The sequence below is a fragment of the Rhodococcus koreensis genome, assembly GCF_900105905.1.
GTDB lineage: Bacteria > Actinomycetota > Actinomycetes > Mycobacteriales > Mycobacteriaceae > Rhodococcus_F > Rhodococcus_F koreensis.
The window spans coordinates 3,150,458-3,208,128 of record NZ_FNSV01000005.1 but is presented as its reverse complement, the minus strand read 5'-3'; the positions used below and the strand labels follow the sequence as shown (position 1 = coordinate 3,208,128).

General features: G+C 68.6%; 47 protein-coding genes (2 of these 47 running past the window's edge). 27 read left to right on the top strand and 20 right to left on the bottom strand.

The window, feature by feature from the left end; genetic code table 11:
* Positions 1–13,292, top strand: partial view of a non-ribosomal peptide synthetase gene (locus tag BLV94_RS19285; RefSeq protein WP_074933778.1) — the end only. Its footprint begins 13,297 nt before the window's first position; the window shows 13,292 of its 26,589 coding nt (coding positions 13,298–26,589); its start codon lies beyond the left edge, outside the window; its stop codon occupies positions 13,290–13,292.
* Between the two features lie 6 nt (positions 13,293–13,298).
* Here the strand turns inward: BLV94_RS19285 and BLV94_RS19280 are convergent, their stop codons facing one another.
* The gene (locus BLV94_RS19280) at positions 13,299–13,994 is read right to left on the bottom strand and encodes a 3'-5' exonuclease (protein WP_072950394.1); all 696 of its coding nucleotides are present in this window, start codon (positions 13,992–13,994) and stop codon (positions 13,299–13,301) included.
* 334 nt (positions 13,995–14,328) lie between these two features.
* Between BLV94_RS19280 and BLV94_RS19275 the strand changes: the two genes are divergently transcribed.
* Positions 14,329–15,459 carry a magnesium and cobalt transport protein CorA gene (locus BLV94_RS19275; protein ID WP_072950396.1) on the top strand — a complete coding sequence of 377 codons (1,131 nt, stop codon included), beginning with the start codon at positions 14,329–14,331 and terminating at the stop codon, positions 15,457–15,459.
* A gap of 46 nt (positions 15,460–15,505) precedes the next feature.
* Here BLV94_RS19275 and lppU read toward each other — a convergent pair whose 3' ends face one another.
* Entirely contained in the window at positions 15,506–16,093 is a 588-nt protein-coding gene (lppU, locus tag BLV94_RS19270) for an LppU family putative lipoprotein (RefSeq protein WP_072950415.1), read from the bottom strand.
* A gap of 148 nt (positions 16,094–16,241) precedes the next feature.
* Between lppU and BLV94_RS19265 the strand changes: the two genes are divergently transcribed.
* The 11 genes from BLV94_RS19265 to BLV94_RS19215 all read left to right on the top strand — a co-directional run bounded on the left by BLV94_RS19265 (position 16,242) and on the right by BLV94_RS19215 (position 27,628).
* A complete protein-coding gene (locus tag BLV94_RS19265; RefSeq protein ID WP_072950399.1) occupies positions 16,242–17,285 on the top strand; it encodes an ATP-dependent DNA ligase in 1,044 nt (347 codons plus the stop codon).
* Positions 17,286–18,314 (top strand): DNA polymerase domain-containing protein, encoded by a 1,029-nt coding sequence (locus tag BLV94_RS19260; protein WP_072950402.1) that lies wholly within the window; start codon positions 17,286–17,288, stop codon positions 18,312–18,314. It abuts the gene before it with no gap.
* A 53-nt stretch (positions 18,315–18,367) separates the two neighbouring features.
* Entirely contained in the window at positions 18,368–18,883 is a 516-nt protein-coding gene (locus BLV94_RS19255; protein WP_072950403.1) for a DUF6764 family protein, read from the top strand.
* 92 nt (positions 18,884–18,975) lie between these two features.
* Positions 18,976–20,181: a serine hydrolase domain-containing protein gene (locus BLV94_RS19250; RefSeq protein ID WP_072950404.1), complete on the top strand. Its 1,206-nt coding sequence runs from the start codon at positions 18,976–18,978 to the stop codon at positions 20,179–20,181.
* An 18-nt stretch (positions 20,182–20,199) separates the two neighbouring features.
* Positions 20,200–20,421, top strand: coding sequence for a dodecin (locus tag BLV94_RS19245; RefSeq protein WP_072950405.1), 222 nt, complete (start codon positions 20,200–20,202; stop codon positions 20,419–20,421).
* A gap of 93 nt (positions 20,422–20,514) precedes the next feature.
* A complete protein-coding gene (locus tag BLV94_RS19240; protein ID WP_072950407.1) occupies positions 20,515–22,194 on the top strand; it encodes an FAD-dependent oxidoreductase in 1,680 nt (559 codons plus the stop codon).
* Between the two features lie 169 nt (positions 22,195–22,363).
* The gene (locus tag BLV94_RS19235; protein ID WP_072950408.1) at positions 22,364–23,284 is read left to right on the top strand and encodes a L,D-transpeptidase; all 921 of its coding nucleotides are present in this window, start codon (positions 22,364–22,366) and stop codon (positions 23,282–23,284) included.
* A 75-nt stretch (positions 23,285–23,359) separates the two neighbouring features.
* The gene (locus BLV94_RS19230; protein ID WP_371851617.1) at positions 23,360–24,313 is read left to right on the top strand and encodes a carbohydrate ABC transporter permease; all 954 of its coding nucleotides are present in this window, start codon (positions 23,360–23,362) and stop codon (positions 24,311–24,313) included.
* Positions 24,310–25,209 carry a carbohydrate ABC transporter permease gene (locus BLV94_RS19225; protein ID WP_072950410.1) on the top strand — a complete coding sequence of 300 codons (900 nt, stop codon included), beginning with the start codon at positions 24,310–24,312 and terminating at the stop codon, positions 25,207–25,209. Before BLV94_RS19230 ends, BLV94_RS19225 begins: the two co-directional genes overlap by 4 nt.
* Before the next feature lie 17 nt (positions 25,210–25,226).
* Positions 25,227–26,546 carry an ABC transporter substrate-binding protein gene (locus BLV94_RS19220; RefSeq protein ID WP_072950411.1) on the top strand — a complete coding sequence of 440 codons (1,320 nt, stop codon included), beginning with the start codon at positions 25,227–25,229 and terminating at the stop codon, positions 26,544–26,546.
* Between the two features lie 17 nt (positions 26,547–26,563).
* Positions 26,564–27,628, top strand: coding sequence for an ABC transporter ATP-binding protein (locus tag BLV94_RS19215; protein WP_072950412.1), 1,065 nt, complete (start codon positions 26,564–26,566; stop codon positions 27,626–27,628).
* A gap of 5 nt (positions 27,629–27,633) precedes the next feature.
* Here BLV94_RS19215 and BLV94_RS19210 read toward each other — a convergent pair whose 3' ends face one another.
* The 3 genes from BLV94_RS19210 to BLV94_RS19200 all read right to left on the bottom strand — a co-directional run bounded on the left by BLV94_RS19210 (position 27,634) and on the right by BLV94_RS19200 (position 31,487).
* Positions 27,634–29,583 (bottom strand): M13 family metallopeptidase, encoded by a 1,950-nt coding sequence (locus tag BLV94_RS19210; protein WP_072950417.1) that lies wholly within the window; start codon positions 29,581–29,583, stop codon positions 27,634–27,636.
* Positions 29,584–29,659: 76 nt separating this feature from the next.
* Positions 29,660–30,631, bottom strand: coding sequence for an intradiol ring-cleavage dioxygenase (locus BLV94_RS50020; protein ID WP_072950413.1), 972 nt, complete (start codon positions 30,629–30,631; stop codon positions 29,660–29,662).
* A 91-nt stretch (positions 30,632–30,722) separates the two neighbouring features.
* Positions 30,723–31,487: a pirin family protein gene (locus tag BLV94_RS19200; protein WP_072950414.1), complete on the bottom strand. Its 765-nt coding sequence runs from the start codon at positions 31,485–31,487 to the stop codon at positions 30,723–30,725.
* A gap of 343 nt (positions 31,488–31,830) precedes the next feature.
* Between BLV94_RS19200 and BLV94_RS49610 the strand changes: the two genes are divergently transcribed.
* Positions 31,831–32,007: a hypothetical protein gene (locus BLV94_RS49610; protein ID WP_167372172.1), complete on the top strand. Its 177-nt coding sequence runs from the start codon at positions 31,831–31,833 to the stop codon at positions 32,005–32,007.
* 135 nt (positions 32,008–32,142) lie between these two features.
* Here BLV94_RS49610 and BLV94_RS19195 read toward each other — a convergent pair whose 3' ends face one another.
* The 4 genes from BLV94_RS19195 to couN form a co-directional block, all read right to left on the bottom strand.
* On the bottom strand, positions 32,143–33,786 hold the full coding sequence (locus tag BLV94_RS19195; RefSeq protein ID WP_425272503.1) for a transposase: 1,644 nt from the start codon (positions 33,784–33,786) through the stop codon (positions 32,143–32,145).
* Between the two features lie 101 nt (positions 33,787–33,887).
* Positions 33,888–34,367: a p-hydroxycinnamoyl-CoA hydratase gene (gene couM / locus BLV94_RS19190; protein ID WP_072947590.1), complete on the bottom strand. Its 480-nt coding sequence runs from the start codon at positions 34,365–34,367 to the stop codon at positions 33,888–33,890.
* A 10-nt stretch (positions 34,368–34,377) separates the two neighbouring features.
* A complete protein-coding gene (gene couO / locus BLV94_RS19185) occupies positions 34,378–35,268 on the bottom strand; it encodes a 4-hydroxyphenyl-beta-ketoacyl-CoA hydrolase (protein ID WP_072947587.1) in 891 nt (296 codons plus the stop codon).
* Positions 35,265–36,176 carry a 4-hydroxyphenyl-beta-hydroxyacyl-CoA dehydrogenase gene (gene couN / locus BLV94_RS19180; RefSeq protein ID WP_072947585.1) on the bottom strand — a complete coding sequence of 304 codons (912 nt, stop codon included), beginning with the start codon at positions 36,174–36,176 and terminating at the stop codon, positions 35,265–35,267. The genes couO and couN overlap by 4 nt, the downstream gene beginning before the upstream one ends.
* A 114-nt stretch (positions 36,177–36,290) precedes the next feature.
* On the opposite strand from couN, the gene couR reads away from it, so the two are divergent.
* The 5 genes from couR to BLV94_RS19155 all read left to right on the top strand — a co-directional run bounded on the left by couR (position 36,291) and on the right by BLV94_RS19155 (position 41,394).
* Complete coding sequence (gene couR, locus BLV94_RS19175; protein WP_072947582.1) at positions 36,291–36,731, top strand: MarR family transcriptional repressor CouR; 441 nt, start codon at positions 36,291–36,293, stop codon at positions 36,729–36,731.
* A 6-nt stretch (positions 36,732–36,737) separates the two neighbouring features.
* The gene (locus tag BLV94_RS19170) at positions 36,738–37,214 is read left to right on the top strand and encodes a DUF3237 domain-containing protein (RefSeq protein ID WP_072947580.1); all 477 of its coding nucleotides are present in this window, start codon (positions 36,738–36,740) and stop codon (positions 37,212–37,214) included.
* Between the two features lie 6 nt (positions 37,215–37,220).
* Entirely contained in the window at positions 37,221–38,126 is a 906-nt protein-coding gene (locus tag BLV94_RS19165) for a LysR family transcriptional regulator (RefSeq protein WP_072947578.1), read from the top strand.
* Between the two features lie 176 nt (positions 38,127–38,302).
* Entirely contained in the window at positions 38,303–39,628 is a 1,326-nt protein-coding gene (locus tag BLV94_RS19160) for an MFS transporter (protein WP_072947575.1), read from the top strand.
* A complete protein-coding gene (locus BLV94_RS19155; protein ID WP_072947573.1) occupies positions 39,625–41,394 on the top strand; it encodes a CocE/NonD family hydrolase in 1,770 nt (589 codons plus the stop codon). Before BLV94_RS19160 ends, BLV94_RS19155 begins: the two co-directional genes overlap by 4 nt.
* Positions 41,395–41,437: 43 nt before the next feature.
* Here the strand turns inward: BLV94_RS19155 and BLV94_RS19150 are convergent, their stop codons facing one another.
* The 7 genes from BLV94_RS19150 to BLV94_RS19125 form a co-directional block, all read right to left on the bottom strand.
* Positions 41,438–42,013 carry a DJ-1/PfpI family protein gene (locus BLV94_RS19150; RefSeq protein WP_072947570.1) on the bottom strand — a complete coding sequence of 192 codons (576 nt, stop codon included), beginning with the start codon at positions 42,011–42,013 and terminating at the stop codon, positions 41,438–41,440.
* A gap of 29 nt (positions 42,014–42,042) precedes the next feature.
* A complete protein-coding gene (couL, locus tag BLV94_RS19145; protein ID WP_072947567.1) occupies positions 42,043–43,581 on the bottom strand; it encodes a p-hydroxycinnamoyl-CoA synthetase in 1,539 nt (512 codons plus the stop codon).
* 41 nt (positions 43,582–43,622) lie between these two features.
* Positions 43,623–44,951, bottom strand: a complete 1,329-nt coding sequence (gene couT, locus BLV94_RS19140; protein WP_072947565.1) for a p-hydroxycinnamate MFS transporter — start codon at positions 44,949–44,951, stop codon at positions 43,623–43,625.
* A 181-nt stretch (positions 44,952–45,132) separates the two neighbouring features.
* A complete protein-coding gene (couH, locus tag BLV94_RS19135; protein WP_072947563.1) occupies positions 45,133–46,299 on the bottom strand; it encodes a dihydro-p-hydroxycinnamoy-CoA dehydrogenase in 1,167 nt (388 codons plus the stop codon).
* Positions 46,300–46,404: 105 nt separating this feature from the next.
* Complete coding sequence (locus BLV94_RS49605) at positions 46,405–46,560, bottom strand: DUF6131 family protein (protein WP_095863450.1); 156 nt, start codon at positions 46,558–46,560, stop codon at positions 46,405–46,407.
* A gap of 31 nt (positions 46,561–46,591) precedes the next feature.
* Positions 46,592–46,798 (bottom strand): hypothetical protein, encoded by a 207-nt coding sequence (locus BLV94_RS19130; RefSeq protein WP_072947562.1) that lies wholly within the window; start codon positions 46,796–46,798, stop codon positions 46,592–46,594.
* 57 nt (positions 46,799–46,855) lie between these two features.
* The gene (locus tag BLV94_RS19125) at positions 46,856–47,377 is read right to left on the bottom strand and encodes a hypothetical protein (RefSeq protein WP_072947561.1); all 522 of its coding nucleotides are present in this window, start codon (positions 47,375–47,377) and stop codon (positions 46,856–46,858) included.
* 133 nt (positions 47,378–47,510) lie between these two features.
* Here BLV94_RS19125 and BLV94_RS19120 point away from each other — a divergent pair, with 133 nt between their 5' ends.
* Positions 47,511–48,149: an alpha/beta hydrolase family protein gene (locus tag BLV94_RS19120; RefSeq protein WP_072947560.1), complete on the top strand. Its 639-nt coding sequence runs from the start codon at positions 47,511–47,513 to the stop codon at positions 48,147–48,149.
* A 41-nt stretch (positions 48,150–48,190) separates the two neighbouring features.
* Complete coding sequence (locus BLV94_RS19115) at positions 48,191–49,087, top strand: alpha/beta fold hydrolase (protein WP_072947559.1); 897 nt, start codon at positions 48,191–48,193, stop codon at positions 49,085–49,087.
* A 10-nt stretch (positions 49,088–49,097) separates the two neighbouring features.
* Here the strand turns inward: BLV94_RS19115 and BLV94_RS19110 are convergent, their stop codons facing one another.
* Complete coding sequence (locus BLV94_RS19110; protein ID WP_072947558.1) at positions 49,098–49,685, bottom strand: phosphoribosylanthranilate isomerase; 588 nt, start codon at positions 49,683–49,685, stop codon at positions 49,098–49,100.
* Positions 49,686–49,752: 67 nt separating this feature from the next.
* Between BLV94_RS19110 and BLV94_RS19105 the strand changes: the two genes are divergently transcribed.
* From BLV94_RS19105 to BLV94_RS19090, 4 genes are all read left to right on the top strand, one after another.
* The gene (locus BLV94_RS19105; protein ID WP_072947557.1) at positions 49,753–51,057 is read left to right on the top strand and encodes an alpha/beta hydrolase; all 1,305 of its coding nucleotides are present in this window, start codon (positions 49,753–49,755) and stop codon (positions 51,055–51,057) included.
* 28 nt (positions 51,058–51,085) lie between these two features.
* Entirely contained in the window at positions 51,086–51,811 is a 726-nt protein-coding gene (locus BLV94_RS19100; protein ID WP_072947556.1) for an ABC transporter substrate-binding protein, read from the top strand.
* Between the two features lie 73 nt (positions 51,812–51,884).
* A complete protein-coding gene (locus tag BLV94_RS19095) occupies positions 51,885–53,123 on the top strand; it encodes an acyl-CoA dehydrogenase family protein (protein WP_072947555.1) in 1,239 nt (412 codons plus the stop codon).
* Between the two features lie 67 nt (positions 53,124–53,190).
* The gene (locus tag BLV94_RS19090) at positions 53,191–53,568 is read left to right on the top strand and encodes a VOC family protein (RefSeq protein WP_072947554.1); all 378 of its coding nucleotides are present in this window, start codon (positions 53,191–53,193) and stop codon (positions 53,566–53,568) included.
* Positions 53,569–53,571: 3 nt separating this feature from the next.
* On the opposite strand, the gene BLV94_RS19085 is transcribed toward BLV94_RS19090, so the two are convergent.
* On the bottom strand, positions 53,572–54,378 hold the full coding sequence (locus tag BLV94_RS19085) for an alpha/beta fold hydrolase (protein WP_074933772.1): 807 nt from the start codon (positions 54,376–54,378) through the stop codon (positions 53,572–53,574).
* A 62-nt stretch (positions 54,379–54,440) separates the two neighbouring features.
* On the opposite strand from BLV94_RS19085, the gene BLV94_RS19080 reads away from it, so the two are divergent.
* Positions 54,441–54,911, top strand: a complete 471-nt coding sequence (locus tag BLV94_RS19080; RefSeq protein ID WP_072947550.1) for a nucleoside deaminase — start codon at positions 54,441–54,443, stop codon at positions 54,909–54,911.
* 32 nt (positions 54,912–54,943) lie between these two features.
* On the opposite strand, the gene BLV94_RS19075 is transcribed toward BLV94_RS19080, so the two are convergent.
* The gene (locus BLV94_RS19075; RefSeq protein ID WP_072947549.1) at positions 54,944–56,542 is read right to left on the bottom strand and encodes an ABC-F family ATP-binding cassette domain-containing protein; all 1,599 of its coding nucleotides are present in this window, start codon (positions 56,540–56,542) and stop codon (positions 54,944–54,946) included.
* A gap of 141 nt (positions 56,543–56,683) precedes the next feature.
* Complete coding sequence (locus tag BLV94_RS19070) at positions 56,684–57,250, bottom strand: hypothetical protein (RefSeq protein ID WP_072947548.1); 567 nt, start codon at positions 57,248–57,250, stop codon at positions 56,684–56,686.
* Between the two features lie 94 nt (positions 57,251–57,344).
* On the opposite strand from BLV94_RS19070, the gene BLV94_RS19065 reads away from it, so the two are divergent.
* Positions 57,345–57,671: the start of a penicillin-binding transpeptidase domain-containing protein gene (locus BLV94_RS19065; RefSeq protein WP_072947547.1), read on the top strand. Its footprint extends 1,482 nt past the window's final position; only the first 327 of its 1,809 coding nucleotides appear in the window; the start codon lies at positions 57,345–57,347; its stop codon lies off the right edge, out of view.

Below are 57,671 nucleotides of genomic sequence, written 5' to 3'. Positions count from 1 at the left end.
CGATCGATCCGGATCAGCCTTCGGAGCGGGTCGGGTATGTGGTGGGCACGGTTGCTCCGGTGGTGGTGTTGACGACGGCGGCGGATGTGGGGGTGTTCGCGGGGTCGGTTCGGGTGGTGGCGGTGGACACGCTGGATGTGTCGGGGTTGCCGGCGGGTCCGGTGGGGGTGGGCGAGCGGTCGCGGTTGTTGCCGGGTCATCCGGGGTATGTGATGTTCACGTCGGGGTCGACGGGTCGGCCGAAGGGGGTGTCGGTTCCGCATGGGGGGATTGTGAATCGGTTGTTGTGGATGCAGGATCGGTATCCGTTGCAATCCGATGATGTGGTGTTGCAGAAGACGCCGGTGACGTTCGATGTGTCGGTGTGGGAGTTGTTCTGGCCGTTGCTGTGTGGGGCGCGGTTGGTGATCGCCGCCCCGGACGGGCATCGTGATCCGGCGTACCTCGAACGGGTGATCCGCGAGGAGTCGGTCACGACGGTGCATTTCGTGCCGTCGATGCTCGAGGTGTTCCTTGCGGGCGCGAACGTGGAGGGGTGCGGCGCGTTGCGCCGGGTGTTCACCAGCGGTGAGGCGTTGCCGTCGGCGACGGCGGCACGGTTGCGCGGGGTGAGCGGGGCGGAGCTGCACAACTTGTACGGCCCGACGGAGGCTGCGGTGGATGTGACGTTCCACGAGGTCACGGGGGCGGATCGGGTGGTGGTGCCGATCGGGGTGCCGGTGTGGAATACGCAGACGTTCGTGTTGGATGGGCGGTTGCGGCCGGTGCCGGTGGGGGTGGCGGGGGAGTTGTATCTCGGGGGTGTGCAGTTGGCGCGGGGGTATGCGGGGCGGGCGGAGTTGACGGCGGATCGGTTCGTGGCGAACCCCTTCGGTGCAGGTGCTCGCTTGTATCGGACGGGCGATCGGGTTCGGTGGTTGCGGTCGGGGGAGTTGGAGTATCTGGGGCGTACGGATTTTCAGGTGAAGTTGCGGGGTCAGCGGGTCGAGCTGGGTGAGGTCGAGGCGGTGTTGCTGCGCCGGGTGGAGGTGGCGCAGGCGGTGGTGGTGCTGCGCGGGGACGGTGCGGCGGGGGAGTATCTGGCGGGGTATGTGGTGCCGGTGGTCGGCATGGTGGTGGACGAGTGGGTGGTGCGGGAGTCGGCGGCGACGGTGTTGCCGGGGTTCATGGTGCCGTCGGTGGTGGTGGTGTTGCCGGAGTTGCCGGTGACGGTGAACGGCAAACTCGATCGGAAGGCGTTGCCGACACCCGACTTCGGCACGACCACCCGCGGATACCGCGCGCCGACGACACCCGCGGAGGAGGCGGTCGCGTCGGCCTTCGCCGCCGTCCTCGGAATCGACCGCGTCGGCGCCGACGACAGCTTCCTCGACCTCGGCGGAGATTCGCTCAGTGCCACCCGGGCGGTGGGGCGCATCAACAGCGCGCTGGACACCGACGTCGGTGTCGCGGCGCTGTTCGACGCACCCGTGGTGTCCGATCTCGCCGTCCGGATCGACTCGGAGATGATGACGAGTTCCGTCTCTCCGGCGCTCACCGCGAGGCCGCGGCCCGAGCGGATTCCGCTGTCCCTCGCGCAGCAACGGATGTGGTTCGTCAACCAGTTCGACACCGCCTCGGCGGCCTACAACATCCCGGTCGCGCTGCAACTGGACGGGGCGCTCGATCTGGGTGCACTGCAAGCGGCACTCGGCGACGTCCTGGAGCGACACGAATCGCTGCGCACCGTGTTTCCCGGTTCCGCGGACGGACCCCGGCAGATGATCGCCTATTCCGCACTCGTCACCCCCGACCTCGATCCGATCCCGGTTTCCGAAGGTGCGCTCCGGGACTCCCTCGCCGCGCTCTTCGGCGTGGGATTCGATGTCACCGAGGACCTTCCGCTTCGCGTGCGGCTGTTGCGAGTCGCGCCCGAGCAGCACGTTCTCGCCCTCGTCGTGCACCACATCGCGGCCGACGGCTTCTCGATGGCCCCCCTGGCGCGGGACGTGATGCTCGCCTACACGGCACGCGCGCAGCAGCAGGCACCCGGCTGGGTGCCGCTGCCCGTGCAGTACGCCGACTACAGCCTGTGGCAGCGCGAGACTCTGGGCACCGACAAGCAGCCCGATTCGATGCTGTCCGGCCTGCTCGACTATTGGACCCGGACGTTGTCGGGCATCCCGGACGTGCTGCCGCTACCACTGGACCGGCCACGACCCGCGCAGCGGTCCCAGGTCGGGGCCGTCGTTCCGTTCGACATCCCACCGGACGTCCACCAGACCCTGGCCGACCTTGCACACCGGAGCAATTCGACGCTGTTCATGGTGGTGCACGCGGCCTTGGCCGTGCTGCTGACGAGGGTGTCGGGATCGGAAGACGTGGTGGTGGGTACCCCGATCGCGGGCCGCGGCCACGCCGCACTCGACGACGTCGTGGGGATGTTCGTCAACACGCTGGTACTCCGCACCCCGGTACCCGCGGGAACGTCGTTCGCCGAGTTGCTCACCGACGTGCGGTCGGTGGACCTCGGTGCGTTCGAGCACGCAGACCTGCCCTTCGAGCGGCTGGTCGACGAACTTGCACCCGAGCGGTCCACCGCGCACTCACCGCTCTTCCAGGTGTTGCTCGAATTCCAGAACGCCACCCGCACACACCTGGAACTGCCCGGGCTGACCGCCCGGTCGCTCGACGTCGATCTGGACGTCGCGAAATTCGATCTGCAGGTGAGCCTGGTGGAGCGCGTCGACGAGCAGGGCGTGCCCGTCGGGATCAGCGCCGGTGTCCGCTACGCGACGGACGTCTTCGATCGTGCGTCGGTGGAGGGTTTCGCGGAGCGCTTCGTGCGGGTGATCGAGGCCGTGACCACCGACCCGGCCGCGCCCGTCGGGGACGTCGACATCCTGGATGCGCCCGAACGCGAACTCGTGCTCGCCGCCGCGTATCGGCCGGGGACCGACGTCGCACCGCTGTCACTGGTCGATCTGTTCGATCGGGCGGTGGCGTCCGACGGCGAGGCCGTCGCGGTGCGCTGCGAAGGCTCGTCGGTGACGTACCGGGAACTCGACGAGCGGGCCAACCGGCTCGCCCGACTGCTGGTGGCGCGGGGAGCGGGCGCGGAAACACTGGTGGCGGTGGGGATGACGCGGTCGATCGACCTCGTCGTGGCGCTGGTGGCGGTGGTGAAGGCGGGCGCGGGCTACCTCCCGGTGGATGTGACCTCTCCTGCCGAGCGGTTGGCCTTCCTGCTCGGCGACGCCCGGCCGAAGTGTGTGCTCACCACCACCGCGGACGCCGAGACCTTCCGAGACTCCGGGGTGCCGGTGGTCGTCGTGGACGACCCCGCGACCGTGACTGCACTGCAGCAGCTGTCGCCCCTTCCGGTGACCGACGACGACCGCCGCACTCCGCTGCATCTGGACTCCGTGGCTTACGTGATCTACACCTCCGGTTCCACCGGGCAGCCGAAGGGCGTGCAGGTCTCGCACCGCAACGTCGTCACGCTGGTGGCAAACACGCAGACGCTGTTCGGATTCGGACCGGCCGATGTGTGGACCATGTTCCATTCCGCCGCATTCGACTTCTCGGTGTGGGAGATGTGGGGGGCACTTGCCCACGGCGGCCGGCTGGTGCTGGTGGACTACTTCACGGCGCGCTCACCCGAGATGTTTCTCGAACTTCTGCGCGAAGAACATGTCACGGTCGTCAATCAAACTCCCACCGCCTTCTACCAATTGGCGGAGGCGGATCGCCTCGCCGGCGGTCCCGCGCTGTCGCTGCGGTACATGATCTTCGGCGGGGAGGCCCTCGACTTCGGGCAACTGCGGCGCTGGTACGCCCGCCGGGGAGACACCGCGCCGGTCCTGGCGAACATGTACGGCATCACGGAAACGACCGTGCACGTCACCCACCTGCCGATCGACCGGGACCTCGTCGGGGACGCGTCCGGGTCTGTGATCGGCCGGGGTGTGCCCGGACTGCACGTGTACGTGCTCGACGGACGGCTCCACCCGGTGCCGCCGGGAGTGGCGGGGGAGATGTACGTCTCCGGGGCGCAGGTCTCGCGCGGCTACCTCGGCAGGCCCGCCCTCACGTCCGGCCGATTCGTTCCCGACCCGTTCGTGCCCGGGGCCCGGATGTACCGGTCCGGCGATCTGGGCAGGTGGAACGCGCACGGACAACTCGAGTACCTCGGCCGCAACGACCTCCAGGTGCAGGTGAAGGGCTATCGGATCGAACTCGGGGAGGTGGAGTCGGCCCTGCTCGCGATCGAGGGGGTGGCGCAGGCGGCGGTGACGGCGCGCGGCGACCGGTTGGTGGGGTACGTGGTGCCGGAGGCCGGCGTCGTGATCGACGCGGCCCTGATCGTCGACGCGGTCGCGGAGCGATTGGCCTCGCACATGGTGCCGGCCGCAGTGATGGTGCTCGATGCAATGCCGCTGACGGTGAATGGCAAACTCGATCGGAAAGCGCTGCCCGAACCGGACTTCGGGCAGCGAGTGACCGCGGGTCGCGGACCGGTCACCGAGACCGAACGGATCCTTGCCGGCCTGTTCGCGGAGGTCCTGGGCCTCGACTCGGTGGGTGTCGACGACTCGTTCTTCGCCCTCGGTGTCGACGACTCGTTCTTCGCCCTCGGTGGCGACTCGATCATGTCGATCCAGCTGGTTACCCGCGCCAAGGCTGCGGGGGTACTGATCTCGCCGCGGGACGTGTTCGAGCGCAAAACCGTTGCCGGGCTTGCCGCGACGGCCGGCACGGACGACGAGGCGGTGGTTCTCGACGAATTGCCCGGGGGCGGGATCGGCGAGATCGTGCTGACGCCGATCGTGCGGTGGATGCTTGCCAGGGGCGGGGATTTCCGCCGTTACGCGCAGTCCGTGCTGTTCACGCTCCCGGCGACGATGACCGAAGGCACCCTGACGCAGGCCCTGCAGGCCGTGCTGGACAGGCACGATGTCCTGCGGGCGCGGTTGTACCGCACGTCCAGCACCCAACCGGGATGGTCGATGGAGGTACAGGGGGAAGGGTCGGTGCGGGCGGCGACCGTGCTGCGCCGGGGCCGGGCGGACGAGATCGGCGCCGAATTCGACAGCGCTCTCGATCGGCTCGACCCGGAGTCGGGCGTGATGATACAGGCGGTCTGGTTCGACGAGGCCGAACGGCCGGGGCGCGTGCTGATCGTCGCGCATCACCTGGCGATGGATGGGGTGTCCTGGCGGATCCTGATCCCCGACCTCGCTGCGGCGTGCGCGCAACTGCAGTCCGGCAGCCCACCGGCGCTGGAGCGGCAGGGGACGTCGATGCGCAGGTGGGCGCACGGGCTCGCCGACGCCGCGCGTGAGCCCCGGCGCGCCGCCGAACTCGACGTGTGGCGCGCGATGCTGGACGCACCCGACCCGTTGCTGGGGTCGCGTCCGTTGACCGCGTCGGACACCGCCGCCACCGCCGCGGACCTCGCGGTGCGTGTTCCTGCCTCGCTGACCGAGACTTTGTCGACGACCGTGGCGCGGGCGTTCCACGGCAGCGTCGCCGATGCCCTGCTGACCGCGCTGACGATGGCGCTGACGCGATGGCGGCGACACCGCGGCATCGACCTTCCCGGCGCGCTGGTCGGGCTCGAAGGCCACGGTCGTGAAGAGCAGGTGGTGCCCGGCGCCGATCTCGCGCACACCATCGGCTGGTTCACCACGATCTTCCCGGTGCGACTCGATCTCGCCGGGGTGGACCTCGCCGACGCGTTCGCCGCGGGTCCGTCCGCGGGAGCCGCGCTCAAGTCCGTGAAGGAGCAACTCCGCGCCGTTCCCGACCACGGCATCGGGTTCGGGCTTCTCCGGTACCTGAACGACGAGACGGCGCAGTCTCTTTCGCCGCTGCCGACTCCCCAGATCAGCTTCAACTACCACGGCAGAATGGGCGGAACCGCCACGGAGACCGCGGAGGGGTGGGTGCCGGTCGACGAACCCCGACTGCGCGAGAACCCGGCCGTCCCGGTCGCGGCCGTCGTCGACATCAATGCAATGACCGTCGACTCGGGCGACGGCCCCCGGCTGAGTTCCACGTGGACCTACCCGCCGGAGGTCGTCACCCGCGCGGAGATCGAGGAACTCGCGCAGCTGTGGCTGCAGGCCCTCGCCGCCCTCGGAACCCACGCGGAGTCGGGCGCCACCGGGTTCACGCCGTCGGACCTCGATCTCGTCGCACTGCGACAGGACGCGATCGAGTCGCTCGAAAGCCGTTGCCCGGACCTGACGGACGTATGGCCGTTGTCGCCGCTGCAGTCCGGCATGCTCTTCCACGCCGAACTCGCCGACGACTCCCTCGACGCCTACCTGGTGCAGGTGAGCCTCCAACTCGACGGCGCCGTGGATCCGCGTCGACTGCGCCGCGCGGCCGATGCGCTGCTGGCCCGGCACGACAACCTGCGCGCCGGCTTCCTCCGCGACGCCGAGGGCAACGCCGTACACGTGATCCGGCGACGGGTGCAGGCGCCCTGGCACGAGATCGACCTGACGGCTCTGGGCGTAGACGCCGCCGAGTCCGAGATCACGAGGTTGCTGGCCGAGGACCGGGTGCGCCCGTTCGACATGACGCGCGCCCCGCTGATCCGGTTCATGCTGATCGCGACCGGGCCGAACCGGTACCGGCTGGTGTCGACGAACCATCACATCCTGCTCGACGGCTGGTCGATGCCGTTGCTGATCCGGGAGTTGCTGACGCTGTACGCCACCGACGGGGACGCGTCGCCGCTACCCCGTGTGCGCGCATACCGCGACTATCTGGCGTGGATGACCCGCCGCGATCAGGACGCCTCCCGGGAAGTCTGGGCCCGGGCTCTCGCCGGCGTGGAGGGCCCGACGTTGCTGGCCCGCTCGGATCCGGGACGACGGCTGTCCACGATTTCAGACGAGTTCGTGTTCGACCTCGACGAGGAGCGCACCGCCCTGTTGCGGGACGTCGCGCGTTCGCGAGGGCTGACCGTCAACACCCTCGTCCAGGTGGCGTGGGGGATCGTGCTGGGTGCGTTGACCGCCCGCGACGACGTGCTGTTCGGTGCCACCGTGTCGGGGCGGCCGCCCGAGTTGGCGGGTATCGAGACGATGGTCGGGCTGTTCATCAACACCCTGCCCGTCCGGATCAGGCTGCGCCCCGACGACACGGTGGGTGCCCTGCTGGAGCGCGTGCAGGCCGAGCAGGCGGCGCTGCTGGATCATCACTACCTGGGCCTGTCCGAGATTCAGGGCGCGGCGGGGCCGGAGGTCGGGTTCGACACGTTGACCGTGTTCGAGTCGTACCCCGTCGACCGCGCCGGGCTCACCACCGACACCGACATCGCAGGCCTGCGCGTCACCGGGGTGGACGCGCGGGACGCCGCCCACTACCCACTCAGCCTGGTGGCGTCGGTCGACGCCCGGCTGCACCTGAAATTCGAGTACCTCCCGGACGTGTTCGACGCAGACACCGTCGCCGACGTCGCCGGGCGGGTGCTCCGGGTGCTCGATGCCTGCACCCGTCCGGACCGGCCGCTGGCCGCACTGTCGCTGCTGACGGGCCGGGAGCGCGCCGAACTGGTGCCGGTCCGCGGCCGTCCGGGCGGATCGACCCGCACACTGCCGCACATCCTCGAGGAGGGCGCCGCGCTCGACGCGCACGCGGTCGCCCTGTCCTACGAGGACGTCGACGTGACGTACGGTGAGCTGGACGAGCAGTCGAACCGTCTGGCCCGCGCCCTCATCGCACGCGGGGCGGGCCCGGAAACGTTCGTGGCCATCGGGATTCCGCGGTCCCTCGACTCGGTGCTGTCGGTGTGGGCGGTGGCGAAGACCGGTGCGGCGTTCGTGCCGATCGACCCGAACTACCCCGACGAGCGCATCACCCACATGCTCGTCGATTCCGGAGTCACGCTCGGCCTGACCACGACCGGGCACCGAGACCGGCTCCCGGGGGACGCGCAGTGGCTGCTGCTCGACGAACCCGGCTTCGCGGTCGAATGCGCCGAGCGTCCGGGGGCACCCGTGACCGAAGCCGACCGGAGCGGTCCGGTCACGCTGGACACCGCCGCGTACGCCGTCTACACGTCGGGGTCCACGGGCCTGCCGAAGGGTGTGGTGGTCACCCACCGCGGTCTGGACAATTTCGCCCGCGATCAACTCGAACGTTTCCGTGCGACACCGCAATCCCGGACACTGCACTTCTCCACGCCGAGCTTCGACGGGTCGGTCTTCGAGTATCTCCAGGCGTTCGGCGCCGGCGCGACGATGGTGATCGCGCCGCCCACCGTGTTCGGCGGCGACGAACTCGCGCGGCTGCTGGCCGACCGGAACGTCACCCACGCCTTCATCACCACGGCCGCGCTGGCGTCGCTCGACCCTGCCGGGCTGACGCACCTGACGGACCTGGTGTTCGGCGGGGAGGCGTGCCCACCCGAACTCGTCGCCCGCTGGGCGCCCGGCCGCCGCCTGTACAACGCGTACGGGCCGACCGAGACCACGATCATGTCCAACATCAGCGCACCGATGGTCCCGGGGGAACCGATCACCATCGGCGGGCCGATCCGCGGCGTGACGGAACTGGTGCTCGACACCCGGCTGCAACCGGTCCCCGTCGGTGTTGCCGGCGAGTTGTACCTCGCCGGGGCGGGTCTGGCCCGCGGCTACCACCGCAGGCAGGCACTGACCGCCGAACGGTTCGTCGCCGACCCGTTCCGGCCCGGTGAGCGGATGTACCGCACCGGCGACATCGTGCGGTGGACGCCGGACCACAGCATCGAGTACGTGGGCCGCACTGACTTCCAGGTCAAGGTCCGCGGCTTCCGCATCGAACTCGGCGAGATCGACGCCACGCTGATGTCGGAGCCGAACGTCGGATTCGCGGCCACGCTCGCGCACCGCGGGCCCGCGGGCGACACTCTGCTGGTGTCCTACGTCGTACCGTCGTCGGGCGGCTCCCTCGACACCGCCGAACTCACCCGGCACGTGGCGGACCGATTGCCGCCGCACATGGTGCCCACCTCGATCACGGTGCTGGAGCGCATTCCGCTGACGGCTGTCGGCAAGCTGGACCGCTCGGCGCTGCCGGAGCCCGACCTGCTGTCCGGGGCAGGGCACTACCGGGTCCCGGCCGGCCCGATCGAGGAAACGGTGGCGGGTGTCTTCGCGGACGTGCTCGCGCTGGGGCGGGTCGGCGCCGACGCCGATTTCTTCGACCTCGGCGGCAACTCCCTGAGCGCCACCCGGGTCACGGCGCGGTTGCGCGCGCTGCTCGGCACCGACTGTGGTGTGCGGGACCTGTTCGAGGCGCCCACGGTCGCGGCGCTGGCGGCCCGGATCGAGCAGTCCGGGGCGGAGACGGCCGGCCGCCCGGTACTCGGGGCCCGCACGCGGCCCGACGACATTCCGCTGTCGTTCGCGCAGCAGCGGATGTGGTTCGTCAACCAGCTCGACACCACCTCGGCCGCCTACAACATCCCGATCGTGGTGGTACTGAGTGGGGATCTCGATGTGGGAGCGCTGAACTCGGCGCTCACCGACGTCCTCGTCCGGCACGAGTCGCTGCGCACGATGTTCCCGGTCCGCGGGGACTGGCCGGTTCAGCAGATCCTGCCCGCCGCGGGTGCGGTGCCCCCGCTGGTCCCCGCCCCCGTCGCGGAAGAGCACCTGCGGGACGAGGTGTCCCGGCTCGTCTCGGCGGGTTTCGATGTGACCGTGGAGCTTCCGCTGCGGGCCGGGCTGTATTCGCTGAGCACTACCGAGCACGCCCTCGCCGTGGTGGTGCACCACATCTCGGCGGACGGGTTCTCGATGGGGCCGCTGGTGCGCGACGTGATGGCGGCGTACGGCGCCCGCGTGTCCGGCGGCGCGCCCGACTGGACACCGCTTCCGGTGCAGTACGCCGATTACGCCCTGTGGCAGCGGGAACTGCTCGGTTCGGACGACGACCCCGAGTCGCTGCTGTCGAGGCAGCTCGACTACTGGACGACCGCGCTGGCGGGTACCCCCGACCTCCTGGAACTGCCCACCGATCGGGATCGGCCGTCGCAGCAGTCCTTCCGCGGTGCGCGCATCCACTTCTCCGTCGACACCGACCTGCATCGACGCATCCGGGAGCTGTCTCGACGCCTCGGCTCCACCGAGTTCATGACCGTGCACGCCGCCCTGGCGGTGTTGCTCAGTCGGCTCGGCGGCACCGCGGACGTCGCCGTCGGCACCCCGATCGCCGGCCGGGGAGACCCCGCCGTCGACGGTCTGATCGGCATGTTCGTGGGCACGCTCGCGCTCCGCACCCGGGTGGACGCGGCCGCGTCGTTCACTGCCCTGGCCGCGCACTGCCGCGATGTCGACCTCGGGGCGTTCGCACATGCCGACGTTCCGTTCGAGCGGGTGGTGGACGCGGTCGGGCCGACCCGCTCGACGGCGTACGCGCCGCTCGTCCAGGTCTCGCTGGAATTTCAGAACAACGAGCGACCGGTCCTGACGCTGCCGGGGCTGGACGTCCGCGGCATCGACTCCGGGCTCGCCGTCGTCAAGGTGGATCTCGAATTCCTGCTGGCGGAGGAGTTCGACTCGGACGGTGCGCCGGCGGGGATGACCGGCGCCGTCGATTTCGCCACCGACCTCTTCGACGCAGGCACCGTCCGCGGGTTCGCCGACCGGTTCGTGCGGATCCTCGACGCCGTCACGGCGAACCCCGACCGGCCGGTCGGCGACCTCCCGCTGCTCGACGAGGCGGAGCTGAAGGCAATGGCGCCTGCCCGCGGCGAGCCGGACGTGCGAGCGCAGTTGTGGCCCGACCTGCTCACCGCTGCCGCCGCATTCGACCCCGATTCGGTGGCCCTGTCCTACGAGGACCGGCGGGTCAGGTACCGCGAACTCGACGAGTGGTCCAATCGGTGGGCGCGGGTCCTGCGCGGCCGTGGGGTGGGGCCGGAGACGTTCGTGGCCGTCGGAATGCCCCGCTCGATCGAGTCGGTGGTCGCGATCTGGTCGATCACCAAGGCCGGTGCGGCGTTCGTGCCCGTCGACCCCACGTATCCGCGCGAGCGCATCGACTACATGCTCACCGATTGCCGGGCCGCACTCGGCCTCACCGTGAGAAGTCGCCGCGGCGACCTGCCGGACACCGTCCCGTGGCTGATCCTCGACGACGAGGAGGCCGCTGCGCAGGTGGCAGCGGTGTCACCCGCACCGGTCACCGACGAGGATCGGACGAGTCCGTTGCACCTCGCGCACCCGGCCTATCTCATCTACACGTCGGGGTCGACCGGACGACCGAAGGGCGTCACCGTCACCCACCGGGGGATGGCCGACTTCACCGCGGAGACGCACGAACGGTTCCAGGTCACCCACGAGTCCCGGGTGTCGCAACTGGCGTCCCCGAGTTTCGACGCCTCCGTGTTCGAACTGATGATGGCGTTCAGCGCGTCGGCGCAGGTTGTGATCGTGCCGCCCGCCGTCCTCGGGGGCAGCGAGTTGGCGGACCTGTTCCGTCGCGAGCGCGTGACCCACGCGACCATCACCCCGACCGCGCTGGCGGCGCTCGACAACGACGGACTCGATTCGCTCCGCGTCCTCGACCTGGTGGGCGAGGCGTGCCCGCCGGAGGTGGTCGCGCGGTGGGCGCCGGGCCGGAGCCTGCACAGCGGGTACGGACCCACGGAGACCACCATCCAGGCGAGTGTCAGCGCCCCGATGCGTCCCGGCGAGGGTGTGAACATCGGTTCGCCCGCAGTGGGATTCGCGTTCCTCGTTCTCGACGAGCGGCTGCAGCCCGTGCCTGCCGGGGTGCCCGGCGAGTTGTACATCGGGGGGCCGGGCATGGCGCGCGGGTACCACGACCGGCCTGCGCTCACCTCGGAACGATTCGTGGCCTGCAATTTCGGGGAGCCGGGGTGCCGGATGTACCGGACCGGCGACGTGGTGCGCTGGAGACGTGACCACACCCTGGAGTACCTGGGCCGCAGCGACTTCCAGGTCAAGGTCCGTGGCTTCCGCATCGAACTCGGGGAGATCGACGCCGTGCTCGGCAGGCACCCGGCGGTGGCGTTCGCCGCCACCGTCGGTCACACCGGCCCGTCCGGCGACACCGTGCTCGCCTCGTATGTGCGGGTTCAGGACGGACAGGAGGTCGAGCCCGCCGGACTGCGCACCTACGCGTCCGAGCGCCTGCCCGCTCACATGGTGCCGTCCGCGGTGGTCGTACTCGATCGGATACCGATGACCCCGGTGGGCAAGCTCGACCGGAAGGCGTTGCCTGCCCCCGAGTTCGGTTCGACCGGCGCCGCGTTCCGGGCCCCGGCCACGGACACCGAACGCATCGTCGTGGACGTCTTCGCGTCGGTTCTCGGGGTGGACCGGGTGGGCACCGCCGACAGCTTCTTCGATCTCGGCGGAAACTCCCTCCTCGCCACCCGGATCGTCAGCGCACTGCAGGCCGAACTGGATCGGCGGGTTCCGCTGCAATGGATGTTCCTCGACCCGACCCCGGCGGGGATCGCAGGCCGACTCGACCTTCCGCACCGGAGCGCCGGTCTGGAAGAGGCGCTCGCCGTCGTGATTCCGCTGCGGGCGCAGGGCGGCGGCAGGCCGCTGTTCTGCGTGCATCCGGGAATCGGGCTGTCCTGGGGGTACGCCGGTCTGGTGCAGTACCTCCCGCCGGACCGGCCCGCGTACGGGCTGCAACTGCCCACGATCAGCGGCGGCGGCGACTACCGGACGATCGAGCAGCTGGCGCACCGCTACATCGAGGAGATGCGGGCCATCCAGCCCACCGGCCCGTACGACCTGCTCGGCTGGTCGCTCGGTGGCGTCATCGCGCACGCCATGGCCGTCGAACTGCAGACGGCGGGCGAGGAGGTCGGCACCCTGGCCGTCATGGACAGCTACCCCGTGGGTGGCGAGGAGCCGCCGTCCGGCAGGCTGGACGTCCGGGAACTCCTGCGTGGGCTGGGACTGCAGGCCGACCCGGACGCCGAGATGACCTACGAGCACGCGGCCCGGTTGATCGACGAGTCGTTCGGCGCCGAGACCGGCGTGCGGGGACGCGACCTCGAACGGATCTCCGCCGGCTACGAGAACTCCCGGTGGCTCGCGCATCACTTCGTGCCCCGGGCCTACGACGGGGACCTGCTCGTCTTCCACGCCACCCGCGACGGGGACGGGACCGGCCCTGCGCACTCGGCGGACGAATGGCGGCCGCTCGTCACCGGCCGGATCGACGAGCAGCCCGTGGACTGCGGGCACAACGCCATGATCGAGCCGCAGTCCCTCGCCGTCATCGGGCCGGTGCTCTCGCGCGTGCTCTCCGACCGCTCGTGACCCGGGTCAGGCGATGAGGAACGGGGTGAGTCCGCGAATCGGCCACTCGCCGTTGACATCCGACGCATCGCGCCCCTGCCGGACGAGGTAGTCGGCGAAGTCGCGCTGCCGTTCCGCGTGCCAGTCGGCCTGATGGGTCATGATGTCGAGGGCCCGTAGATTCGGGAACTGCTGCGCCAGCGTCCGGGCGAGATGTGCGGCGGCGAGCGCGTCGGCCTCCGCCTCGTGAGCGTCCTCCAGCGCGATGCCGTAGTGCTCGCACACCGCGCCCAGGGTGCGCCTGCCCTTCCGGTACCGATCCATCTCGCGGTCGATGACGTAGGGGTCGACCACGGTGCCGGTGACGAGTTCGGGCAGCCCGAGCCGCAGACCCTCGGTGTGCATGACGGTCAGGTCGTAGGACGCGTTGAACGCGACGACGGCGTGGTCCAGGGTCCACGCGTTGTACAGGGCGTCGCGGATCTCGCCGTACCCGGTGGCGTAGTCCTGCCCGCGGGCCCGGGCGTACTCCGTGGAGATGCCGTGCACGTCCGTCGCGCCCTGCGGGATGGGAACCTCGGGGTCGAGCAACCAGGTGCGCGACTCGAAGTGGTGAGCGTCGACGACGGCGATGCACGCGGAGACGATGCGGGCGTCGGTGGGGTCGGGCCCCGTCGTCTCCAGATCGAACGCGCAGATCGGTCTGTCCGACCAGCTGGTCATGGGGGCCTCTCGGTGGTGATTCGGTGCGCGCCCAGTATCTGCCGAGGGAGGCGCCGGATCCGGGACCGACACGGCGGGGATCCCAGGTTGTCGTGGCCGGTCGCCGGGGGTATCGTGTCCTGCGGTCTGCAGTTCGCCGAGGTCGTGAACTGTGTTATCTCGAGAGAGCGTTCTTTCGAGGGAAGAGTGCGAGAGGGTAAGGAGGTGTGGCATCCGATGAGAAGCCAACCTCCCAGTACCAACTGAAACCGTTCCACCGGTAGGTGCGCGGTTTCACGGTCCGTGTTCCTCAGCGCCGTCCCGCGCTGCCCTTTTCCCTCGAAAGCCCCGTGCCATGCCTCAGTTGCGCCCGATCCGTTCCCTCCTGCCCAGCCGCTCCGCCGGTGTGTCCGACGCGAACGCCGGTCACGCCGTCACGCGGCGCCCCGTCGAGCCGACGCCGGCGGAGGAAACGGTGGTCAACAGCGCCGTCTACCGCGACGGCCGGAAGACGGCCACTCCGGCCACGCTGTCGGAGGCGCTCGCGAGCCTGCCGGATGCGGCGTCGATGGCGTGGATCGGGATGTACCGGCCCAACGACGCCCAGTTGTATGCGGCGGCAAAGCAATTCGACCTGCACGAGCTGGCCGTCGAGGACGCCATCGTCGCCCACCAGCGGCCCAAGCTGGAGCGTTACGGCAAGACGCTGTTCGTGGTGCTCCGCGCCGCGCGGTACTGCGACGAGACCGAGCGCGTCGAATTCGGTGAGCTGCACGTCTTCTGCGGTCCGACGTTCGTGCTCACGGTCCGGCACAGCGAATCCCCCGACCTGTCGGCGGTCCGCAGGCGGATGGAGAGCAACCCGGACCTGCTCCGGCTCGGACCCGAGGCCGTGCTCTACGCCATCCTCGACGCCGTGGTCGACGGGTACGCGCCGGTGGTGGCCGGGTTGCAGAACGACATCGACGAGATCGAGACCGAGGTGTTCAGCGGGGCGCCGGGCGTGTCGCGTCGCATCTATGAACTCACCCGTGAGGTCATCGAATTCCAGAGGGCCACACGGCCGCTGCTCGGAATGCTGCGGGGGTTGTCGCAGGGTTTCGAGAAGTACAACACCGACGAGGAGTTGCAGCGTTACCTGCGTGACGTCACCGACCACGCGACGGTCGTCGTGGAGCGGGCGGACGGGTTCCGTCAGTTGCTCGGCAACATCCTCACCGTCAACGCCACCCTGGTGTCGCAGGAGCAGAACGAGGAGATGCGCAACCTGACCCAGGCCAGTTACGCGCAGAACGAGGAGATCAAGAAGGTGTCGGCGTGGGCGGCGATCCTCTTCGCGCCCACTCTGATCGGAACCGTGTACGGCATGAACTTCGACCACATGCCCGAACTGCACTGGGCCGGCGGGTATCCGTTCGCGCTGTCGCTGATGATGCTCACCTGCGCCGGGCTGTACACGATCTTCAAACGCCGGGGCTGGTTGTGAGCGAGGCCGGCCGCGGGCGGGACCCGCGGCCGGCCTGCGCCCGCCGTCAGAGTTCGTCGACGCAGACGACGAACTTGCGTTCGGAGTATTCGTAGCCGTTGGACGACGTGCTGCACGAGTCCACGGACGTGGCGCCCTGCACGATCTCCGTCACCTTCACCCCGTCGACGGCCGTCGTGTCACCGCACTCGATGCGTGCGGGGTCCTCGCCACCGACGTCCATGCAGCCGCCGATCACCCAGTCCACGTCGAGGCAGATCGCGCCCTGCTCGATGCCGCCGAGGGTTTCGTAGTAGTACGAGTCGGCGTCGCTGATGCACTGGCTGTTCTTCGCGGCCTTCGCGATCACCTTGTAGTTCGAATCGGGGCTGCCGCACACCGCCTTGTCGATCTCGGCGTCGGTGACGGTGCCGCCGAGCTTCACGCACTCACCGATCGCGACCTCGAAGTCGACGTCGCCGCCCGAGTCCTCGCCTTCCTGTCCGTCGATCACGGTGGTCGACGAGGTGGCCGCGGAGGCACCCGACTCCGGCACCGCGGTGGGCGTCGTGTCCGAACCGCACCCTGCCACCAGAACTGCCGTCGCCGACAACGCGACGACCGCGGTACACACCCGCCGAACTAACCCTGTCATGTCTGACCCCTCCGTCGGGTGACGTCCCGCCACCCGTGCCTCTGAGATGACCGTTGCCACCTCGACCGTGTCCACCGCGATTGCCGTGTCGCGCATTATTTGATTACATCGCTGTCCGATTTGCCAATTGTGATGACAGTATGGACGGGTGGACCTCCCCGTGATGCCTCCGTTACAGCCGATGCTCGCGAAGGCTGCGTCGTCCGTTCCGGCGCAACCGGAGTCCGGGCCCGTCTGGTTGTACGAACCCAAATGGGACGGGTTCCGCACCCTCGTCTTCCGGGACGGCGACGAGGTGGTGCTCGGTTCCCGCGGCGGAAAAGACTTGGCCCGGTACTTTCCCGAACTCGTCCGCGCCGTGAAGGACGAACTGCCCGAGCGGTGCGTGGTGGACGGCGAACTCGTCGTCCCGCGCAACATCGACGGCCGCACCCGGCTCGACTGGGAGTCGTTGTCGGAGCGCATTCATCCCGCGGAGAGCCGGGTGACGATGCTGGCGGAGAAGACCCCGGCCCAGTTCGTCGCGTTCGATCTGCTGGCCCTGGGCGACCGCGACCTCAGCCGGGAGGACTTCTCGGTGCGCCGCGCGCAACTCGTCGACTCCGTCGGCGGCGGGTCCTCCTGCCACGTCACCGCGGCCACCGAATCCAGTGCGACGGCCACCGAGTGGTTCGAGGCGTTCGAGGGGGCCGGCCTCGACGGGGTGGTGGCGAAGAAGCTGGTGGGCCCGTACCTGCCGAACAAGCGGGAGATGGTGAAGGTGAAGCACGCCCGCACCGCCGACTGCGTCGTCATCGGATACCGGCCGCACAAGAGTCAGCCGGGGATCGGGTCCATGCTGCTCGGACTGTACGACGGCGAGCAGATGGCGATGGTCGGTGGGGCGTCGGCGTTCACGGCCGCGCGGCGGATCGAACTGCTCGCCGAACTCGACGAACTGCGCGTCGGCGACGACGTCGTCGCGGACGGGGCACCGACGCGGTGGCAGTCGGGCAACGACCGGACCTGGGTGCCGCTGCGCCCCGAACGCGTCGTCGAGGTGGCGTACGACCAGATGGAGGGTGCCCGGTTCCGGCACGCCGCGCGGTTCCTGCGCTGGCGCCCGGACCGGACGCCCGACGAGTGCACGTTCCAACAATTGGAGGTCCCGGTGCGATACGACCTTGCCGACGTCCTGGCCGGAGGTTCCTAGATGGCGAGTCCTGCCGAAGAACTCGACGTCGACGGCGTCGCCGTGCGGCTGTCGAGTCCCGACAAGATCTACTACCCGAAACTCGGTGCCGACGGCGGCACGAAGCGGCACCTGGTGGAGTACTACCGGACGGTGGCGCTGGGCGGTGCGCTGCTGGGCGCCCTGTTCGATCGGCCGACGCACCTGCAACGGTTCCCGGACGGGGTCGAGGGCGAGGAGATCTACCAGAAGCGGGTGCCCGCGAAGCGCCCCGACCACGTCGACTCGTGCGAGGTCACGTTCCCGTCCGGCCGCAAGGCGGACGTGCTCCGGGTGCGCAGCGCCGCGAACATCGTGTGGGCGGCGAACCTCGGCAACATCACGTTCCACCCGTGGGCGGTGCGGTGCCCCGACGTCGATCACCCCGACGAACTGCGCATCGACCTGGACCCGCAGCCGGGGACGGGATTCGACGACGCCCGGGCGGTCGCGCTGGACGTGCTCCGGCCGCTGCTGGACGAACTCGGTCTGATCGGCTACCCCAAGACCTCGGGCGGACGCGGCCTGCACGTGTATCTCCACATCGAGCCGCGCTGGGATTTCATCGAGGTGCGGCGCGCGGGCATCGCCCTGGCCCGGGAGATCGAGCGGCGCAGCGGCGACCGGGCCACCACGTCCTGGTGGAAGGAGGAACGCGGCGAACGCATCTTCCTCGACTTCAACCAGAACGCCCGGGACAAGACGATCGCATCCGCCTATTCGGCCCGCAAGACGCCGATCGCGACCGTGTCGACGCCGGTCACCTGGGAGGAACTCGTCGACGTCCACCCCGACGACTTCACCATCGCGACCGTGCCCGCGCTGCTCGAGAAACGCGGCGACCCGATGGCGACCATGGGTGACGTGGCGCAATCGCTCGACGTGCTGCTGGAGATGGCGGAACGGGACACCGCGAACGGTCTCGGCGATCTCCCGTACCCACCCAATTACCCCAAAATGCCGGGGGAACCCAAGCGGGTACAACCGAGTCGGGACCGAGACCGCAAATAGCCGGCGCTCACGTAGGCTCGGGACGGTCGGGTCGGGAACAATGTGAGGTCGCCATGGAACGTAAGACGGTTCGTACTGCCGGAATCGTCCTCGGTGTCGTCGCGACGGCATTCGGGACTCTGCTGATCGCGCCGGCCACCGCGTCGGCCGTCTCCCTCTCCTGTGTGTCACCACCGGGCAGGGGTCACACGACGGTCGTCGACCGCACCGCGTGCGGGGCCAATGCCGACACCAGCAGCAATTCGGCGGCCTTCGGCACCGACGGTGTCGGTTTCGCCGACGCGGCCCACGCGGGAGCGGCGCTCGGCGCCGGACTGGGCGGCGGTGTCGGCGCGGCAGAGGCACGCCGCGGTGTCGTCGCGGCGGTCGCGGTCGGGCCCGAGAGCGTCGCAATCGGAACGGTCGACAGCGTCGGCCCGGCGCTGGTGCTGAGCGGTCCCGGTGGGCAGGCGCTCGTCGCGGATCCGGCCAAAGGCGTGGTGTGCGCGGCCGGTCCCTCGCTGGCCATCAATTTCCTTGCAGGTCAAGCATGTCTGAGCGACGGCATAACTGTGTGGCGGCTTCCCTGAACGGCACCCCGGTCCGCGTCGTATGGTGACGGTAGTCACAATGGGCTGACGCACTGCCGTAGGACTTACGGCAGCGAGATCGGAGGTGGTCGATGACGACCAGCGTTCGAGTATCCCGGCCCGCGTCCGTGCCACGGACGGAACTGCACGTCGATCCGCGGTTCCTGCCGCTCGCCGACCGGTTCTTCGCGATGTACCGGCAACCTCAGCACGGCGGCGGGGCACTCACCGCGTACTTCCGGGGCGAGAAGGTCCTCGACATCTGGGCGGGCTGGGCAGACCGCGACCGCCGCTGGGACCGCGACACCGTCGCACTGTCGTTCTCGACCGGAAAAGGCGTGGCCAGCACGGTCGTCCACCGGCTCGCCGAACGCCGGCTGATCGACTACGACGCGCCCGTGGCACGCTACTGGCCCGAATTCGGTGCGGCAGGCAAGGGCGACATCACCGTCCGCGACGTCCTCACCCACCGGGCCGGACTGCACAAGGTCCGGGGGCTGATGCGGAGCCCGCTCGATCTCCTCGAATACGACGCCGTCGTGGAGGCCCTCGCGGCGGCCCCGGCGGATCCGCGCAGGCTGCGCGGCCCCGGGTATCACGCCGTCACCTACGGGTGGCTGGTGGCCGAGCTGATCGCCCGCGTCACCGGAAAACCGTTCGTCCAGGTCGTGCAGGACGAGATCGCGGGACCGCTCGGTGTCGACGACTTCTGGTATCAGGTTCCCGGACAGCACCGTCCACGGATCGCGAAGCTGTTCCCGCACATCAACCCGGCCGGACTCAACTGGGAGCTCACCTCGAATGTGCTCTCGCTCGTCGGCCCTACCCGCGGGCTGGCCGAGGCGGCGATGCCGCAGGGATTCGACGCGCTGGTGCGGAACCCGGCGGTGCACGACGCGGTGATGCCCGGCTGGAACGGTGTGTTCAGTGCGCGGGCGCTCGCGCGGATGTACGGCGCCATCGCGAACGGGGGCAGGCTGGACGGACGCCGGTTCCTGCGCAAGTCGACCATCGCGCGGATGTCGGAGGTGCAGACCCGCGACCGCGACTACGTCCTCGGTATCCGGCCGCTGTGGTCGCTCGGCTACCACCGGCCGATCTTCGCGTCCCGGGAACAACCACGGAACGCGATCGGGCACTACGGGGTCGGCGGGTCCGGCGCCTACGCGGACCTCGACAGCGGACTGTCGCTGGGGTTCGTCACCAACCGCCTCGGCAGTTCCCTCACGGCTCTCGGTGATCTTCGTCTGGCCCGGCTCGGTGTCGAGGCACAGGCGATCGTCCGGAACGGCAAGTAACCCACGAAAGGAATCCCGATGAGTGATCACGTGTACCGAGTTGTCGAGGTCGTCGGTTCGTCGAGCGACAGCACCGATCAGGCCATCAAGAACGCGATCGCGCGGACCAACGACACCGTGCGGAACGTCGAGTGGTTCGAGGTCGTCGAGACCAGGGGCCACGTCGAAAACGGCGCCATCGCGCACTACCAGGTCACGGTGAAGGTCGGATTCCGGGTAGAGCCGGGCGACGCGGTCTGACCTCGCGCACGGTTCTCGCACAAAAGTGGAACACGTTATAGTCTGGGGTCATATCTCGACTTCGGACTGCGCGTACTCAGGTAGGGGAGAACCGTGGCATATGTGATCACGCAGCCGTGCTGCAACGACGCGTCGTGCGTCGACGTCTGTCCGGTCAACTGCATCCATCCCACACCGGACGAGAAGCCGTTCGCGAGCACGGAAATGCTGTACATCGACCCGGACATCTGCATCGACTGCGGGGCCTGCGTCGAGGAGTGCCCGGTGGAGGCCATCTACGCGGAGAACGACCTCGACGAGGTCGACGAGCCGTACCTCGACATCAACGCGCAGTACTACACCAAGCACCCGATCGGCCCCGACTGGCCCGAGCCGCTCAAGCTGCCGCAGATCGACGCAGCCCTCGGCACGCTCCACGTCGCGGTCGTCGGGTCGGGTCCGGCCGCCTGCTACGCCGCGATGGAACTGACCGCGAAGCCCCGCGTCGAGATCGACATCTTCGACCGTCTGCCCACCCCGTACGGGCTGGTGCGCGCAGGCGTCGCCCCGGATCATCCGGGCACCAAGGGCGTCACGGACCAGTTCCGCTCTGTCGTCGGCAAGCGGACGGTGCACTGCCACTTCAACGTGAACGTGGGCACGGACGTGACCCACGAGGAACTGCTCGCGCACCACCACGCCGTCATCTACGCGGTCGGTGCGGCAGGCGACCGCGAACTGGGCATTCCCGGCGAGAATCTCGCCGGCAGCCACGCCGCCACCGAGTTCGTGGCCTGGTACAACGGGCACCCCGACTACGCCGACCGCACGTTCGACCTGTCGGGGGAGCGGGCCGTCATCGTCGGCAACGGCAACGTGGCACTCGACGTGGCCCGCATCCTCGTCACCGACCCGGAGATCCTGGCCACGACGGATCTCGCCGACCACGCCCTCGAGGCGCTGCGGGCGAGCAACATCCGTGAGGTCGTCATCCTCGGCCGCCGGGGCCCCGCCCAGGCCGCCTACACCAACCCCGAACTCCTGGCGCTCGGGCGCATGCCGAACGTGGACGTCGTCGTCGACCCGGAGGAAGCCGTGCTCGACCCGGCGAGCCGCGCATTCGTCGACGGCGACGATGCGGAGCCGTGGCAGCGCCACAAGGTGCGCCAGGTCGAGGAGTTCGCCCGGCGCACCGCCGACCCGGCCAAGAAGCGGATCGTGCTGCGCTTCCTGACCTCGCCCCTGGAAATTCTGGGCACCGACGCCGTCGAATCGGTACGCATCGCGAAGAACGAGATGGTCGCGGACGCGTCCGGCAGGCTCAGCGCAAAGCCGTCCGACGACACCTCGACGCTGCACACCGGCCTGGTGCTGCGCTCGATCGGCTACCGCGGGCAGCCGGTGGCCGGTATCCCGTTCGACGACCGGCGCGGCGTCATCCCCAACGAGAACGGCCGGGTGATCGATCCGGAGACCGGCGCACCGGTCCCCGGCGTGTACGTGGCCGGCTGGATCAAGCGCGGGCCGACGGGCGTGATCGGCACCAACAAGTACTGCTCCGCGGAGACGGTCAGGATGCTGATCGACGACTTCTCCGCCGGGCGGCTCGACGCGCCCGCCGACCGTGAGGCTCTCGACCGGCTGATCGCCGAGCGCGCGCCCGACGCGGTCGACTTCCAGGGCTGGCAGCGGATCGACAAGACCGAACGTGCCGGGGGCAGGGCGGCCGGCCGGACGCGCACCAAGTTGATCACCATCGAGAGCATGCTCGCCGCCGCCCGCGCCGAGACCTGATCGTGAGCGCTTCTTGACCACTCGGTGACACCGACCGCCCGCAGGCCGCGGAGCGGCAACGATTGCGGGCAAATTGCTCGCGGCCGGATGATGTGTGTTAATGGCAGTGCGCGATTGATAGGTCCGTCGGGGACGCGCGGTGTACACGTCGTCGAACGAGAGTGGTCATATGGGCAAGTCAGGAATCGGTTCTTCCAGGAACAAGCACTGGTCGTCACGCGTCGCTGTCGCACTGACCGGGGCCGTCGTCTCCGGAACTGCGCTGGCCGGGGCCGCACAGGCCGCGCCGCTCTTTCCCGGTGGACCGGAGATTCCGAGTCTTCCCACCCTGCCCGGTCTGCCCGGCGCGCCGCAGCTCCCGCTGCCCGAACCGGCGCCGGCGCCGGCGAACTTCTCGGCCCCGTCCCTCAACCCGGGTGCGGGCGAGGTCGTGGGTGTCGCGCAACCGGTGATCATCCGCTTCAATGAGGCCATCGGCGACCGCGCCGCCGCCGAGAAGGCCATCAAGGTCACCACCAGCCAGCCGGTCGAGGGTGGCTTCTACTGGATCAACGACAGCCAGGTGCGCTGGAAGCCCACCGAGTTCTGGCCCGCGAACACCGAGGTCACCGTGGACGCCGGCGACGCGCACTCCACGTTCACCATCGGTGACGCGTTCGTCGCGACCGCCGACGACAACACCAAGCAGATCACCGTCACCCGCAACGGCGAGGTGGTCAAGACCATGCCGACGTCGATGGGCAAGGTTGATCACGAGACGCCGAACGGCACGTACATCATCGGCGACAAGTTCCGTGACATGTACATGGACTCCTCCACGTACGGGGTCCCGGTCGACTCCGCCGAGGGCTACCGCACGTACGTCGAGTACGCCACCCGCATGTCGTACAGCGGCATCTTCGTCCACGCCGCGCCGTGGTCGGTGAACGCCCAGGGCAACACGAACGTCAGCCACGGCTGCCTCAACGTCAGCACCGAGGACGCCAAGTGGTTCTACGAGAACTCGAAGAAGGGTGACGCCGTCGTCGTGCAGAACACCGCGGGCGGCGTGCTGAACGGCTCCGACGGTCTCGGCGACTGGAACCGCTGACCCTGCTCCGACCAGTTCTTCCCGTAGCCCGCACAGTTCAATGTGCGGGCTACGGCAATTTACCGGCTATTCGTAATCGGTCGTCAGACTGCCGCAGTGAGATCGAGTCCGGAACGAACCCTGCCGTCGCCGGGAAAGCAGGGGTTCCTCGGGCGTCCGTGGCGGGACTACGCGCTGTTCGCGGCGCTGGTGGGCCCCAATCTGGTTCTGCTCGTCCTGTTCACCTACCGCCCGCTGGTCGACAACATCCGGCTGTCGTTCTTCGACTGGAACATCGCCGACCCCGCCGCCACGTTCGTCGGCCTGGGCAACTACCGCGAGTGGTGGAGCCGCCCCGACACCTGGCAGATCGTCGGCAATACCGTCGTGTTCACGACCGCGACCGTGGTGGGATCGATGGTCGCCGGTCTCGCGCTCGCCGTGCTGCTGGACCGTAAGCTGCACGGTCGCAACCTTGTTCGATCCGCGATCTTCGCGCCGTTCGTCATCTCGGGCGCCGCGATCGGGGTGGCGTTCCAGTTCGTGTTCGATCCCCGGTTCGGGCTGATCCAGGACCTCCTGCACCGCGTCGGGGTCGACTCCGTGCCCGACTTCTACCAGGATCCGCACTGGGCGCTGGTCATGGTCACGGTCACCTATATGTGGAAGAACCTCGGCTACACGTTCGTGATCTACCTTGCGGCACTGCAGGGTACGCGACGCGAACTGGCGGAGGCCGCGGAGATCGACGGGGCGAGCGGGTGGACGACGTTCCGCCGGGTCGTTCTCCCGCAGTTGCGTCCGACCACCTACTTCCTCTCGATCACGGTGATGCTGGGCTCGCTTCAGGTGTTCGACATCATCAACGTGATGACCAGGGGCGGTCCGCTCGGCACCGGCACCACCACGATGGTCTACCAGGTCTACAACGAGTCGTTCCGCAACTTCCGGGCCGGGTACGGGGCCACCGTCGCCACCATCATGTTCCTGGTCCTGCTCGGAATCACCGTCTACCAGGTGCGGATCATGGATCGCGGGGACGGCCGGTGACCGCGGGAGCCGTGCGCGAGCGGCGCAGCACGGAGGTGCCGGCGACGGCGGACGCGGCCCGCGACCACCGCCGGCGGGAAGCGCTCGTGACGGCGCTGGGCTACGCCGCGATGGTGGCCGTGCTGGTGACGGTTGCCCTGCCGCTGTACTGGATCGTGATGACGTCGTTCAAGGATCGCCCCGACATCTACACCCTTCCGGTCACGTGGTGGCCCGGTACCTTTCACCCCGAGAACTATGCGGAGGCCACCACGTCGGTGCCGTTCTGGACGTTCCTGCGCAACTCGGTGATCATCACCGGAGTGCTGTCCGCCGTGAAGTTCACACTCGGCGTCCTCAGCGCCTACGGTCTGGTGTTCCTGCGGTTCCCGGGCAAGAACGTCGTATTCCTCGGCATCATCGCCGCGTTGATGGTGCCCAACCAGATCACCGTCATCTCGAATTACGCCCTCGTCGCCGAATGGGGTTGGCGGAACAGTTTCCACGGCATCATCGTTCCGCTCGCGGGAGTTGCGTTCGGAACGTTCCTGATGCGCAACCACTTCCTGTCGATACCCACCGAGATCATCGAGGCCGCCCGGATGGACGGCGCCGGCCATGCCCGGTTGCTGTGGCGGGTGGTCCTGCCGGTGTCCGGCCCCACCATGGTGGCGTTCGCGATCATCACCGTCGTCACCGAATGGAACGAATACCTGTGGCCGTTCCTGATGGCCGACGACGCGTCCGTCGCGCCGCTGCCGATCGGGCTGACCCAGCTGCAGAACAACGACGGGCTCACCGACTGGGGTCCGGTCATGGCGGGGACGGTGCTCACGATGCTGCCGATCCTCGCGGTTTTCCTTGTGCTGCAACGGCACATGATCAAGGGCCTCACGTCGGGTGCGGTCAAGGGATAGCGGACACGAGGAGAGACATGAATCGGATGAATCGCCGGGGATTCCTCGGGCTCGCGGGCGCGGTGGCCGCCGGTGCGGCGCTCACGGCCTGCGCGGGCTCGGGTTCGGGCTCGTCGGCGGCGTCCGGGGCGGCGGGGGACCCGAACACCATCACGTTCTGGTCCAACCACCCGGGCAAGTCCCAGGACGTCGAACGTGAGCTGATCAACCGTTTCCAGGCGACACACCCCCACCTCACCGTCGACCTCGTGGACGCCGGGAAGAACTACGAGGAGGTGTCGCAGAAGTTCAACGCGGCACTGTCGGGCGGCGCACTGCCGGACGTCGTGGTGTTGTCGGACGTGTGGTGGTTCAACTACGCGCTGACCGGTGCTGTCGAACCGCTCGACGGGCTGTTCGGTGACGTGGGGGTCGACACCTCCGACTACGTCGACTCGCTGCTCGCCGACTACCTGTTCCAGGGGAAGCACTACGCCCTCCCGTACGCGCGGTCGACGCCGCTGTTCTACTACAACAAGCAGGTCTGGGCGCAGGCCGGTCTGCCCGACCGCGGTCCCGCCACCTGGCAGGAGTTCGACGAGTGGGGTCCCGAACTGCAGCGGGTGATCGGCGGCGGCAAGCTGGCCCACGGCTGGGGCGATGCCAAGAATTACCTCGGCTGGACGTTCGAGGGACCGGTCTGGACGTTCGGCGGGGCGTACTCGGACCAATGGGACCTGAAGTTCGGCGACGAGAAGACCCTCGCCGCGGGGACCTTCCTGAAGAACATGATCCACACGAAGAAATACGCGGCCGTGTCGAGCGACATCGCCAACGAGTTCGGGGCGGGCATCCTCGCGTCGACGATCGCCTCGACCGGCGACCTGTCGGGGATCACCAAGTCGGCCGCGTTCGACTTCGGCACCGCCTTCCTCCCCGCGTCGGGCGCGCCGGGCTGCCCGACCGGCGGCGCGGGTCTCGCGATTCCGGCGCGAATCTCCGACGAGCGGAAGAAGAATGCGCTCACGTTCATCGACTTCGTGACCAACCGCGAGAACACCGCGTACTTCTCGCAGAACGTCGGGTACATGCCGGTCCGTAAATCTGCGGTCGAGGACCCGGCCATGAAGGCGTACCTGGACGCGAACCCCAACGCGCGCACCGCCGTCGACCAGCTCGCGAAGACCCGATCGCAGGACTACGCCCGGGTGTTCGTGCCCGGCGGCGACCAGATCATCGGCACCGGACTCGAACAGATCGCGCTGCAGAACGCGGACGTGGCGACGACCTTCGCCGGTGTCGGGGAGCAACTCCAGCAGATCGTCGACCGCCAGATCACCCCCAAACTGCCCCAGTAGGAGGAGAAGGAACATCCATGGCCAACGTGCAGTTCGCGGGTGTCACGCACCGCTATTCCGGAGCCGACCGACCCGCGGTCGATCGGCTGGACCTCGACATCGCGGACGGCGAGTTCCTCGTTCTCGTGGGTCCGTCCGGGTGCGGTAAGTCGACGAGCCTGCGGATGCTGGCCGGCCTCGAAGCCGTCGAGGCCGGCCGCATCGAGATCGGCGGCGCCGACGTCACCGCGCTGCCGCCCCGAGCGCGGGACGTGGCCATGGTGTTCCAGAGCTACGCGCTGTACCCGAACATGACCGTCGCCGACAACATGGGGTTCGCGCTCCGCAATGCCGGCGTCGGAAAGGTGGAACGCACCGCGCGGGTGCTGGAAGCGGCGCGGATGCTCGAACTCGAACCGCTGCTCGGTCGCAAACCGGCGAAACTGTCCGGCGGGCAACGCCAACGGGTCGCGATGGGCCGCGCCATCGTGCGGCACCCCAAGGTGTTTTGCATGGACGAACCGCTGAGCAACCTCGACGCCACGCTGCGGGTGAGTACCCGCTCGCAGATCGCGGGGCTGCAGCGCAGGCTCGGCACGACCACCGTGTACGTCACCCACGACCAGGTGGAGGCCATGACGATGGGCGACCGGGTGGCGGTCATGCAGGCCGGCCGCCTCCAGCAGGTCGCCCGGCCACGAGATCTGTACGACAACCCGGTCAACACGTTCGTCGCCGGGTTCATCGGCTCCCCGGGCATGAACCTCATGGACACCCCGATCCGGGACGGTGTCGCCGAACTGGGCGAACTGCGTATTCCCGTGCCGCACTCGGCGATCGGGGACGGCTCCGTGATCGTCGGAGTGCGACCGGAGTCGTGGACGCTGGTCGGGTCGTGGCGCAAGGACTCGTACACCGTCGAGACCGACCTGCTCGAGGAACTCGGTGCCGAGTCGTTCGTGTACGCGTCCGGCACGTCCGGGAAGGTGGTGGTGCGGGTGGACCGCACCCGCACCGTCGCCGCGGGGGAGAGGTTGCACCTGCAGCCGAAGCCCGGCGAGGTGTACTTCTTCTCCGCGGCGACGGGCGACCGTCTGGGGTAGCCGCGCTACCAGATCTTGACGCGCTCGCTGGGATCCAGATACAGGGCGTCACCGGGCTGGACGTCGAACGCGTCGTGGAACGTGTCCAGGTTGCGGATCACGCCGTTGCAGCGGAACTCCGGCGGCGAGTGCGGGTCGACGGCGAGCCGGCGGAGCGCCTCCGCGTCCCGGGCCTTGGTGCGCCACACCTGCGCCCAGCCGAAGAACACCCGCTGGATCCCGGTCAGGCCGTCGAGGACCTCCGGCTCGGACCCGTCCGTCGCGATCCGGTACGCGGCGATGGCGATGGACAGGCCACCGAGGTCGCCGATGTTCTCCCCGATCGTGAACTCGCCGTTCACCGTGTGCCCGGGCAGCGCCTTTGGTTCGAACGCGTTGTACTGCTCGATCAGCGCCTTCGTGCGCTTGCCGAATTCGGTCCGGTCGTCGTCGGTCCACCAGTCGATCATGTTGCCGTCGCCGTCGTACTTGGCGCCCTGATCGTCGAAGCCGTGGCCGATCTCGTGACCGATGACGGCGCCGATCCCGCCGTAGTTGGCGGCGTCGTCGGCCGCGGCGTCGAAGAACGGCGGCTGCAGAATGGCTGCGGGGAACACGATTTCGTTCATGCCCGGGTTGTAGTAGGCGTTGACCGTCTGCGGTGTCATGAACCACTCGTCGCGGTCGACCGGGCCGCCGAGCTTCGCGAGATCGCGGTCGTACTCCGCCGCGTAGCCGCTGCGGTAGTTGCCGACCAGGTCGTCGCGGGAGATGGTGACGGCCGAGTAGTCGCGCCACTTGTCTGGGTACCCGATCTTCGGCGTGAACTTCTCCAGCTTGCGGAGCGCCGCCTGCCGGGTCTCCGGGCTCATCCAGTCCAGGTCGGAGATGTTGCGCCGGTACGCCTCCTGCAGATTCGCGACGAGTTCCTGCATGCGGGCCTTCGCGTCCGCCGGGAAGTGCCGCTCGACGTACAGCTTGCCGACAGCCTCGCCCAGCAGATCCTGCACCAGGGACACGCCGCGCTTCCAGCGCTCACGAATCTCCTCGGCGCCGGTCAGCGTCTTCCCGTAGAACGCGAAATTCTCCTCGACCAGCGCCTCGGTGAGATACGGGGCGCGGGAGCGGATGACGTTCCACGTCGCCCACGCCTTCCAATCGTCGAGGTCCTCGGACGTCCACAGCCCGGTCAGGGTGGTGAGGTAGTCGGGCTGGCGGACCACGATCTCGGCGAACTGCTCCGACGTGCCCCCGAGCGCGCCGATCCACGAAGACCAGTCCAACCCGGCAGGCAGCTGGTCGAGGGTGAGCAGGTTGTAGCTCAGCTCGGCGTCGCGACGCTTCACGACGTCCCAATGGCCTGCCGCGATCTTCGTTTCCAGATCGAACACACGCTGCGCGTCGTAGTCGACACCGGCGAGGGCGAACATCTTCGCGATGTGCTCCACGTACGCGGTGCGGATCTCCGCGTGATCGTCCTGGCGGTAATACGACTCGTCGGGCAGCCCGATGCCGGCCTGGCTGAAGTGCACGAGGTAGCGCGCGGAGTTCTTGGCGTCCGTGTCGACGTAGTGACCGACGGCGCCGCCGACCCCCGTGCGCTGCAGGCGGCCGATGACGGCGGCGAGGGCGGAGCGGTCGGCGGCCGAGGCCACGTCGGCGAGCTCCCCGGCGATCGGAGCGAGCCCCGCCGCCTCCACGACATCCGCGTCCATGAAGCTGCCGTACAGATCGCCGATGCGCTGTGCGTCGGTTCCCGGGGCCGCGCCGGAGCCCGCCGCCTCCTCGATGATGTTCTGGACGTCGACCTCGGCCTTGTCGTAGAGCGTGCGGAACGCGCCGTCGATCGCCCGGTCCGCGGGAATCTCGTAGTCGTCGATCCACTTGCCGTTCACGTGGACGAACAGGTCGTCCTGAGCGCGGGTGTCACTGTCGAGGTGGGTGAGGTCGATGCCGGAGCGCTGAGCCGTGGTCATGCGTTCCATCCTTACACCGTTCCGCGCCGACAGGTCCACCACTGCGCTCAGGGCGAAACAAAGGACCGGGGAGCGGTCAGACGTCGATGCCGAGGTTGATCGCCGCGAGGTAGCCGTCCGACTGCGTGGCGACCGTCAGCAGGCCTGCGTCGTCGTAGATGCCGTCCGTGGCGTTGGTCACGTTGTTCTCCCGTCCGGTGTGGTCGGAGTACGGCGCCGTCGCGTACACCTCGTCGAGCAGGGCCTCGTCGAAGTACAGCTGGGTGGTGAGCACCGTCTTCTTGTCGATGTGCACCTTGAGATGGATGTGCGTGGTCCGGCCGGTGTACCAGCCGGGGAAGATTGTCGTGAACTGGGCGATGCCGTTCGCGTCCGTCGTCTGAGCGCCGCGCAGGTAGGTGCCGTCGTCCGTGGTGGTGGCCTCGCTGTCGCCGACGCTGTAGGACCCGTCGGACGTCTCACCCGAACCGCCGGACATGTCGCCGCCGGGGCCGCCGGGTCCACCGGGTCCACCGGGACCTCCGGCCGGGGGCTGGCCGCCGTCGCCGGGCCCGCCTGCCGGCGGTGCTCCGGCGGGCGCGCCGTTGCCGCCGAGGTCCGCGGCCTTCGAACCCGACTCGAAGCCGGAGTACACGCCGCCCGCGTCGCAGTGCCAGATCTCCACGACGGCGTTGCTCACCACCGCGGCGGAGCCGTCCGCGGAACAGTTCGTCAGGTCCTGCAACCGCAGTGCGAGCTGCAGGTTCGTCCCCGGCCGGTCTTCGCGGATGTCGCTGCGGATGGAGTCGACGTCGAACCAGTACGGTCCCTGCGTCTCCTCGACGGCCATCACGCACTGCGGCGCCTGGTCGAGCAGGGCCGTCACCGCGTCGCCGCTCGTCGTCGTCGCACTCGACGCGGCCGCGGTCGACGTGGCCGACGCCGACGTGCCGCTGCTCCCGTTCCCGGTGCAGGCGGCGATGAGCCCACCCAGACTCACTGTCCCCCCGACCGCAAATGCGCGGCGGCGGCTGATGCGCAGTCGGCTCTTCTCGACGTCCTTGTTCACTGTGGGTACCTCTCCATGATCGGGCTGTGCCTCGATCGTGGCGCACGAACCTGCGCGTGGCGTTCCGCCCGGCTGTGAACTTGCTGGGAACTCAGCCGCCGAGGCGGGCGTGCATCTCCCAGACGAGCACCTCGGCGCCGGAGTGTGAGGAGATCTGCTGGCCACCGGAGGCGCTCAACCGGACGGCGTCGCCCTCGTACAGGGTGCCGACACCCTCCATCTCCGCGGTGCCCCGGGCGACGAACACGTGCAGGAACGGCGCTTCGGGAAGGGTCACCGGTGCGCCGGGGAAGAGTCGCGCGACGTGCAGCGCCGCGTGCTTGTTGTTGATCCGGATGGCCGAATTGTCCTTGTATTCCGGCATTCCGGACGCAACGGGCACCAGCCCGCCTTTGAGGATTTCGTCCTCGATCTCGAGTTGCTCGTAACTCGGGGCGAGCCCGGGTTCGTCGGGTACCACCCACATCTGGACGAAATGCACCGGCTCGTGGTGCTGCTCGCCGGCGAGGCGCCAGCTGTCGTTCTTCTCGGAATGCATGATGCCCTTGCCTGCGCTCATGCGTTGCGCAAGGCCGGGATAGATGATGCCGGAGTGGCCGATCGAGTCCTGGTGGACGAGCGAGCCGCGCAGCACCCAGGTGACGATCTCCATGTCCTTGTGTGGATGGGTGTCGAATCCCTGACCGGGGAGCACCGTGTCGTCGTTGTTGACGAGGAGCAGTCCGTGGTGCGTGTTGTCGGGGTCGTAGTGCTGGCCGAAGGAGAACGAGTGCTTCGAATCCAACCAGGAAATCTTGGTTTTCAGCCGATCGCCGGCGCGATGAACGTAGACGTGAGGTGTGGTGACTGCTGGCATATCGGTCCTCCTTCGGGTGGTACCCGGTCCAGAGTACGAGGTGCCGGCTGCGGGTACTCGCGAGACGGTGTCGATTGTGCATCGAATTCATCGCCTGCTCGTCGCGGTGGAGGTGCCCGAGTCGATCCCGAAATGATGTTGCGCAGTGCGGTATTGGAGGATCGACGCTCCGTAAGGTGCTGTTCGGCAACGGGTTTCGCCGACGGCCGGAAAGTATGAAAGACGGCCGTCCAGTTTGTACCACCACGAATGCCCGCTTCTGCCGGGCCCGCGGCGTACAGTTCGAATTGTGCGTCCAGGAGTCGCAGGATTCCGGCACGTCGCACCCGGCGGAAGGAGCGTGATGAAGGCGAATCCGGATCGACACGATCAGCTCCCCGAACACCAGCGGATCGCAGACCTCGTCGACGACATGGAAGACCGGCTCGCGGCCGAACGCGAGGCGAAGGGAATCGCGGGCAACGCGTCCGAGCGCGAGCAGGCGGAGCAGGTCGAGCCCGACGACCAGGCGCCCGAGTAGTAGTGGTGGTGCGCCTCCGGCACCTGTGAGTACTTATTAACCGCCCGGGGGATGTTGCGGAATTGAGTGACGGTGGTGTGGCTGTGTTCGGCGCGTTGGGCGGGTGCCGGTGCGGGCGGGGGTGGCCCCGCCTGGTCAGGTGGTGGCCGGGAGGGTGTTTCCTGCGGTCAGGTGGGTGAGGATCTTGCCGATGTTGTGGACCGCGGCGTGGAAGGCCCATTCGCTGCGGGCCCGGTCGAGGCCGCGGCTGGTGAACCGGCGGAATCCGAGGTTGTGTTTGGCGTGCCCGAACACGGTTTCGGCGATGGGTGAGCGTTGGCGGTAGGTGGCGATGCCGGCCTCGGTGCGCAGTCGGTGGGTCATCGCTGCGATCGGATCGGCTTGTGGTGGTGGGGATCCGGTGACCGGGTTCTCGGCCGCCGCGGTTTCGAGGTCACGGGCTTTGCCGGTGGCGATCAACCGGTCCGGGCCTGGGGCGGTCAGATTCTCGCGGGAGCAGTAGCCGGCGTCGAAGAGCATCACCCCGATCAACTCCTCCGGAGCCGGAGCCGGAGCGGGGGCGGGGTTCGGGTTGGTGTGGCGGCGGGTGGTGTCGATCAGCTGCGCGGCCTTACCGGCCTTGTCGACCATCTCGGGGAAGTAGTCGTAGTCGGCGGGGCCGGTCCCGACCCCGGTGGCCAGGATCACCCCGTCCACGCTGGTGAAGGCCTGGCAGTTGTAGCCCTGCAGCCAGCCGCCGCCGCGTAGCGGCTGCAGCCGCGAGTCGGGGTCGGTGGTGTTGCGGCGACGCTGCCCGGCGGTGGCATCGCGTGCGGCCTGCTTGCGCAGGGCGGTGTCGAGTTCGGTGCGCCGCCGCCGGACCAGGTGGTGCTCGGCGACCGGTTTCGGGACGAACCCGCCCCGGGCCCCGGACGCGGTGCGCTCCTCGAATCGGTCGAGCACCGCCTGCTGGGCGGTGACCGCCTGGGCCAGTCGCCGCTCGGCGGCGGCGACCTCGGCCCCGACCGGGACCCGGCCCATCACCGTCTGGCCGGCGTCGAGCCGGGCCAGGTAGTGCCGTGACTTCCCGTCCCGCTCGGCCTGCTCGGCCCGCTTGTCCGCGTCGAGCTGCGCCAACGCCTCCGCGATCCGCGCCGACCGGGTGCCCGGATCGGCCAACTCCGCCGGCACCTGGCCCGGGCCCGGATCGTCCTCGCCGTAGAGGTCGTCCTCGGCATCATCGGTGGCCGCGTGCGCCGCCGCGGCGGCCGCGGCGATCCGCGCGGCCTCGGCGGCGGCGGCCTTGCGGAGCCCGGCCTCGGTGCGGTTGGCGTCCTTCGAGGCGTTCGAGGCGATCTTCACCCCGTCCAACGCGATCGTTTCGAGCCGCCCCAACCCCAGCGACGCCGCCAGGATCAGGACCTGCGTGAACAGGTCCTGACAGGCGGTGTGGTTGTCCTTGCGGAACCGGGAGATCGTCACGTGGTCGGGGGTGTCGCCGGCGCAGATCACCCGGTAGGACACCACCTCGGTGCAGGCCCGCTCGATCTGCCGGGAGGACCGCATCCCCCGTGACCACGCCCAGATCAGCAGGGTCACCAGCATGTCCGGGTCGTACCCGGCCCGGCCGGCGCCCCCGGTGCGACGAGAAGCGTGGAACGCCGAGGTGTCGAGGTGCTCGTCGACGATCTCGATCACCGTCCACACCGGATGCGTGGGCGGCACCCACTCCCGCATGTCCGGCGGCAACAGGAACTGCTGATCACGATTCACCGGTCGATATCCCTTGGCCACCAACACATTATCCAGAAAACCCCAGGTCAGACCATGGTGACACGCGGACACCCCGACCCGGAATTTTGCAACAGCCCCCCCGACGTTAACAAGTACTCACAGGTGGTCTACTCGAAGAAGCGGTACACGGCCTCGACGACTACCGCGGGTCGCTCGCTGCCCTCGAGTTCGATCTGCCCCGCGACCGTCACCTGGACGCCGCCCTTGGGCAGCTGTTCGACGGACTGCAGCGTCGCGCTGAGCCGGACGCGTCCTTCGGCGGGCACGGGGCTGGTGAACCGGACCTTGTTCAGCCCGTAGTTGACGGCCATGGTGACGCTGTCGACGGTCAGGATCTCGTCCCACATGGGGATGATCAGCGACAACGTGAGGTACCCGTGGGCGATGGGTCCGCCGAACGGGCTCTCGGCCCGGGCGCGTTCGGGGTCGACGTGGATCCATTGGTGGTCGTCGGTGGCATCGGCGAACGTGTCGATTCGCTGCTGCGGGATGTCGATCCACGAGCTGGTGCCCAGCGACGTGCCCTCGAGTGCGGCGAGGTCTGCGAGGGTGGCGACCCGGGTGGTGGTGGCGGCGGTGGTGCTCATGTCAGGGCTCCTAGTCTTTGATACCGAGAACACGCAGGGCGTTCTGCTTGAAGATCAGCGGTGCGACCTCCGGTTTGATGTCGAGGTTCTCGAAGTCCTTGATCCAGCGGTCGACCTGGATGACGGGGAAGTCGGACCCGAACAGCACCTTGCCGCGGAGCATGCTGTTGGCGGCCTTGACCAGCTGCGGCGGGAAGTATTTCGGCGACCATCCGGACAGGTCGATGTAGACGTTGGCCTTGTGGGTGGCGATGGAGATCTGCGCGTCGACCCACGGGACGGCGGGGTGGGCCATGATCACGGTGAGGTCGGGGAAGTCGGCGGCGACGTCGTCGAGGAGCATCGGGTCGGAGTAGCGCAGTTTGATGCCGTGTCCGCCGGGCAGTCCGGCGCCGATGCCGGTCTGGCCGGTGTGGAAGAGGGCGGGGACCCCGGCCTCGGTGATGGCGTCGTAGAGCGGGTAGAACCGGCGGTCGTTCGGCTCGAATCCCTGCATGCTGGGGTGGAATTTGAAGCCCTTGACGCCGAAGTCGTCGACGAGGTGGTGGACGCGGCGGACGGCGGCCTTGCCTTGCCAGGGGTCGACGGAGCCGAACGGGATGAGGACGTCGTTGTGGCGGGCGGCGCCCTCGGCGATCTCCTCGACGGAGTTCGCGGCGTGTCCGCTGGCGGAAGCCGCGTCGACCGTGAACACGACCGCCGCCATGTTGCGGGCCCGGTAGTGGTCGGCGATCGCGTCGATGGACGGGGTGCGTTCCTCGCCGGACTTGAAGTATTTCTCGGACGCGGCCATCAGTTCGTCGTCGAGGGACCGGTGTCCGCAGCCATCGATCTCGACGTGGGTGTGGATGTCGATGGCGTCGATCGTGTCGAAGTCGATGCCGTACTCGTAGCGGCTCACTTGGCCATCAACTCCTCGGGGAATTCCTCGCCGACGGACTGCACGGACTCGCCGAACGTGGCCGTCCACTGTGCGGCGATGTCGTCGGCCGACCAGCCACCGTCGTGGTACTCGACCGCGGTGAGTTCGGGGTGCGACCACAGTGCGAGCCGGTCGCCACCGACGGCGAACGCCTGTCCGGTGATCTCGGCTGCCGCGTCGGAGGCGAGGAACGAGATGATGCCCGCGGCGTCGTCGGGGCTGCCCATGCCCACCTCGCGGCGGATGATGTCGGGCAGCGGTTCGCCGTTCTTCATGCTCTCGATGTAGGGGGCGAGGAACGGGACGGTCTCGGTCATCGCGGTCGCGGCGACCGGGCAGACGGCGTTGGCGGTGATGCCGGCGCGCTGCAGTTCGAGCGCCCAGGTGCGGACCATGCCGACGATGCCGGACTTGGCGCCGGAGTAGTTGGTCTGCCCGAAGTTGCCGCGCTGGCCGGCGGGGGAGCCGATGCAGATGATGCGGCCGCCGTCGCCCTGCTCGCGGAACTTCAGGACGGCCTCGCGGACGCACGTGAAGGTGCCGCGCAGGTGCACGCCCACCACGGCGTCGAAGTCGTCGTCGGTCATCTTCCACAGCACCTTGTCGCGGAGGATGCCGGCGTTGGTGACCATGACGTCGAGGCGTCCGAACGCGTCGACCGCCCCGGCGACCAGCTTCTGGGCGGTGTCGGTGCTGCCGACCGGGGCGACGACGGCGACGGCTCGGCCACCCGCCGCGGTGATCTCGGCGACGGCGGCGTCGGCGGTGGCCTGGTTGACGTCGTTGATCACGACCGCGGCGCCGTGCCGCACCAGGTCCTTGGCGTAGGCGAGCCCGAGGCCCTGTCCGCTGCCGGTGACGACGGTGACTTTGTCGGTGAGGTCCATGTCGTGATTCTCCTAAGGTCGTGTTCGCTGAATCACACGTAATCATTGATGATTGAGAAAGTCAATCATTAAGATCTGCTACTCTAGCGACACTCATCGGAAGGGGGTCGTCGCATGGCAGAGGCGCAGGCGTTATCGGACGACATCGGGTTCCTGCTCTCGCGCGTCGGCGGAATGGTGCTGGGCTCGGTGAACAAGGCTCTCGTTCCCACGGGGCTGCGGGTGCGGTCCTATTCGGTCCTGGTGCTCGCGTGCGAACAGGCCGAGGGCGTCAACCAGCGCGGAGTGGCCGCCACCATGGGCCTCGACCCCAGCCAGATCGTGGGGCTCGTCGACGAACTCGAGGAACGCGGACTCGTCGTGCGCACCCTCGACCCCTCCGACCGCCGCAACAAACTGATCGCCGCGACCGACGAGGGCAGGCGGCTCCGCGACGATGCCAAGGCCCGCGTCGACGCCGCCCACGGACGCTATTTCGAGGGCATCCCCGAATCGGTCGTGAATCAGATGCGGGATACATTGCAGAGCATCGCCTTTCCCGCACATCCCGAGTAGGGCACGATGACCGACCTGCTCGCCCCGGCCCCGCCCGGCCTGTCGTTCCTCGCCACGTTTGTCGTGCAGGTCGCCGATCCGGTGGAGATCGGATCCACACCCGAAGGCACCCGCCGCATCATCCCCATAGTCGGGGGACGCGTCGAGGGCCCCGAACTCCGCGGCACCGTGTTGCCGGTCGGGGCGGACTTCCAGGTGCTCAGCTCGCCCACGCTCACCGAACTCGAGGCCAAGTACGCGATCGAGACCGACGACGGCGACCGGATCTACGTCACCAACTTCGGCCTTCGCTCGGGCACCCCGGAAGACATCGCCCGGCTGGTCGCGGGTGAGCCCGTGCCGCCCGAGCGTGTCTACTTCCGCTGCACGCCGCGGCTCGCCGCCGCCGAGGGCCGGTGGTCGTGGCTGCGCTCGCGGATCCTCGTCGGCACCGGCGAACGACTGCCCGGCGAGGTCCGTCTCACGGTGTTCGTGGTGGACTGACCTGCCGTGGAAATCCGCTGGATGAAGTCGTTCGTGGCGGTCGCCGAGGAACTCAACTACGGCCGGGCCGCCGAGGTGCTGCACATTGCGCAACCGGCGGTGAGCCAGCAGGTGCAGCAACTCGAGAAGCGTCTCGGTGTGAAACTGTTCGACCGCACCACGCGCTCGGTCCGGCTCACCGCGGCGGGCGAGCGATTCCTGCAACCGTGCAAGGACGCCCTCGCCGGCATCGACCGCGCCGTCGATGCCGCGGTGATCGCGGATCCGAAGGTCGAGGGCCGCGTCCGGGTCGGCTTCAGCGGGGCCTACGGGCAGACCGAATTGTCCTCTCTGGCAAGGTCGGTGCGCCGACGGTATCCCCTGATCGACCTCGTCCTCGAGGGGGCGACGGTGAGCGGGCAGATCCTCGACGAGATCTGGGAGGGGCAACTGGACCTCGGGATCGTGTCGGACGCGGTCTCGCACCCCCACGTGCTCACGCGGCAGATCTCGGTGGAGTACCTCAGTGCGCTGCTCCCGAGCGATCACCCACTCGCCGAACGGGAGTCGATCGATCTCGCGGAACTGCGCGAGGAGGCGTTCGTCGCGAATCCCGCCGCCACCGGATCCACGCTCCGCCGGGATCTGCTCGCCGCGTGCCGGGATGCCGGGTTCACCCCGAACATCGTGCAGGAGACCACCGACGGCATCGTCCTGACCGCCCTCGTCGCGGCGGGGGTCGGCGTCGCGCTCGTGCCCGGTGACGTGCAGACGTATCCCAACCGGGTGGTGCTGATCCCCCTCGACGCCGGTCGATTCGAAGTCCGGGCGGCGCTGGCCTGGTCGGACCGTCCCGTGTCGCCCGTCGTGCAGACGGTTCTCGACCTCGCCGCCGAGGTGCTGCCGACGCCGGGCGCCGTCTCCGACGAGTAATAAAGATCGGTTATCAATCACTGCCGATACTGCTCTTGGACGGTGATCGGTTTCTTTGGCAGAGTCTCCCTCGGCGGCAACGGATGTGACCTGGACAACTTCCGATCCCCGGTGTCGCCCCCACCTCGAGGCCTCTCCGAACTCCCGGAAGCCCTTCACTTTCAGGTAGGAACCACATGACTTCCACATTCGACGGCCGCGTCGCACGCGCCGACACGAGCGCCCGGTCGCCCCACGCGCGCCGGGCCGCCCTGGCCTCCTTCGTGGGCAGCACACTCGAGTACTACGACTTCTTCATCTACGCCTCCTTCTCCGCGCTCGCGTTCAACACCCTGTTCTTCCCGGATCTCGGTTCGTTCTGGGGGACCATCGTGTCGATGGCGACCATCGGGATCGGGTACGTCGTCCGGCCGCTCGCGGCCCTCGTCTTCGGGCACTTCGGGGACACGCTCGGACGCAAGCGGATGCTGGTGGTGACGCTCGTGATGATGGGCGTGGCCACGTCCCTCATCGGTTGCCTACCCACCTACGGGGCGATCGGCGTCGCGGCGCCGATCCTGCTGGTCCTGCTCCGGGCCGTCCAGGGCGCGTCGGCGGCCGGCGAGTCGGCGGGAGCGGCGTCCCTGGCCCTCGAACACGCACCCGCAGGCCGCCGCGCGCTCGCGGCGAGCTGGGTGAACACCGGTGCGGCCGCCGGCATGCTGCTGGCATCGCTGGTGGTCCTCGTGTTCTCCGGACTGCCCGAGGACGCCTTCCTCGACTGGGGATGGCGTATCCCGTTCCTGCTCAGCATGTTCGTCGCACTCGCCGGCCTCGTGATCCGCCGGATGCTGCCCGAGAGCGAGGTGTTCGAGGAGGCCGTGTCCACCGACGGGCCGACGGAGATGCCGGCGAAGGTGATCTTCCGCGACCACTGGCCGAGCGTGCTGCGGGTCGTGGGCTGCGGACTGTTCGCGGTGGTGTCCACCATCTTCAGCGCCTTCGCCCTCGCGTGGGGCACCCACGAGGCCGGTGTGTCCCGGACCGTCATGGTGGGAGCCACCGTCCTCACCGCCGCGCTCGCCCTCGTCGCGCAACCCGCCGCCGGGATCCTCGCCGACCGGATCGGCCGCAAACCGGTCTTCATCACCGGCAACCTCGTCTGCGCAGTCTCCATCTCCGGGTTCTTCTGGGCGATCAGCCAGCGTTCGACCGTCCTGATCCTGATCACCGCGTGCATCGTGATGGTGGTCGGCTACTCGCTCGTCAATGCCATCGGCCCCGCCCTGTACGCCGAGATGTTCGAGACGCGCATCCGGTACTCGGGCATGGCGATCTCCGGACAGCTGGCCCTGGTGGCCACCGGATTCGCCCCCACCATCGCCGCGACCCTCGTCCGGCCAGGACCGGACGGCTGGATACCGGTGGCCGCGTTCACCGCGGGCTGCTGCCTGGTCAGCGCGCTCACCACCCTCACGGTCCGCGAAACCTACCGGACCAGCACCACCGACCTCGGCAAATGACCCACCTCCCGTCGAAAGCGACCGAACCTGTGAAACACGATGTACTGATCGAGAACGATGTCGAGGCGACGATGCGGGACGGCGTCGTCCTGCGCTCGACCGTCTACCGCCCGAATATCAGCGGCAGCTTCCCGGTGCTGCTCACCCGCACCCCGTACGGCCGCGACCTGTCCGTCAACTCCGGCTACCTCAACCCCACCACGGTCGCGGCCGGCGGATTCGTGGTGATCATGCAGGACGTCCGCGGCCGGTTCGGCTCCGACGGTGAGTTCGTGCCGTCCGAGAACGAAGGCCCGGACGGCTACGACACCGTGCAGTGGGCCGCCGAACTGCCGTACTCGACCGGAGCCGTCGGCATGTGGGGAAGGTCGTACTTCGCCGAAACGCAGTGGCGCGCAGCCCAGGAGAAGCCACCCGCCCTGCGCGGCATCGCCCCGGGAATCTCGGCAGGCGGCAACGCGCGGTCCGGCGGGCTCGTGCGCGGGGGCGCGGTCGAATTCGGCGCCCGGCTCGGATGGGGGCACCTGTCGGCAGGGCCGGCCGAGATCGCGAAACTGTCCCGCACGGATCCGGCACGCGCAGAACGCGAATGGGCGTCGTGGGCGCGGATCGATCGGGCGATGTCCGAGGACGCGTACTTCGACGCCCTGCCCCTGCGCGACCTGGCTGCCGATGCCCCCGCGTTCTTCGCGTCGCCGATCGTCGAATCGCTCGGATTCCCGATCGACCACCCCAGCCGCGACCTGTGGGACAGCGCCGGCGACCGGGCCGTCGACCTCCCCACGCTGCACATCGGCGGCTGGTACGACATCTTCGTCAACAGCACCCTCGACCAGTACTTCGGCCAACTCGCCCACAGCGATTCCGGTGCGGCTCCCGCGCCGTACCTGATTCTGGGTCCGTGGAGTCACACCAACTTCTCCGGGCTGGGTGGGTCGGTGGTGTTCGGCAGTCCTGCCAACCAGGCGGTGCTCGACTCGGGTCAGGACCTGTCGTCGGTGCACGCGCAGTGGTACGCGGCGGTGCTTGGCGACGAGGAACCCGACCTGCCGCGGGTCCGGATATTCGTGATGGGGGAGAACCGGTGGCGGACGTACGACCGCTTCCCGGAGCCCACCCGCACCGCGGACCTGTTCCTCGCTCCCGGTGGAACCCTCGCCGCGGAAGCAGAGCAGATGGAAGGTCGCGTCGACTACGACTACGACCCGGCGGATCCGGTACCGACGGTCGGTGGGGCGACGATGATGCCGGGAACGTTCGCACCCGGCGCACTGGAACAGAGCCGGGTCGAATCCCGCGACGACGTCCTCGTGTTCACCGGCGAGGTCCTCACCGAGCCGTTGACCGTGATCGGCCGGGTGTCCGCGACACTGTTCGCGTCGTCGAGTGCCGTCGACACCGACTTCGTCGTCAGGCTGTGCCGCGTCACGACGGACGGGACGTCGATCACCCTCACCGACGGCATCGTGCGGGCCCGCTACCGCGACTCCTACCGAACCCCTGGGGCGTACACGTCCGCCGAGCAGAGCCTGCTCGAGCCCGGGGAGGTGTACGAGTACGCGATCGACCTGTGGTCCACGGCCGTCACGTTCCAGCCCGGTGAGCGGATCCGCGTCCAGGTGACGTCCAGCAACCATCCGCGGTGGGACCGCAACCTCAACACCGGCGAATCCGCCTACGAATCAGCGGAATTCGTGGTCGCCCACCAGCGCGTGCACACCGGGGCACGGTACCCCAGCAGGGTGTCGCTGCCGGTCGTGCGCTGACGCACCCGTGAGTACTTGTCAACCGCGGGACGTTGACAAGTACTCACGGCTCATACTGGATGTAGCGACGCACCTCGCGCGCCCGCTCCGCTCCGGCGAAGCGGGCGACGAGGTGCAAAGCCATGTCGATGCCCGCGGACACACCGGCCGAGGTGATCACGTCGCCGTCGTCGACGAACCGGTCGTCCGGCCGCACGACGATGCTCGGGTCGATCTCCGCCAGCAAACCCAGTGACGCCCAATGCGTCGTCGCCGGCCTGCCGTTCAGCAGGCCGGCTTTCGCGTAGACCAGGGAACCCGTGCACACGCTGGCCATCAACGGAACCTCGGCGCGCAGCCTGCGGACCCAGCCGAGATGGGCGTCGTCGAGCAGCTGCGGACGCGTGCCCTGGCCGCCCGGGTGGATCAGGACGTCGAGCGGCGGGGCGTCGGCGTAGGAATGATGCGCGCCCAGGACGAGCCCCTTGGCGCACTGCACACTCCCACCCGATGCGGACAGGCAGAACACCGCGTAGCCGTCGTCCGGGTACATCCGCGTCCACGCGGACAGCACCTCCCACGGTCCGACGGCGTCCAATTCCTCGACGCCGTCGAACAACACGATCCCGATGTGCTTCACCCTGAAATGCTACCGCCCGTGAGTACTTGTCAACCGCGGGACGTTAACAAGTACTCACGGGCGGAGGTTCGCAGGTCTGGTTTGCGGATCTTGCCGGTCGCGGTGCGGGGGAGTCCCTCCGCGATCCGAATGAACGTGGGAATCTTGAACCCCGCGAGCTTCTCTCGCAGCCGGGCGCGCACCGTGTCCTCGTCGAGGGCGGTGCCGTCGGCGGCGACGACGAAGGCCATGCCGGTCTCGCCCCACTTCTCGTGCGGGACGCCGATCACCGCCGCCTCCCGGACGCCGTCCAGCTTCAGCAGCGCCGCCTCGACCTCGGCGGGGTAGACGTTCTCGCCGCCCGAGATGTACATGTCCTTGTAGCGGTCGCAGATGAAGAGGAAGCCGTCGTCGTCGAAGTAGCCGGCGTCGCCGGTGTGCAGCCAGCCGTTCACGATGGTGCGGGCGGTCGCCTCGGGCTGATTCAGGTAGCCGAGCATCACGTTCGGCCCCTTCGCGACGATCTCACCGACCTCGTTCGGTTCGGCGCTCGACCCGTCGGGGCGGACGACGTCGACGTCGGTGAAGAACGTTCGCTTGCCTGCGGATCCGACCTTCGCGCGGACGTCGTCCCCCGACAGCATGGTCACCGACGGCGCGGTTTCCGTCAGACCGTACGCCTGCGCGATCGCGACGCCGCGTTCCTGCCACGGCGAGATCAGCGCTTCGGGCAGGGGAGCCCCGGCGACGCAGATGGCCCGCAGGCTGGACAGGTCGGCGCCCGCGAACCGGGGGTGGTGCCAGAGTTCCTGGATCATCGTGGGGACCGCGAAGAACGTGGTGATGCGTTCCTTCTCGATCGTGTCGAGAACGGCGCCGGCGTCGAACTTGCGCAGTAGCACGACGGTGCCCCCGGACAGCAGGGTCGGTGTGACGGCTCCGCCGATACCGCCGATGTGGAACAGCGGCGCCACCGACAGCGTGCGTTCCTTGGACGTCATGTCCTGGGCGAGAAGCTGGTTCATGGCGTTCCACAGCATGTTTCCGTGGCTGAGCATGACGCCCTTCGGTGCGCCGGTGGTGCCCGACGAGTACATGAGCACCGACAGGTCGTCGAGACCCACCTGCTCGTCGATGCGGGTGTCGGGCTGCCCGGCGCGCACACTCTCGTAGGTGTGGGCGGACCACGAGTCGGTCAGCCCGATCCAGGTGGTGACCGGGGACTCCGACTGCGCCAGCTCCTGCGCGACGTCGGCCTGCTGAGTGCCGAAGATCACTGTGGTGCAGCGTGAATCGCCGAGAACGTAGCGCGCTTCCTCGGCGGTGAGACGAGCGTTGAGTGGGAGATACGTGGCGCCGAGCAGCCCGGCCGCGAACATCACCTCGAGCGCCGCGGGGTCGTTGAACCCGAAGAAGCCTACGCAGTCACCCTTCCCGACGCCGAGGGCGCGCAGGCCGTGGGCGAGCCGGCGGGTCCGCAGGGCCATCTCCTCGTAGGTGACGGCTCGTCCGTCGAAGACGAGCGCCTCGTTCCCCGGCGTCATGATGATGCGGCGCTCGAGCCACGAGCCGATGCCTTCGTTGTCCATGGTGACTCCTCGTTCTCTTCGAAACTACTCTCGGGCTCGTGTCAGGCAGACGGGGTGTCTGCGCTCAGGTCGTTGTCCTTGCTTTCCTTCGTCGCGACAAGGAAGACGGCGCTGACCACGCACAGTGCGATGACGAACAGCCCGACCGGGACGATCGACTTGCCGGACGACGCAAACAGTGACGCCAGGATGACGGGGGTGAATCCCGCGCCGACGAGCGTGGCCAGCTGGTATCCGAGCGACGCCCCGGTGTAGCGCGCGCGGGTGCCGAACTGCTCGGAGATGAATGCGGCCATCGGCCCGTAGGTGGCCGAGTGGCAGAGGGTGTACCCGACGAAGGCGAGCGCGATGAACGGGAACTGTCCCGTGCCCAGCAGCAGGAACAGTGGGTAGACGCTGAGGATCATCGCCGCGAGACCGGCGAGCATGACGGGTCGGCGGCCGATCCGGTCGGACAGCCGCGCCGATCCGAGAACCAGGAAGATCGCACAGAACTGGCAGAAGGAGAACGCCAGCAGCGCGTCGGACCGCGGGGCGCCGCTCGACACGGCGTACGTGATGGCGAAAGTGGTGAACGCGGTCTGCATTCCGAAGCTCGCGATGCAGCTCATCGACGCCACGACGACCGCGCGTGGCCGCTTCAGGATGGTGACGATGGGCGGGGTGGTGTCCTTCTGGGCCGATTCCTTCAGCGCCGCCGTGAACAGCGGGCTCTCCGACACCTTGGACCGGACGAACAGGCCGAGGGCCAGCATGAGCGCCGAGATGAGGAACGGAATGCGCCAGCCCCACGTCAGGAACTGCTCGTCGGGCAGTAGGGACACGGCGGCCAGGGCGAGGGTGCCGAGCAGTGCACCGGTCGGCGCACCCGCGTTGGTGAACGCCGCGGCGAAGCCGCGTTTGCCGGATTCGGCGTGCTCGAGCGACATCAGCGCTGCGCCACCCCATTCGCCGCCGACGGCGAGTCCCTGGCAGACGCGGAGGAGGACGAGAAGCACCGCCGCCCAGGATCCGATCATCTCCGGCGGGGGAATGAGCCCGATCGCGAACGAGGCGATCCCCATGACGGTCATGGAGATCAGCAGCATCGCCTTCCGGCCGACGGTGTCGCCGAAGTGGCCGAAGAGGATTCCGCCCAGCGGGCGTGCGACGTAGCCGGCGGCGAATGTTCCCATCGACGCGATGGTCGCGGCGAGCGGGTCCAGGCCGGCGAAGAACACCGGGCCGAAGACGAGGGACGCCGCGGTGGCGTAGAGCAGGAAGTCGTAGAACTCGATGGTGCTGCCCAGGTAGCTCGACAGGATCACCCTGCGAACTTCCTTCTTGCGTCGGGTGGCCGACATGGTGCCGGCGGTGGCGGTGACCGTCATCGATACTCCTTGGCCGAGCGTGGGACAACAGAGCGGAGCGCATGTGTAGCGCGGATCACAATTAAACATTAATCATTGAAGTTGTCAATGGAAGAGATTGCCAACGCTTCGGGGGTCGTGGTCGCAGACGGCCGCCGGGGCCGCGGCTCGCGTGAATCATTCACGCGGGCAATCGGACCCGTCAGGACCGTGTGAGCCTGCGCCCGATGATCTCCTTCATGATCTCGGTGGTGCCGGCGTAGATCGGCCCGCCGCGGCAGTCGAGGTAGTCCTGCGCGACGTCGTACTCGCGCATGTACCCGTAGCCGCCGTGTAGTTGGACCGCCCGCTGGACGACCCGCTGCTGCAGCTCGGTGATCCACCATTTCGCCATCGCGGCGGTCACTTCGTCGAGCGCGCCGTGCGCGGCGTCGAGGATGCAGCGGTCCGTGAAGCACTGCGCGATCTCGATCTCGGTGGCGAGTTCCGCGAGGTAGAAGCGGTTGGCCTGGAAGTCGGCCACCCTCCGGCCGAACGCCGTGCGGTCGCAGCTGTACGTCAGGGCCTGGTCGAACGTGCGGCGCATCGACGCCATGGACGTGACGGCCACGCTGAGACGCTCCTGAGGCAGATTGTGGCGCAGGTAGCCGAAGCCGGCGTTCGGTTCGCCGAGGACGTTCTCACGGGGGACGAGGACGTCGTCGAACACGAGCTCGGCGGTGTCCTGGGCGCTCAGCCCGACCTTGTGCAGCGGGCCGTTGCGGGTGAATCCGTCCATTCCGGCTTCGACCACCAGCAGGCTCATGCCCTTCTTGCCCGCGGCCGGATCCGTCTTGGCCACGACGATCACGAAGTCGGCGAGCATGCCGTTGCTGATGAAGATCTTGGTCCCGTTCAGGACCAGGTCGTCGCCGTCGACGACGGCGGTCGTGGAGATCGCGGCCAGGTCGCTACCCGTGCCCGGCTCGGTCATTGCGATCGCCCCGATCTTCTCGCCGGTGCACAGGGGTGTCAGGAATCGGTGCTTCTGCTCCTCGTTCGCGAGCGAGGCGAGGTAGGGCGTGACGAGGTCGTTGATGCCGGCCAGGCCCATCACGACGGCGGGCGCCCCGACGCGGCAGAGTTCCTCGATGACGATGGCATTGAAACGGAAGTCGTCGGTTCCGCCACCGGCGAATCGCTCCTCGACATTGATCCCGAGGAGCCCGAGCTTGCCTGCCTGACGGTAGACGTCCCGATCGACCTGCCCCGCATCGGCCCATTCGCGAAGGCGTGGGGCGACGTCACGTTCGGCGAATCGGCGCACCGTGTCCCGGAACGCATCGTGATCGGCGTCGAAGATGGTCCGTTCCAGTGCAACCGGAGACATGCAAGGTTCCTTTCGTCGGCAGGCGCGCATTGCACGCCTGCATGCCCGAAAGGAACCTATCTATCAATCATTGATAATGTCAATGATTAGGGACGGTCGCCGACGTCAATACCAGTACTTCCGCCCGCCGACCGCGCGGCCCGTCGTGCCCAGCAGCAGAAGTACGAGGCCGACGACGAGGAGGATGATTCCGATCGTCGTGAGAATCGAGATCCCCGTGACGAGGCCGATGACGAGCAGGATGAGTCCGAGAACGATCACGGTCTTCCCTCTTTCGGTTGACTGCTTGGAACTACTGACTCGGTTGCGGCACTTCACAATCGATCTTCGGGTTGACACCCGCATAGTTGAGCGGCCCGGCGATCACGGTGACGGCGATCGTTCCCGCGCTGGCGCAATCGGCCTGCGCGTCCTTGAAATAGCCGCGCTGGAACACGGCGATGGCGCCGATGATCAGCCAGATGATCACGATCAGCGACAGGAGCCGTCCGATACGCATTTCCGACCTCCCGTGTGGGCACCGGCACCGGGCCGGTGAACCTGTCGTACCCGAACGCTATGTCGCCGACGTGTCGGTCGGCTTCGCGTGTGCTCCATGGGTATTCGTGGAGCTCGTGCCGTCGGTCCGGGCGTTGGCCGGTCCGACGTCGGTGGTGCGGGCGTCCGCGGCCCTGGCGTCGGTGGTGCGGGCGTCGGTGGTGCGGGCGTCGTTCGAGGCGGCACCCGTCGCCTTGACCTCGGGATCGAGCTCGTCCGCCCTCTTCCACTCCTGCTTCAGGTCGTCACGAGACGTGGTCGCCGTGTTCTGGTGAGTCTGCGCATCGACCTGTAGTCGCTTGGCCTCGGCGGCCTTCGCCTCCGCCTCCGCCTGGGCCTTCCGTGCATTGGCCGCAGTCTCCTCCGCCAGCGCTTCGCGCTTCTCGACGACGGACGTCTGCTCCTGCGCCTTCGCGCGGATGCTGTCGGCCTCCCGGTGGCGGCGCTCGTTGCGCTTGCGTGACGCCGCAATGAGCAGCGCGGCCACGGCGAGTACGACGACGATCGCGACGATGATCCAGATGATGGTCATGGTGTCCATTGGCTACTCCCAGCAGTCGTGTTGTTAAAGTACCCAGCCCGCAAACCCGGCAAACAGACCGTGAGCCAATCGCAATCAACGGGCAGGTAGGTCCAGCAGCCGGAGTACTGGAACAGCCCGGCATTCCACTACCGTGAACTGCATGAGCGAGTTGCTGGAACGCGACGGCGTGCGCGGACATCTCCACCGTCCCGCGGGAGACGCGTCGGCCGGGCTGGTTCTGACGCACGGGGCGGGAAGTGACTGCGACACAAAGCTGTTGCGTGCCGTGGCCGACGGGTTCGTGCAGCAGGGGGTGGTGGTCCTGCGGTTCGACCTCCCGTTCCGGCAGCGCCGAGCGTCGGGTCCGCCACACCCGTCGAAGGCGGCGGAGGACCGGGAGGGCATCGCGGCCGCGGTGGCCGTGATGCGGGAGTTGGTGCCGGCGCCGGTGTGGGCGGGCGGGCACTCGTACGGTGGGCGTCAGGCGTCCATGCTCGCCTCGGAGCGTCCGGGTCTCGTCGACGCCCTGCTCCTGCTGTCGTACCCGCTGCATCCACCGGCCAAGCCGGAGAAGCTTCGCACCGAGCACCTGCCCGGCCTCCGCACCCCGGCCGTGGTGGTGCACGGGTCGAAGGACCCGTTCGCGACCCCCGACGAAATGCGGTCGGCGCTCGCACTGATCCCCGCTCCGACGACGCTCGTCGAACTCGAGGGTGCCCGGCACGATCTGGCCCCGGACAGGTTCCCGGTGGTCGAACGCACGGTCGCGGCCATGCTGGACCTTCTCTAGGGCGGCCGAGAGCGTCCGCCCGTGGTCGGTATGTTCGGTGAATGAGCAACGAGCAGTCGGACGCGCCCCATTGGTTCACCACGGCAGTGGCGGCCCCGGTCGACATCGGCCGGGTGGACGTCGCCGGTGCGGAGGTCCACTACCGCGCGTGGGGCCCGACGGGCACGCCCGGACTCGTTCTCGTCCACGGCGGCGCCGCCCACAGCCGATGGTGGGACCATGTGGCACCCATGCTGGCCACGGGCCGCCGCGTCGTCGCACTCGACCTGACCGGGCACGGAGACAGCGACCGCCGCCAGGAGTACGGACTGGAACGGTGGGCGGAGGAAGCCCTCGCCGTCGCCAAACCGGCGGGCATCTCGGGCGCGCCGGTGCTGGTCGGGCACAGCATGGGCGGAATGGTGTCGTACGTGGCAGCGCAACTGTTCGGCGAGGACCTGGCCGGTGTCCAGCTGATTGATTCGCCCGTCCTCGCGCGCACACCGGAAGAGGAAGAAGCGCGGAAGCAGCGGGCCTTCGGTCCGAAGAAGGTCTACCCGTCCCGGGAGGTGGCGCTGCAGCGGTTCCGGTTCGTCCCGCCGCAGGACACCGCGGTGCCCGCCGTCCTGCGCCACGTCGCGGAGACCTCGATGGAGGAGGTGGACGGCGGGTGGTCGTGGAAGTTCGATTCCTCGTTCTTCTCCCGCGAGGGCAGCGGCCATCTGGGTGCGTCCGACCCGCGCTGCCGCCTCGCCTACTTCCGCGCCGAAAACGGCATCGTCACCGACGCCATGATGGACAGCATGCGCAGCCGATTCGGGCCGACCGCGGTGGTCGTCGAGATCCCCGACGCCGGACACCACGTGATGATCGATCAGCCGCTCGCGCTGGTCGTCGGTATCCGGACGGTGCTCGCGTCGTGGGACGTGGAGGATTCGGTGGCCGGGATGCCGGGCTGACTCAACTGACTCAGTCGCCGGTCCGCACGGCGGCGACGAACTGCTCGATCAGCGCCGCATCCTTCACCCCGCGGGACGATTCGACGCCGCTCGACACGTCGACACCCCACGCGCCGGTCGCGTCGACGGCGGCGCGCACATTGCCCGGATGAAGCCCGCCGGCGAGGATCCATTCGCCGTCGGGCCGTCTCTGGTTCGCCCAGTCCCAGGGCACGCCTGCCCCGGCGGTGGCCCCGTCGACGAGGATGCGGTCTGCTCCGAAATCGCCCGAGGTGTCACCGGCGACGACGGCACGGATCACGCCGAGGCCCGCCTCCCGCAACCGGGTGACGTCGTCGGCGGAGGTCAGGTCGTGCACCTGGACGGTGCCGAGACCTGCCGCGGCGGCGATCTCGATCACCTCCGGAACGGGACTCCCCTTGAACACGCCCACCGCGACCGTGTGACCGGTGACCCGGCGGACCAGCGGTGCGGCTTCCTCGGCGGAGATCCGGCGGACGCTGTCGGCGAACACGAAACCCACGGCGTCCACGCCGAGGCGCACGGCCAGATCGACGGAGGCCTCGTCACGCAGGCCGCACACCTTGATGAATGTCACCCCCGCAATTTTACCGGTCGCTCCGAGTCGCCGACGCGGTGCGGGTTCGCGCTCTAGGCTTCGGAACGTGGAATGGCTCAGCGACGTCAGCGTGATCTCAGGGCCTCTGCCCTGGATCCTCACGGGGATCGGCGCGCTCGGCGGCGTGTGGTTGCTCGCCGCCCGCGCCCCCTGGTACCGCACGAAAGCTGTTCCGATCTGCCTGGCCGTGTCGGTGGTCGTCACCGTCGTCCTGTACGTGATGGTCGAAAAGGTTCTCCGGCCGTTCCCCGACCCCATCGAGATGTCCATCTACGTGTGGATCGGTCTGGGGCTCTTCGCGATCATCCTGCTCGTGCCGCGGATCCGTGCGGGCCGGACAGTGAAAGCCGCCGTCGGGTCGGTTCTCGCGGTCCTCGCCGTGCTTCTCGCGTCCGCGACGCAGATCAATTGGGTGTTCGACGCCTATCCCACGGTGGGCACGGCATTCGGGGCGGAGCCGTTCGACCGCGTCCAGATGAACGACCTCGGCAGCTCCACCGAGAACGTCGTGACGGGAACGCCGCTCGACGCGTCGTGGACGGCCCCGCCCGGGATGCCCAGCGAGGGACGGGTGCTGACGGCGGCCGTTCCCGGGACGGCGTCGGGGTTCGCCGCCCGCGACGCCGAGATCTACCTGCCGCCCGCCTACTTCGCCAACCCGCGCCCGCTGCTGCCCGTGCTCGTGATGCTGGCCGGCCAGCCCGGCTCGCCGGAGGACTGGTTCGCCGGAGGCAAGCTCGCCACCACGATGAACGAGTTCGCCGCGAAACACGATGGACTGGCCCCGATCGTGGTGGTGGCGGACGGCACCGGTTCGCAGATCGCGAACCCCCTGTGCACCGATTCGAAGCTGGGCAACGTGGCCACGTATCTGGCGAAGGACGTTCCGTCGTGGGTGAAGTCGAACCTGCAGGTGAACCCGGACCCCAAGGCGTGGGCCATCGGCGGCCTGTCCTACGGCGGCACCTGTTCGCTGCAGATGGCCACGAACTATCCCGACGTGTATCCGACGTTCCTCGACATCTCGGGTCAGGAGGCGCCCACGCTCGGCGACCACCAGCGCACCCTCGACGACGGCTTCGGCGGTGACGAGGCGGCGTTCAAGAGGGTCAACCCGCTCGACCTGATGGCGGCGAACAAATACCCGGACTCGGCCGGGGTCTTCGTGATCGGCAGCGACGACGATGCCTACAAGCCGGGAGCGCAGAAGGTCTATCAGGCCGCGAAGAACGCCGGAATGGACGTGCAGTACGTGGAAGTGCCTGGCGGGCACAGCTTCGCGGTGTGGTCGGCGGGACTGGAGAAGGAAATGCCCTGGCTGGCACAGCGGTTGGGGCTGATCGGTTCGTAGGCACCCGCCACGGCCGGAGAGGGGCGACATGACGGCGGCAGCGCGCGTACTGCGGGTGGGTTCGGCCCTGCCCGACCCGCCGTTCGAGTTCCGGGACGGCGAGGCGCCTGCGGGTTTCGACGTTGAGTTCACCCGGGCGCTCGCGCAGGAACTCGGCCTCGACTGGTCGCTCGTCCCGTACCGCGGCACCGACTTCAACGGCATCTTCGACGCACTGGCGGACGGCGAATTCGACTGCATCGCCTCGGGAACCACCGTGACGCCGGAGCGGCGGACGCGTGCCGATTTCTGCGCCCCGTACCTCGTGTCGGGTCAGTCCCTGGCCGTCGACACGTCCCGGCATCCGGGCGTGCGCGGGGTCGACGACCTGCGCGGCCTGACCGTCGGTGTCCAGCACGGCAACACCAGTCAGCCGATCGTCGATCGCCTGGTCGCGGAGGGCCGCGTGGGCGCGATCCGGGTGTACGCGTACGACCGGATCGGACAGGCCCTCGACGACCTGTCCTCGGGCGGGTGCGACGCCGTCATGAAACTCGCGCCGGTCCTCACCTGGCTGGTCCGGGACCGCCCGCACGTCGAGGTGGTCGAACGGGGGATCTCCCGGGAGGAGATCGCCGTCGCCGTCCGCACCGGTGATCGCGCGCTGCGTGACCGCATCGAGTCGGCGCAGCGCGCCCTGGCCGCGGACGGCACCCTCGACCGGCTGCGGTCGAAGTGGCTCGGGATCGGTGGAACGGACGGTGGCTCGCCATGACACCTGTCCAAGAATAGGAACGTGTTCTATATTTGCGGCAACCCTTTGTCTCTCGGCGACTGGAGTGCCCGGCATGTATGAGTGGTCAGATACCGACCTGATGTTCCGCGACGCGATCCGCGGCTTCATCGACAAGGAGATTCGACCGCACGTCGACAAGCTGGAGACCGGCGAGCTGCCTCCGTTCGACATCATCCGCAAGCTCTTCGCCACCTTCGGCCTGGACGAGATGGCCCGGGAGGCGCTCACGAAGTCCCTGGACCGCGAACGCAGCGGCGACGCGGCAGCCGGCGCGAAGGAGGAGAAATCCGGCGGCCTCGGCGGCGCGGGCAGCATGGGCGTCATCATGAACGCCGAACTGGCGGGCGTCAGCCTCGGGCTCGTCGCCTCGCTCGGGGTGAGCCTCGGGCTGGCGGCGGGCACCATCCGCAGTCGCGGGACGCTGGCGCAGAAGGAGCGCTGGCTGCCCGGTCTGGTCACGTTCGAGAAGGTCGGAGCGTGGGCGATCACCGAGCCCGACTCCGGCTCGGACGCGTTCGGCGGCATGAAGTCCTACGTGCGCCGCGACGGCGACGACTACATCCTCAACGGGCAGAAGACGTTCATCACCAACGGTCCCTACGCCGACGTCATCGTCGTCTACGCGAAACTCGACGAGGGGGACTCGTCCGTCGACCGCCGCGACCGGAAGGTCCTCGCCTTCGTCCTCGACGCGGGCATGGAGGGGCTCACCCAGGGGGCGCCGTTCAAGAAGATGGGCATGAACTCCTCGCCCACCGGGGAACTGTTCTTCGACAACGTGCACCTCACCCGCGACCGTCTGCTCGGCGAGACGGAGGACGGCGGCAAGTCGGACGGCAAGTCCAGCGCGAAGGAGAACTTCGCGGCCGAACGGATCGGTATCGCATCGCTGTCCCTCGGCATCATCAACGAGTGCCACCGACTCTGCGTCGACTACGCCAAGTCCCGCAAGCTGTGGGGCAAGGAGATCGCCCAGTTCCAGCTCGTCCAGCTCAAGCTCGCCGAGATGGAGATCGCGCGCATCAACGTGCAGAACATGGTCTTCAACGCCATCGAGCGCACGGCGGCGGGGGATCGGGTGAGTCTCGCGGAGGCGTCGGCGATGAAGCTCTACTCCTCGCGGGCCGCCACCGAGGTGGCGATGGAGGCGGTGCAGCTGTTCGGCGGCAACGGCTACATGGCCGAGTACCGGGTCGAGCAGCTCGCGCGCGATGCGAAGTCGCTGATGATCTACGCCGGCAGCAACGAGATCCAGGTGACGCACATCGCGAAGGGCCTGCTGGCGATGTGAGGTCCGCCCCGGGAACAAATGTCGTACGGCGTACGTTGGTGGGGTGTCGTCAACGAAAGGACACACCGTGAAGGTCACCGCGAGCGCACTGTCGCTGAACGTCGCAGACCCCGTCGCGTCGGCCGAATTCGCCAAGTCCCACCTGGGCTTCGTCGAGGAGATGGCCGCCGAGGGCTTCGTGTCGCTCAAGCGTGCGGACGTCGGCTTCAATCTGGTCTTCCTGAAGACCGGACTGGAGACGTTCAAACCCGCGCGGATCGCCGGTGACGCCGGCCAGGGGCTGCTGATCGCACTCGTCGTCGACGGCATCGACGGCGAATACGAGCGACTGCAGGCGGAGGGCGTCCCGATCGTGACGCCCATCGAAACCGAGCCGTGGGGCGAACGCTACTTCCAGATGAGCGACCCGAACGGGGTGATCATCCAGTTGGTCGAATGGGTGTAGCGGTCACACCGCCGCGAGAAACGGCTCGACGGCCGCGAGCACCTCGGTGCTCGCGGCCACCGCCGTCGAATGGTCGAAACCGGGCAGGATCGTCAGCGACGCACCGGGAATCAGCGCCGCCACCCGCCGGGTGTCGCCGATCCGCTCGGCGTCGTTCGAGCCGACGAACAGCAGGGTGGGGACGGCGATCCGGCGCAGGACGTCGTCGTCGACTCCCGGCTCCACACCGGAACGCCGCATGTACGCGGCGAGCGCCTTCGCGTCGTTCGCCATGAACGCCGCCCGCGTCCCGGCGTCGATCGGCCACCCGCGCCGGGCATTCCACTGCCCCAGGAACGCCTCCATACCGTCCCGCTCGAGGACGTCGATGCAGCCCGGGAAGAACAGCCGGTCGAACGCGCCTGCCTGCGGGAGGCTGCTGCCACCGCCGACGATCAGGCTCTCCAGACGTTCGGGCACGCCGACCGCCAACGCCAGCGCGACCCGGCCGCCGAGCGAATACCCCAGCACGTGCGCGCTGGGAAGCTCCAGGTGGTCGAGGACCGCCAGGACGTCGCCGCTGAGCAGATCCATCGCGTACGCGTCCTCGTCGTGCGGCTTGTCGCTGCGCCCGTGGCCCCGCAGATCGACCAGGATCAGCCGGTACCGATCACGCAGCGCGGCGACGTAACCGAATCCGCGCCAGATCGCGTGGGAGAGAGCCGTGCCGTGGACGAGGACGAGCGGTTCCCCGTCGCCGACGGTCTGGTACGCGATCCGGACGCCGTCGACGGGATTGGTAGCGTGCTGCACCCGCCCAGTCTGCAGCACGCGCGTCGCGGCCGACTCGCGGACTGCACTCGGGCGCACAGGTCGGGGGCGATACTGGTGGCATGCCGATTCCCCCGAACCCCGCGCTCGACCCCGAGGAACTGCTGGCCGTGGCGATCGCCGAGGCGGAACTCGGCAAACGTGAGGGCGGAATCCCGATCGGGGCCGCGCTGTTCGCCGGCGACGGAACCCTGCTGGGCCGCGGCCGCAACCGGCGGGTCCAGCACGGCGACCCGTCCGTCCACGGCGAGACGGACGCGTTCCGCGCCGCCGGGCGCCAGCGTGACTACCGCTCGACGATCATGGTGACCACTCTGTCGCCGTGCTGGTACTGCAGCGGACTGGTCCGGCAGTTCAACATCGGCGCGATCGTCGTGGGGGAGAGCGTCACGTTCACCGGCGGTCACGAATGGCTCCGCGAGAACGGCGTCGACGTCACCGTCCTGCGCGATCAGCACTGCATCGACCTCATGGCCGAATTCATCGAGCGCAGGCCCGCACTGTGGCACGAAGACATCGGCGTCGCCGAATGAGCTTCGCCCGTGCGCCTTTGTGGTAGCCGGGACTACCCGAAAGGCGCACAGGGCCGGAGGCCCTCTCCCGTCATTTCCAGCCACCGGGTGACACCGATGTCGTGGAGGAACTGCCGGTCGTGGCTGACCACGATCAGTGCACCGCGGTAACTGCGCAGCGCCTGCGTGAGGTGCGCGAGGCTCGGCAGGTCGAGGTTGTTCGTCGGCTCGTCCATCAGCAGCAGTCGCGGGGCGGGTTCGGCCAGCAGGATGGTCGCGAGGGCGGCCCGCAACCGTTCCCCGCCCGACAACGCCGACGCGAGAACATCGGAATCGTTGCCCCGGAACAGGAACCGGGCCAGCTGGGCGCGGATCTGTTCCTGCGACGCGTGCGGCGCTGCCGCGGCCACGTTCTCGGCGACCGTCAGCGACTCGTCGAACACGTCGAGTCGCTGCGGCAGGGCCTTGAACGGCACCCGCGGTCCCGCTGCCACGACGGCGTCGAGCAGGGTCGTCTTCCCGACGCCGTTGCGTCCGACGAGCGCGATCCGCTCGGGGCCGACCACGTCCAGCGACACCTGCTGTCCGCTGCGCAGGCTCAGGTCCCGGACGGAGACCACCTCCTGACCCGAGTACACCTCCGTGTCGGGCAGGTCGATGCGCACCTCGCGGTCGTCCCGCAGGGCACTCTCCGCTTCCGTCAGCGAATCCCGCGCCTCGTCGACCTTCGCGATGTGATTGTTCCGCAGCTTTCCCGCCGACTCCTGCGCCTGCCGCTTCCGCAGTCCCATCACGATCTTCGGCTCGCGTTTGTTCTCGAACATCTTCTGCCCGTACCGCTTACGACGGTCGATCTTGATGCGGGCCTCGACGAGTTCCCGCTTCTGCTTCTGCACGTCGCTGCGGGCGTCGCGCACCGCGGCCCGGGCGGCCGCCTGCTCCGCCTCGACGATCTCCCGGTACGCGCTGAAGTTCCCGCCGAACATGCGGATCTCGCCGGCGCGCAGTTCCGCGATGGACGTCATGAGGTCGAGCAGGGCACGGTCGTGGCTGACCACCAGCAGCGTGCCCGGAAACTGTTGCACCACCTCGTAGAGCTTGCTGCGGGACGCGCCGTCGAGGTTGTTGGTGGGCTCGTCGAGTAGTAGCACCTCCGGTTCCCTCAGCAGTTGCGCGGTGAGACCGAGCAGCACGGTCTCGCCACCGGACAGGGTGCCGACGGTGCGGTCGAGGTCGGACGTGCTGCCGAGCACCCGCTCGAGACCGAGCCGGTGCAGGGTCGACACGGCCCGCTCCTCGATGTCCCAGCGGCCGGTCGCGGCATCGAAATCCTCGGGCGTGCCGTCGCCGGACTCGATGCGGTGCAACGCCGCCCGAAGATCGTCGATGCCGAGGATCCGGTCGATCTTCAGCGTGGGGTCGAGCGTGATGTCCTGCGGCAGGTACGCCACCTCGCCCTGTGCCGTCACCGACCCGCGGTCGGGACGCAGGCGCCCGGCGATCAGCCGGAGCAGCGTGGATTTTCCGGAACCGTTGAGACCGACCAGGCCGGTGCGTCCGGGGCCGAAGACGGCGTCGAGGCCATCGAAGACAGGCTCGCCGTCGGGCCAGGTGAACGTGAGGTCGGACAGGGACAGATATGACTGGGCCATGGGGTACTCCCGAGGTGTGTGCGGATGAAGACTCGCGTGACTACCTCGTCAGGAGCAATGGACCGTTCCCCTCTGTCTGACGCGCCCGGTGCGCATCGGTGACGTTCACGATAGGACGCCACCGATACCCGTGCAATCGAATTAAATCTGGGGACCTTCGGCGCGGAGGTCGTCCACCTTCGCCATGGCTTCACGGAGTTCGGTGAGCCACTGTTCGCTGTGCTGGCCCGCCAGGCGCACCGTCCACATCAGGGCGTCCGACCGCGACCGCGCCACACCGGCGTCGACCAGCGTGTCGAGAACCTTGCGTTCGGGCTGGCGGAGCCGGGTCATCACCGGAACCGCGAGGTGGGTGAACAGCGTCTTGTGGCCGTCGAGGCTGACGCCCCACGCGACCTTGCGTCCGTAGCGCCGTTCGGCCTCGTCGGCGATGCGCATTCGATCGCCCCGGGTGGTTTCGCGGAACCGGGAAATGCGTCCGTCGATCGCGGCCTCCGAACCGGAGTCGGCGGACTCGACGGGCGGCAATTCGCCGACCACCACGATCTCCTCGCGGTCGACCTCGACGGTCGCGGGGCCGGTGAACCAGTCGTCGGGAAGGCGGCCGGCGAACCACTCGGCCGCGTCGCTCGCGTCGGGGACGTCCGCCTGCTGCCATCCACCGGGGCGGCCGAAGCGGCGGGAGCCCGGACCTTGTGCGTTTCTCATGGCGTCCTCCTGGGAGTCGGGTGCCACGATCACCGTGATGCAGCACTGATTACATAATTACACCGATTATTCGAAGCGCGCCACCACGTCAGGCATGATCGAGTCCGTGCGCACCTCAACCGTTCGTCACAGCCCCATCCGTCCCACCCCCACCCGGAAGGCCACCGCCGGAATCGCCGTCCTCGCGATGGTGCTCTCCGCCTGCGGACTCTTCGGACCGGACCAGCCCGACACCGTGTCGCAGCAGTTCGCCGACGCCCTGAACAGCGACGACGTGCAGGCTGCCGCCGCGCTCACCACCGACCCGGCCGCCGCCACCGCCGCGATCACGGCCATGTACGACGGGCTCGGGAACCGGGACGGCACGTACACCCGCACCGACGTGCAGGAGTCGGGCGACAACGGCGGAACGTTCAGGATG

Bases quoted from the DNA above. Each gene is read 5' to 3' on its own strand.
- BLV94_RS19155 (WP_072947573.1), top strand. From the start codon at position 39,625: ATGACCCACCTCCCGTCGAAAGCGACCGAACCTGTGAAACACGATGTA.
- BLV94_RS19260 (WP_072950402.1), top strand. From the start codon at position 17,286: ATGGCGAGTCCTGCCGAAGAACTCGACGTCGACGGCGTCGCCGTGCGG.
- couM (WP_072947590.1), bottom strand. From the start codon at position 34,367: ATGAGCACCACCGCCGCCACCACCACCCGGGTCGCCACCCTCGCAGAC.
- couH (WP_072947563.1), bottom strand. From the start codon at position 46,299: ATGTCTCCGGTTGCACTGGAACGGACCATCTTCGACGCCGATCACGAT.
- couR (WP_072947582.1), top strand. From the start codon at position 36,291: ATGGCAGAGGCGCAGGCGTTATCGGACGACATCGGGTTCCTGCTCTCG.
- BLV94_RS19080 (WP_072947550.1), top strand. From the start codon at position 54,441: ATGCCGATTCCCCCGAACCCCGCGCTCGACCCCGAGGAACTGCTGGCC.
- BLV94_RS19215 (WP_072950412.1), top strand. From the start codon at position 26,564: ATGGCCAACGTGCAGTTCGCGGGTGTCACGCACCGCTATTCCGGAGCC.
- BLV94_RS19100 (WP_072947556.1), top strand. From the start codon at position 51,086: ATGACGGCGGCAGCGCGCGTACTGCGGGTGGGTTCGGCCCTGCCCGAC.
- BLV94_RS19220 (WP_072950411.1), top strand. From the start codon at position 25,227: ATGAATCGGATGAATCGCCGGGGATTCCTCGGGCTCGCGGGCGCGGTG.
- couL (WP_072947567.1), bottom strand. From the start codon at position 43,581: ATGGACAACGAAGGCATCGGCTCGTGGCTCGAGCGCCGCATCATCATG.
- couN (WP_072947585.1), bottom strand. From the start codon at position 36,176: ATGGACCTCACCGACAAAGTCACCGTCGTCACCGGCAGCGGACAGGGC.
- BLV94_RS19235 (WP_072950408.1), top strand. From the start codon at position 22,364: ATGGGCAAGTCAGGAATCGGTTCTTCCAGGAACAAGCACTGGTCGTCA.
- couT (WP_072947565.1), bottom strand. From the start codon at position 44,951: ATGACGGTCACCGCCACCGCCGGCACCATGTCGGCCACCCGACGCAAG.
- BLV94_RS19115 (WP_072947559.1), top strand. From the start codon at position 48,191: ATGAGCAACGAGCAGTCGGACGCGCCCCATTGGTTCACCACGGCAGTG.
- BLV94_RS19070 (WP_072947548.1), bottom strand. From the start codon at position 57,250: ATGAGAAACGCACAAGGTCCGGGCTCCCGCCGCTTCGGCCGCCCCGGT.
- BLV94_RS19245 (WP_072950405.1), top strand. From the start codon at position 20,200: ATGAGTGATCACGTGTACCGAGTTGTCGAGGTCGTCGGTTCGTCGAGC.
- BLV94_RS19075 (WP_072947549.1), bottom strand. From the start codon at position 56,542: ATGGCCCAGTCATATCTGTCCCTGTCCGACCTCACGTTCACCTGGCCC.
- BLV94_RS49610 (WP_167372172.1), top strand. From the start codon at position 31,831: ATGAAGGCGAATCCGGATCGACACGATCAGCTCCCCGAACACCAGCGG.
- BLV94_RS19125 (WP_072947561.1), bottom strand. From the start codon at position 47,377: ATGGACACCATGACCATCATCTGGATCATCGTCGCGATCGTCGTCGTA.
- BLV94_RS19095 (WP_072947555.1), top strand. From the start codon at position 51,885: ATGTATGAGTGGTCAGATACCGACCTGATGTTCCGCGACGCGATCCGC.
- BLV94_RS19170 (WP_072947580.1), top strand. From the start codon at position 36,738: ATGACCGACCTGCTCGCCCCGGCCCCGCCCGGCCTGTCGTTCCTCGCC.
- lppU (WP_072950415.1), bottom strand. From the start codon at position 16,093: ATGACAGGGTTAGTTCGGCGGGTGTGTACCGCGGTCGTCGCGTTGTCG.
- BLV94_RS19130 (WP_072947562.1), bottom strand. From the start codon at position 46,798: ATGCGTATCGGACGGCTCCTGTCGCTGATCGTGATCATCTGGCTGATC.
- BLV94_RS19200 (WP_072950414.1), bottom strand. From the start codon at position 31,487: ATGCCAGCAGTCACCACACCTCACGTCTACGTTCATCGCGCCGGCGAT.
- BLV94_RS19255 (WP_072950403.1), top strand. From the start codon at position 18,368: ATGGAACGTAAGACGGTTCGTACTGCCGGAATCGTCCTCGGTGTCGTC.
- BLV94_RS19250 (WP_072950404.1), top strand. From the start codon at position 18,976: ATGACGACCAGCGTTCGAGTATCCCGGCCCGCGTCCGTGCCACGGACG.
- BLV94_RS19210 (WP_072950417.1), bottom strand. From the start codon at position 29,583: ATGACCACGGCTCAGCGCTCCGGCATCGACCTCACCCACCTCGACAGT.
- BLV94_RS19160 (WP_072947575.1), top strand. From the start codon at position 38,303: ATGACTTCCACATTCGACGGCCGCGTCGCACGCGCCGACACGAGCGCC.
- BLV94_RS19280 (WP_072950394.1), bottom strand. From the start codon at position 13,994: ATGACCAGCTGGTCGGACAGACCGATCTGCGCGTTCGATCTGGAGACG.
- BLV94_RS19275 (WP_072950396.1), top strand. From the start codon at position 14,329: ATGCCTCAGTTGCGCCCGATCCGTTCCCTCCTGCCCAGCCGCTCCGCC.